At 38.2% G+C, this 45,980-nt stretch carries 44 protein-coding genes; 13 read left to right on the top strand and 31 right to left on the bottom strand.

All coding sequences use genetic code 11. The features are described from left to right. Positions 1–85: 85 nt before the first annotated feature. From AAV96_RS05235 to dnaE, 5 genes are all read right to left on the bottom strand, one after another. Positions 86–2,104, bottom strand: coding sequence for an esterase/lipase family protein (locus tag AAV96_RS05235; RefSeq protein WP_046738551.1), 2,019 nt, complete (start codon positions 2,102–2,104; stop codon positions 86–88). 119 nt (positions 2,105–2,223) lie between these two features. Beyond that, positions 2,224–3,123 (bottom strand): ABUW_2363 family tetratricopeptide repeat lipoprotein, encoded by a 900-nt coding sequence (locus tag AAV96_RS05230; RefSeq protein ID WP_046738550.1) that lies wholly within the window; start codon positions 3,121–3,123, stop codon positions 2,224–2,226. Between the two features lie 113 nt (positions 3,124–3,236). Continuing rightward, positions 3,237–4,049, bottom strand: a complete 813-nt coding sequence (cysE, locus tag AAV96_RS05225; protein ID WP_005215533.1) for a serine O-acetyltransferase — start codon at positions 4,047–4,049, stop codon at positions 3,237–3,239. Continuing rightward, a complete protein-coding gene (locus AAV96_RS05220) occupies positions 4,042–4,884 on the bottom strand; it encodes an RNA methyltransferase (RefSeq protein WP_046738549.1) in 843 nt (280 codons plus the stop codon). The genes cysE and AAV96_RS05220 overlap by 8 nt, the downstream gene beginning before the upstream one ends. Positions 4,885–4,897: 13 nt before the next feature. Then, positions 4,898–8,461 (bottom strand): DNA polymerase III subunit alpha, encoded by a 3,564-nt coding sequence (gene dnaE / locus AAV96_RS05215; RefSeq protein WP_046738548.1) that lies wholly within the window; start codon positions 8,459–8,461, stop codon positions 4,898–4,900. Between the two features lie 216 nt (positions 8,462–8,677). On the opposite strand from dnaE, the gene AAV96_RS05210 reads away from it, so the two are divergent. From AAV96_RS05210 to AAV96_RS05200, 3 genes are all read left to right on the top strand, one after another. Further along, positions 8,678–9,571, top strand: coding sequence for an SEL1-like repeat protein (locus AAV96_RS05210; protein WP_046738547.1), 894 nt, complete (start codon positions 8,678–8,680; stop codon positions 9,569–9,571). A 306-nt stretch (positions 9,572–9,877) separates the two neighbouring features. After that, positions 9,878–10,273: a hypothetical protein gene (locus AAV96_RS05205; protein WP_046738546.1), complete on the top strand. Its 396-nt coding sequence runs from the start codon at positions 9,878–9,880 to the stop codon at positions 10,271–10,273. A gap of 211 nt (positions 10,274–10,484) precedes the next feature. Then, positions 10,485–10,928: a hypothetical protein gene (locus AAV96_RS05200; RefSeq protein WP_046738545.1), complete on the top strand. Its 444-nt coding sequence runs from the start codon at positions 10,485–10,487 to the stop codon at positions 10,926–10,928. Positions 10,929–11,403: 475 nt separating this feature from the next. On the opposite strand, the gene AAV96_RS05190 is transcribed toward AAV96_RS05200, so the two are convergent. Beyond that, positions 11,404–12,834 carry a pyridoxal phosphate-dependent aminotransferase gene (locus AAV96_RS05190; protein WP_046738543.1) on the bottom strand — a complete coding sequence of 477 codons (1,431 nt, stop codon included), beginning with the start codon at positions 12,832–12,834 and terminating at the stop codon, positions 11,404–11,406. Between the two features lie 238 nt (positions 12,835–13,072). Between AAV96_RS05190 and msrB the strand changes: the two genes are divergently transcribed. Beyond that, positions 13,073–13,492 (top strand): peptide-methionine (R)-S-oxide reductase MsrB, encoded by a 420-nt coding sequence (gene msrB / locus AAV96_RS05185; RefSeq protein WP_005215543.1) that lies wholly within the window; start codon positions 13,073–13,075, stop codon positions 13,490–13,492. Continuing rightward, positions 13,489–13,977, top strand: coding sequence for a glutathione peroxidase (locus AAV96_RS05180; RefSeq protein ID WP_004661561.1), 489 nt, complete (start codon positions 13,489–13,491; stop codon positions 13,975–13,977). Before msrB ends, AAV96_RS05180 begins: the two co-directional genes overlap by 4 nt. Before the next feature lie 53 nt (positions 13,978–14,030). On the opposite strand, the gene AAV96_RS05175 is transcribed toward AAV96_RS05180, so the two are convergent. The 3 genes from AAV96_RS05175 to AAV96_RS05165 form a co-directional block, all read right to left on the bottom strand. After that, a complete protein-coding gene (locus tag AAV96_RS05175) occupies positions 14,031–17,180 on the bottom strand; it encodes an efflux RND transporter permease subunit (protein WP_046738542.1) in 3,150 nt (1,049 codons plus the stop codon). Between the two features lies 1 nt (position 17,181). Further along, a complete protein-coding gene (locus AAV96_RS05170) occupies positions 17,182–18,372 on the bottom strand; it encodes an efflux RND transporter periplasmic adaptor subunit (protein ID WP_046738541.1) in 1,191 nt (396 codons plus the stop codon). Positions 18,373–18,533: 161 nt separating this feature from the next. After that, entirely contained in the window at positions 18,534–18,986 is a 453-nt protein-coding gene (locus AAV96_RS05165; RefSeq protein ID WP_004661566.1) for an Lrp/AsnC family transcriptional regulator, read from the bottom strand. A gap of 134 nt (positions 18,987–19,120) precedes the next feature. On the opposite strand from AAV96_RS05165, the gene AAV96_RS05160 reads away from it, so the two are divergent. Next, positions 19,121–19,741: a LysE family translocator gene (locus AAV96_RS05160; protein WP_046738540.1), complete on the top strand. Its 621-nt coding sequence runs from the start codon at positions 19,121–19,123 to the stop codon at positions 19,739–19,741. Positions 19,742–19,791: 50 nt separating this feature from the next. Here AAV96_RS05160 and dapC read toward each other — a convergent pair whose 3' ends face one another. The 4 genes from dapC to AAV96_RS05140 form a co-directional block, all read right to left on the bottom strand. After that, complete coding sequence (dapC, locus tag AAV96_RS05155) at positions 19,792–20,961, bottom strand: succinyldiaminopimelate transaminase (protein WP_046738539.1); 1,170 nt, start codon at positions 20,959–20,961, stop codon at positions 19,792–19,794. 81 nt (positions 20,962–21,042) lie between these two features. After that, complete coding sequence (gene glnD, locus AAV96_RS05150) at positions 21,043–23,706, bottom strand: [protein-PII] uridylyltransferase (RefSeq protein WP_005215553.1); 2,664 nt, start codon at positions 23,704–23,706, stop codon at positions 21,043–21,045. Positions 23,707–23,730: 24 nt separating this feature from the next. Then, a complete protein-coding gene (purT, locus tag AAV96_RS05145; RefSeq protein ID WP_171249120.1) occupies positions 23,731–24,948 on the bottom strand; it encodes a formate-dependent phosphoribosylglycinamide formyltransferase in 1,218 nt (405 codons plus the stop codon). Between the two features lie 120 nt (positions 24,949–25,068). Continuing rightward, entirely contained in the window at positions 25,069–25,458 is a 390-nt protein-coding gene (locus AAV96_RS05140; protein ID WP_046738537.1) for a tautomerase family protein, read from the bottom strand. Positions 25,459–25,652: 194 nt separating this feature from the next. Between AAV96_RS05140 and AAV96_RS05135 the strand changes: the two genes are divergently transcribed. Then, entirely contained in the window at positions 25,653–26,117 is a 465-nt protein-coding gene (locus AAV96_RS05135; protein ID WP_046738536.1) for a hypothetical protein, read from the top strand. Positions 26,118–26,126: 9 nt separating this feature from the next. Beyond that, complete coding sequence (locus AAV96_RS05130) at positions 26,127–26,630, top strand: hypothetical protein (protein WP_046738535.1); 504 nt, start codon at positions 26,127–26,129, stop codon at positions 26,628–26,630. Positions 26,631–26,743: 113 nt separating this feature from the next. Here the strand turns inward: AAV96_RS05130 and AAV96_RS05125 are convergent, their stop codons facing one another. Continuing rightward, positions 26,744–27,028 (bottom strand): hypothetical protein, encoded by a 285-nt coding sequence (locus AAV96_RS05125; protein ID WP_034601257.1) that lies wholly within the window; start codon positions 27,026–27,028, stop codon positions 26,744–26,746. Positions 27,029–27,239: 211 nt separating this feature from the next. Continuing rightward, positions 27,240–27,944 (bottom strand): Crp/Fnr family transcriptional regulator, encoded by a 705-nt coding sequence (locus AAV96_RS05120; RefSeq protein ID WP_046738534.1) that lies wholly within the window; start codon positions 27,942–27,944, stop codon positions 27,240–27,242. A gap of 106 nt (positions 27,945–28,050) precedes the next feature. Between AAV96_RS05120 and AAV96_RS05115 the strand changes: the two genes are divergently transcribed. Both AAV96_RS05115 and AAV96_RS05110 read left to right on the top strand, forming a co-directional pair. Then, a complete protein-coding gene (locus AAV96_RS05115; RefSeq protein ID WP_046738533.1) occupies positions 28,051–28,584 on the top strand; it encodes a DUF962 domain-containing protein in 534 nt (177 codons plus the stop codon). Positions 28,585–28,716: 132 nt separating this feature from the next. After that, positions 28,717–29,292 carry a hypothetical protein gene (locus AAV96_RS05110; RefSeq protein WP_046738532.1) on the top strand — a complete coding sequence of 192 codons (576 nt, stop codon included), beginning with the start codon at positions 28,717–28,719 and terminating at the stop codon, positions 29,290–29,292. A 28-nt stretch (positions 29,293–29,320) separates the two neighbouring features. Here AAV96_RS05110 and AAV96_RS17920 read toward each other — a convergent pair whose 3' ends face one another. After that, positions 29,321–29,482: an alpha/beta fold hydrolase gene (locus AAV96_RS17920; RefSeq protein ID WP_227505824.1), complete on the bottom strand. Its 162-nt coding sequence runs from the start codon at positions 29,480–29,482 to the stop codon at positions 29,321–29,323. Between AAV96_RS17920 and AAV96_RS05105 the strand changes: the two genes are divergently transcribed. Next, on the top strand, positions 29,406–29,732 hold the full coding sequence (locus AAV96_RS05105) for a helix-turn-helix domain-containing protein (protein ID WP_413772441.1): 327 nt from the start codon (positions 29,406–29,408) through the stop codon (positions 29,730–29,732). The genes AAV96_RS17920 and AAV96_RS05105 overlap by 77 nt on opposite strands. On the opposite strand, the gene AAV96_RS05100 is transcribed toward AAV96_RS05105, so the two are convergent. The 8 genes from AAV96_RS05100 to AAV96_RS05065 form a co-directional block, all read right to left on the bottom strand. Next, the gene (locus tag AAV96_RS05100; protein WP_046738530.1) at positions 29,725–30,570 is read right to left on the bottom strand and encodes a GGDEF domain-containing protein; all 846 of its coding nucleotides are present in this window, start codon (positions 30,568–30,570) and stop codon (positions 29,725–29,727) included. The genes AAV96_RS05105 and AAV96_RS05100 overlap by 8 nt on opposite strands. Before the next feature lie 19 nt (positions 30,571–30,589). Next, complete coding sequence (gene ychF / locus AAV96_RS05095; RefSeq protein WP_004661588.1) at positions 30,590–31,681, bottom strand: redox-regulated ATPase YchF; 1,092 nt, start codon at positions 31,679–31,681, stop codon at positions 30,590–30,592. 99 nt (positions 31,682–31,780) lie between these two features. Further along, positions 31,781–32,440: a methionine ABC transporter permease gene (locus AAV96_RS05090; protein WP_046738529.1), complete on the bottom strand. Its 660-nt coding sequence runs from the start codon at positions 32,438–32,440 to the stop codon at positions 31,781–31,783. After that, a complete protein-coding gene (locus AAV96_RS05085; protein ID WP_046738528.1) occupies positions 32,421–33,491 on the bottom strand; it encodes a methionine ABC transporter ATP-binding protein in 1,071 nt (356 codons plus the stop codon). The genes AAV96_RS05090 and AAV96_RS05085 overlap by 20 nt, the downstream gene beginning before the upstream one ends. Positions 33,492–33,502: 11 nt before the next feature. After that, positions 33,503–34,333, bottom strand: coding sequence for a MetQ/NlpA family ABC transporter substrate-binding protein (locus AAV96_RS05080; RefSeq protein ID WP_046738527.1), 831 nt, complete (start codon positions 34,331–34,333; stop codon positions 33,503–33,505). A 27-nt stretch (positions 34,334–34,360) separates the two neighbouring features. Further along, on the bottom strand, positions 34,361–35,773 hold the full coding sequence (locus AAV96_RS05075; protein ID WP_046738526.1) for an LLM class flavin-dependent oxidoreductase: 1,413 nt from the start codon (positions 35,771–35,773) through the stop codon (positions 34,361–34,363). Beyond that, positions 35,773–36,996 (bottom strand): SfnB family sulfur acquisition oxidoreductase, encoded by a 1,224-nt coding sequence (locus AAV96_RS05070; protein ID WP_046738525.1) that lies wholly within the window; start codon positions 36,994–36,996, stop codon positions 35,773–35,775. Before AAV96_RS05070 ends, AAV96_RS05075 begins: the two co-directional genes overlap by 1 nt. Before the next feature lie 10 nt (positions 36,997–37,006). After that, positions 37,007–38,218, bottom strand: coding sequence for an SfnB family sulfur acquisition oxidoreductase (locus AAV96_RS05065; RefSeq protein WP_046738524.1), 1,212 nt, complete (start codon positions 38,216–38,218; stop codon positions 37,007–37,009). A 358-nt stretch (positions 38,219–38,576) separates the two neighbouring features. Here AAV96_RS05065 and AAV96_RS05060 point away from each other — a divergent pair, with 358 nt between their 5' ends. Next, on the top strand, positions 38,577–39,347 hold the full coding sequence (locus tag AAV96_RS05060; protein WP_004661598.1) for a glutathione S-transferase family protein: 771 nt from the start codon (positions 38,577–38,579) through the stop codon (positions 39,345–39,347). Positions 39,348–39,803: 456 nt separating this feature from the next. Further along, the gene (locus tag AAV96_RS05055) at positions 39,804–40,274 is read left to right on the top strand and encodes an Lrp/AsnC family transcriptional regulator (RefSeq protein ID WP_004661600.1); all 471 of its coding nucleotides are present in this window, start codon (positions 39,804–39,806) and stop codon (positions 40,272–40,274) included. Between the two features lie 43 nt (positions 40,275–40,317). Here AAV96_RS05055 and AAV96_RS05050 read toward each other — a convergent pair whose 3' ends face one another. The 7 genes from AAV96_RS05050 to AAV96_RS18430 all read right to left on the bottom strand — a co-directional run. Then, positions 40,318–41,067 (bottom strand): YebC/PmpR family DNA-binding transcriptional regulator, encoded by a 750-nt coding sequence (locus AAV96_RS05050; protein WP_004661603.1) that lies wholly within the window; start codon positions 41,065–41,067, stop codon positions 40,318–40,320. Between the two features lie 142 nt (positions 41,068–41,209). Continuing rightward, positions 41,210–41,755, bottom strand: a complete 546-nt coding sequence (locus AAV96_RS05045; RefSeq protein WP_046738523.1) for a 1-acyl-sn-glycerol-3-phosphate acyltransferase — start codon at positions 41,753–41,755, stop codon at positions 41,210–41,212. A 547-nt stretch (positions 41,756–42,302) separates the two neighbouring features. Continuing rightward, positions 42,303–42,569, bottom strand: coding sequence for a DNA-binding protein (locus tag AAV96_RS05040; RefSeq protein ID WP_004661607.1), 267 nt, complete (start codon positions 42,567–42,569; stop codon positions 42,303–42,305). 140 nt (positions 42,570–42,709) lie between these two features. Further along, the gene (locus AAV96_RS05035) at positions 42,710–43,780 is read right to left on the bottom strand and encodes an ATP-binding protein (protein WP_046738522.1); all 1,071 of its coding nucleotides are present in this window, start codon (positions 43,778–43,780) and stop codon (positions 42,710–42,712) included. 10 nt (positions 43,781–43,790) lie between these two features. Then, entirely contained in the window at positions 43,791–44,111 is a 321-nt protein-coding gene (locus AAV96_RS05030) for a hypothetical protein (protein WP_046738552.1), read from the bottom strand. Between the two features lie 169 nt (positions 44,112–44,280). Beyond that, a complete protein-coding gene (locus tag AAV96_RS05025; protein WP_046738521.1) occupies positions 44,281–44,478 on the bottom strand; it encodes a hypothetical protein in 198 nt (65 codons plus the stop codon). A 180-nt stretch (positions 44,479–44,658) separates the two neighbouring features. Continuing rightward, positions 44,659–45,980 (bottom strand): hypothetical protein (locus tag AAV96_RS18430; protein ID WP_046738520.1); only part of this gene is annotated, 1,322 nt, incomplete at its 5' end.

Raw genomic sequence — 45,980 nt, 5'->3', positions numbered from 1 at the left:
ATCAGCTTTTGATTATATGATCCGTTCTGGTGTGTAAATGATTTAATCTAAAAAAGCCCCAATGATTTGGGGCTTTTTATTGTCTTTAGTTCTTCGATTTATATAAACCATGATCAACTAAATGTTGGCGTAAGATGCGACGAAGTTCTAACACAGCTTCGGGCGTTTCTTGAATAGAGTGACCACCCGTAAAAATTTTCTCAGAAACTGCGCCATCCAAATGTGCGCTCTTATATGGAACGATTCCATCTGTAATCACATTCGGATCATCACTTTTAGTAATATTGCCCATAATAGAATGGAAAACTAAGCCTTTTTCGGGTGGGATACTAGCCGTCAGTTCCATAAATTTAGATTTTTTACTTAAATCGCTTGGTCCATTTTGAATTACATCATTAGTCAGTGTTTTGACAAAATCTTTTAAATCAACATCATCACTGGTCAGCGTATCTGCAAGGGTCGTTAAGAAAGTTGCAGGAAGTTTAATAATTTTTCTTGCTGCTAAAGTAAACCAACGGTCTGCATAGTCTGTCCCTCGATGTGGTGCTGCGAGAAAAATGGCTCGATCAAAATTTTCAATTGGTTTCATTTTGAGTCTTTCACCAATGACAGGGTGTTTTCTTAGACGTGTTTGTTGGCGATTATTCATCAATTCTAAAGCTTGTTTAGAAATATCTGCATCACTTACTAAAAGCCGACTAATAATTCCACCCATACTATGTCCAATTAAAACTGCATCTTGAGCCGCCGCATCTTTGGGATTAAGCGAACCAAATGCTTGTTTTAATAAAGCATAAATTTGAAAACGGCTTTCCAAAATTGGCATATTGGTAGAGTAAAAAATTTGCCAAACTTGATAATGTTCTCTTAATATTGCATCACCCATAATGTCGTTAGTTACCGCAATCCATGCTTCAGGGCTACTTGCCAGACCATGTACTAATACAATGATTTTCTTATTCGGGTTATAGGGTTCCAACATATAGAGATGCGGCATTGCCAAATGCTGATCGCGGTCAATTAAGGTCAAATACGCAGCCGCACCTAAATTATTTTCTGCTAGCCATAAACCATAGGGTGCAGAAAAATTTGCTGCTAATGAATATGGTTTACCTGCAATCTCTACTTTCTCAACGCTATAAGGATCATAAACCTTAATTTCAAAATTCGGGTTTGTTAAAACATCTTCTATCGTTGCATTCGATTTTTTAGGTTGAGCAATAATTGTGGCTGCTAAATAGCGTGCTTTATGAATATTCGGATTTATGCCTTTAGGATAATCATGCGTTAAAGGATTAAGAATATATTTATTTTCTTGTGATGATGAGTCGGTCGATGGAAAAACTGCAACAAAATCAGAACCGAAACCATCACGGCGGTTAATCGCTCTTAATCCTGAAAAATTCATGTTGTAACTGGAAATAAATTTTTCCAGTTTCATGTTTTGCAGGCGTTGATATGCTTGAATATCAATTGTATAAGTACTTTTTCCAATTTTAATCGTTGGGGTAAGATTGGTCGATGGATTCCTTAAACTATGACCATTCACCAATTGAGTAAGTGCCTGATTGTAGAAATCTCGAATTTGTACTTGGCGGTTATCAAAAAGTCGTTCTTGTGGCTGACGTGATGTTTTGAATAAATACGCATAACTATAACGAATACTTTTATCCAAAGCTTCAAGCTTCTGATCTAAACAACTTTCATAATTTTGCTGTATTAGCTTTTGTTCATCAGCAGGTTTATGTTTAGACAATTTACTGATTTTACATTCTGATGAGTCCGACAGTGACATGGCTTTAGTAAGATATAGTTCACTGGCTGTCGACAATAATTGTTCGTCTTGAATCTGAGGAATTTTATGTAGATCTGCAATGCATTCATTCGGAGATTGCATACAAATTTTTGCTTCTTTACCTGACATCGATAAGACATTCAGGCTCGCTTCACTTAACTTCTTCTGAGTTAGTATGCTATTACGTTCATTGGCTATGGTGACATCAACCGCTTGTTGTTTGAGGCTAACGACCTGACAGCCATTTAAAGCAATAGTTGATAACAGCGTAAAGGCAAATAGATATTTGTTTGAATTAGATGCTTGCATTATCAAGGAGCAAATTTAGCCGGAAGATTCTAGCTATAATACGAAAAAAAGATGTTTTTTCAATCAACTTAAAAAAATAGACTGTTCTGAACAGTCTATTTTTACAAAATCACAAATCTTTAATTTAGGACTTGCCAAACATTCCAACGTTTCCCAGATTCAACTTCTTTGATAAGTTGATCTGCAACTTCGGCTTCATCAGGATAATTAATTTTATAATTTTTAAGTGTTTGAATCGCATTTTTCTTTTGCTCTAACCAGAGATAGTTATTTGCAGCAGAAAGATAAGCTTCTTGCACACCGCCTTTAATCGCTTTATCTAGATATGGAATCGCTTCACGTTGACCGCCACCTTCAGATAGACCAAAACCAAACCAGAAATTAGTTTCAGGGTCATTTGGGCTAATCGCAAGAATACGCTGTGCGTAGTTGAGTGATTTGGTTGTGTAGGCTGTACCTAAGTCCATATTACGTGCCATCACACTTGCTTTAAATGCACGAGTAAGTACATCCAGAGAAGCATTTGGCTTTTCTGCTAAAGCATCGAGTTTCTGCGTAATTTCACGAAGTTTTGCCTCATAACCTTTACGTTCTTGGCGTTCTGTAAAACGTGGTGGATAGTGACGCGCTTTACCTTCAACCAATTGAAGAAAATCATCAATTTCAGTGACATCTACTTCATTATCACCAGCAAGCACCGCATATTTCATATTACGTTGCTTTTGATCAATCGTAGGGACGATTAATTTATTCACCTCAAGGGTGGTTGATTTTGATGGGTCACTTTGAAGTGAAACAACCATTTTTGTTACAGGTTGAGCCGATGCATCTTTAATGGCAACTTCAAAGCTTGGCGGAGCATCATATTTAACTGGATTCAAAGCATAAAATGGGGGAGTTGGATCAGGTTCTTTGAACACAAAAGGTTCAGCAGCTTTTTCTTTTTTTACAGGTGCAAGACCGCAGGCCGTTAAAAAAGAAGTTGAAAGTACAAGAAGTGCCAAAGGCTTAAAATTCATGCTTTACATCCATTAATTTTAGTTAAATGAGAAGTAGATCGTTGGTTTTACCAGTCTAGGAAAAGCAAAACCAACTTGCAATGAGAAGCTTGTTACATTTTTTATAAATTGGATTAGATCGAAGAAGTTTTGTTCTGAGCTTCACACTCACGTCTAACTTCTTCAATAATTTTAAGTTCTTCTTTACTTAATGGCTGATTTTTTGAAGTTTGTGGTTTAAAAGTTGGATCTAATTCTGAGAGTCGCTGACATAAGATATTCATACGCTTTTCATTTTTTTGCATACGATCCAATAAAACTCGAATCCCTTCTAAGATTGGATCAGATTGGTCTTGCGTGGTTGCATAGGGTTGGAAACCAATACTTTCAGCATAATCACGACGACTTACTTCATCTGGTTCAATCTGATTCTTGTCTTTAAATATATAGCGTGCAGGGTTGCCAACAGCCGTTACACCTTCAGGAACTTCTTTGGTGATGACTGCATTTGAGCCAACTTTAGCACCTTTATGTACGGTAAATGGCCCTAGAATCTTTGCTCCAGCCCCAACAACGACCCCATCCTCGAGTGTCGGGTGACGTTTTCCTTTATTCCATGTTGTGCCACCTAGAGTCACGCCATGATAAAGCGTGACATCATCACCAATTTCAGCTGTTTCACCAATGACAACACCCATGCCATGATCGATAAAAAAGCGTTTACCAATTTTTGCACCAGGATGGATTTCAATTCCTGTTGCAAAGCGGCTAAATGACGAGAGTAAACGTGCTGTACCTTTGTACTCTTTTTTCCAAAGTTCATGTGCCATACGATGCATGATCAAAGCATGAATACCAGGATAGGTGGTTAGAACTTCGAGTGTATTTCGAGCAGCAGGATCACGTGCAAATACAGCCTCGATATCTTCTTTAAGCTGTTTAATCATTGGCATGATCCTCCGAATTGGTTTGTTTCCATGAGCCTTTGGCTAAAGCCTGCACGCGGCTGAAAATTCCGCGCAATAAATGATATTCCATACGATCTAATTGTATCCTTCCGAATAATCGACGCAAGCGTAATGGAAGTAAACGAGGATTATTTGGATCTAAAAATTCGATTTCAGTCAGCATTTTTTCTAGATGAGGATAGAATTCTTCCATTTGTTTTTGTGTTACTAATGGCTCATCCCATTCCATGCTCTGTTGTTGTTTAAGTTGCATGTGATCATCTGGAACAACAGTCGTTTGTTGCGTATTTTGTTCGAGTGCAGCCATTCTCAACTCATAACAGATGACTTGAATCGCTTGTGCGACATTTAAAACACCATACTCAGGATTAACTGGGATGGTTAAGTGATAATTGGCTAAAGCAAGTTCTTCATTGGTGAGACCACGGTCTTCACGACCAAAAACAATAGCGATATTTTGTTGTTGAGTTGCAGCTTGTAATGCTTCTTTTGCTGCAGGACGTACGTCCAGTAAAGGCCATGGAATTGTACGGCTACGTGCGCTAGTTCCAAACACGAGATGACAGTCTTGAATAGCTTGCTCTAAAGTATCAACGATCTCAATTTTTTCAATTAAATCCTGTGCACCCGCGGCTAAAGCATCAATATCAGGGTGTGGATAGGTTTTAGGCGCAACTAAAACGAGTTGAGATAAACCCATAGTTTTCATTGCGCGTAAGGCACTACCAATATTGGCTGGTAGGGTGGTATTGACCATAACAATGCGCACATGATCCAAGTGTTTGGACACGTTATTTGAGTCAAACAGATTCATATATCATCCAAAATTAAGAGTATTGAGAGATTTCAGCTTGATACAGATCAAGCGCTTCATCCATAGACATGTTTTCGGGTGGTGGTGCAACTGTCGTTACTTTAGGCGCTTCTGCTACTTTTGCAGCTTTTGACTTCACTTGATATTCAATAAAAATCGCGTCCTTACCAAAATAATCACGTAGCTTGCCTAGCAATTCATCTAAAGGTGCGACTTTCCATTGAGGACCTAGATGCAATTCTGCTGTCGCAAAGCTTTGTTCAAGTTGGATTTGTAAAGCAATATGCTGACACATATCGACATTACAATAAGGTAATAAAATTGCCTGTAGATCTTTGGCTAAAGATTTGGTCATTAAATCTTGAGGAAGACGAATTTGAATACTTTGGGCACGCTTTTGGCGGATTTCATTTAAATTAAACGCTTTACTTAGACGTGCCATCGGGCGGTCAAAGCCTTCACGTTCGTAGATTTCACCTTCGATAACAATTACTTGTTCTAGACGAACGATTTCTTTATAACGTTGAAAACGTTCATGATTGCAGCTGATTTCAACACGAGCAGTGCCATCATCTAGTGTAATCATGATACGGTTCGGGAAGTTGGCAATATCAACGACTAAACCAGCAAAGACGGTCGTGACACCACGACGAGTAGGTGTTAATTCATTTAATTTTGCTGGAATAAACGATTTTAATTCTGGACGATAGACATCAATCGGATGACCAGTGAGATACAATCCAAGCGTATCTTTTTCACCTTTGAGACGAACTTCGTCTGACCACGGTTTCACAGGTTTAGCAGGTTTACGCTGAACTTCTTCAACTTCACCAAATAAATCCATGATACCCGTTTCGCGGTTACTTCGTGCTTGTTCAGCCGCTTGAACAGCTTCAGGCAATTGAGCCATTAAGCTTGAACGTTCAATACCTAAACAATCCAACGCACCTGCACGAATTAAGGCTTCTAAGGTACGTTTATTGATCTTTTTCAGGTCGATTCGATGACAGAAATCGAATAAATCCTTGTATGGACCTTCATTGATGCGTGAGTCGATGACTGATTGCATCGCTTGTTCGCCGACGCCTTTAATTGCACCGAGACCATAAACAATGGTTTTCTCATCACTGGCATGGAAATGATATAAAGACATATTTACGGAAGGCGGTAGCACTTCTAATTTATTATTACGGCAGTCATCAATTAAGAATACGATACTGTCAGTATTCTGCATTTCTGATGATAAAACCGCCGCCATAAATTCTGAAGGATAATGTGCTTTTAGCCATGCAGTGTGATAGGCAACAAGGGCATAGGCTGCGGCATGTGATTTATTAAATCCATAACCTGCGAACTTTTCCATATAGTCGAATATATGGTTTGCTGTTGCTTCATCAATCTCTTTTTTTGCAGCACCTTCAATAAAGATTTGGCGCTGTTTAACCATTTCTTCAGGTTTCTTTTTACCCATGGCACGGCGAAGTAAATCTGCACCACCAAGCGTATAGCCTGCGCAGAACTGTGCTGCCTGCATCACCTGTTCTTGGTAAACCATAATCCCATAGGTAGGTTCCAATACACCTTCAAGCAATGGATGTAAATATTCGAACTCACCACCATGCATACGATGGATAAAGTCTGGAATCAGGTCCATTGGACCAGGACGGTATAAAGAAACGAAGGCAATAATTTCTTCAAATTTACTCGGTCTTGCTTCCTTGAGCATTTTTTTCATGCCGACGGATTCAAACTGGAACACCGCAGTTGTATTTGCGTCCGCAAAGACTAAATAAGCGTCCTTGTCATCTAATGGAACATTTGCAATTTCGAGAGGAATTTCAGATTTGATTCTTTTATTAATATTTTGAACGGCATCTTCAATAACCGTGAGGTTACGCAAACCTAAGAAGTCAAATTTAACCAGACCTGCAGCTTCAACATCATCTTTATCGTATTGAGCAACACGACTTGTTCCATCTGCTTCACACAGTACCGCTGAATAATCGGTAATTTTTCCGGGTGCAATGACTACACCACCTGCGTGTTTCCCTGTGTTTCGTGTAATGCCTTCGAGCTTAAGTGCCATTTCCCAAATTTCAGCAGCATCATCATTATCAGGGTTTGATGGGTTGGTCACGATGTCTTTGAGCTGTGGTTCCATGTCAATCGCAGTGACTAGATCAACGCCAAGCGGTTTGGTCGGAATCATTTTGGAAATACGGTCAGCCAAACCGTAAGATTTGCCTAGAACTCGTGCAACATCGCGGATTGCGCCTTTTGCAGCCATCGTACCAAAAGTCGCAATCTGTGAAACGGCTTCACGACCGTAGTTTTGTGCGACATATTCGATCACTCGGTCACGACCTGCAATACAGAAATCGACGTCAAAATCGGGCATTGAGACACGTTCAGGGTTTAAGAAACGTTCGAAAAGCAAATCATAACGTAATGGATCAAGATCGGTAATTTTTAAACTGTAGGCAACTAATGAACCAGCACCCGAACCACGACCAGGACCTACAGGCACACCATTATTTTTGGCCCATTGAATAAAGTCCATGACAATCAGGAAGTAACCCGGGAAACCCATTTTTAAAATAATATCAACTTCGTACTTGATACGATCATCATAAGGTTTACGAATTTCAGCCCAATCTTCATCACGTTCAGTAATAGGGTAAAGGTGATTTAAGCGTTCCTCTAAACCTGTACGAGATAAATGTTCGAAATAGGTGTCAATGGTATAACCATCTGGGATCGGGAAATCAGGTAAGAAATAGGTACCGAGTTGTAAGGCAACATTACAACGTTTGGCAATCTGATAAGTATTTTCAATTGCACTTGGGATGTCTGAAAATAGTTCAGACATTTGCTCACCAGTTTTAAAATACTGTTCAGAGCTATAATTCTTAGGACGCTTATCGTCACCAAGTACATAACCATCGGCAATACACACACGTGCTTCATGTGCTTCAAAATCATCTTGTTCAACAAAGTGAACATCATTATGTGCAACGACACCAATTTGATATTTAGCAGCGAGTTTAACGGCTTGTTGAATAAAATCTTCTTCACCAACACGTTCAGTACGTGTTAATGCTAAATAAACACGATTACCAAACTTTTCAATCCATGCTTCTAATAAAGGTTCTGCTTTTTGTGGATTGGATGAACAAAGCATTTTGCCGACATCACTATGCTGTCCAAGCAATACAATTAAATCTTCTGATTGTTCAAGTATCCATTCTTTTTGTACGCATGGGATACTAAGTTGTTGTCCTTCAATAAAGCCCCGAGATACGATTTCGGTTAGATTTCGCCAACCTTTACTGCTCATAGCTAATAAGGTTGCGCGATGCTCTGCGTCATTCAGTCGAATGACACTGCCTAAAACAGGTTTAATGCCTTTTTTTAAACAAGCTTCATAAAATTTCACCGCAGCGTGCAAGTTGGATAAGTCTGTTAATGCAAGCGCAGGCATGTCATCTTTAACGGCAGCTTTGACCAAATCAGGTATGCGAACAATCGATTCCGTAATCGAAAATTCTGTATGGATACCGAGATGAACAAACCGCATAGAAGGACTATCCTTTTTTCAAAGCAATGCATAGTTTAGCATGCAAACCGAAAATGGCATGCTTAATATTTTGGCAAACTGTCTATCTGTTCTGTGCTTTTTATAAATTAATAAAAATTAACTTTTGATTTATATGGAAATATAAATATATATTTACTTGAGTTGTTTAACCGCTAGAATGTATCTGCATAAAAATGTACCAAAGTAGGTTCAAGAATGAAATTAAAGAATATCGTATTTTCAATATTATTAAGTATGAGCGCAATTTCTTTAGCTCAAGCTGAGGATGTATCTTTTAGTCAAGAACTCGTTCAACAAGCAAAAAGTGGTGATGCGATTGCCCAAAATAATCTTGGAGATGCTTATTATTATGGAAATGATGTCGATCAAGATTTTGGTAAAGCATTAGAGTGGTTCAAAAAGGCTGCTGCAAAGGGAAATGCTGATGCACTTTTTTCCGTAGGGTATATGTATGATTATGGCGAAGGGACTGAAGAAGATAATCCCACAGCGTTAAAGTGGTATACACAGGCGGCACAAAAAGGGCAATTATACGCTCAGTATTATTTAGGTTTTTTATACCTCTATGGTGATGATGGCGTTAGTATTAATACTAAAAAGGGCTTGGAATGGATGACCAAATCTGCTGATGCGGGATTGGATATTGCACAAGCTGAATTAGGTCATTTGTATAGTGATGGGAATGATGAAGTCGCTCAGGACCTTAAAAAAGCATTACATTACTATCAGTTAGCTGTAAAGCAAGATGAATCTTCAGCAATTAACAATCTTGGTATTTTCTATTTGGAAGGCAAAGCAGGCTTAAAGCAAGATTATAAAGAAGCTTTACGTCTGTTTACGTTAGCCTCTAAAGCCGAAAATGGCTTAGGTTCGTCTAATATTGCTTATGTTTATGAAGAAGGTAAGGGTGTTGAAAAAAATTATAAAAAAGCTGCAGAATATTATGCGCTTGCGGTAGAGCAGGGTGAAAATGAAGCATTGTTGGATTTGGCGCGTTTATATGAAAATGGTGGTTTTGGCTTAGCTAAGAATTTAAAGAAGTCGAAAGAGTATGAGGCGCAGTGGGATGAACTACAAAAAACTGAGTAGAGTTGATCTCGAGTTTTAATCTTGGAAAATATTATAAAAACCCTAATCTAGCTTAAGCCGATATTTCTATAATACGAATCATCGGCTTGTTTTGATGACCTATTTGATAGGCACATCATCAACTAGAAAAGATGTCGTCATGGGTTAAATGCAATCGTAAAAAGTGGTTGGTTGATTCAGTTGATTAATTATCTCGTTTCTTTTTTAGTAGCTGTATGAATAATTAAACGGCTTTACTATATTAAGAAATGGGTGTTCTTATGGAATTATCAATTTAACCTTTCTACAGGTGAAAGGAGCTTTTTTATGGTGGCTTCATCAAAAATAATTAGATGGTTTCTATCTCTAATAATTCTTTTCGTCCTAATTTTTATAGAGTTTTTTTATGATGAAAAATGGCTATATTTTGATAAAGATTTACATGGTAAAAATAACAATTCAGATGAAAGCTGTTTTATTTATCAGGATAAACGTCATCTAAAAAATACCTCTTATGATATTATTTACAATAAATTGGGTAAAGATATCTATAATAGGCAAAGAAGACTAACAATCACTGAGAGTGGTTCAAAAATAGTTATCTATGGTCATACATTAGGAGTGTTTAGAGAGTTATTTGCATTTGGTGGTGGTGGAGCAGTTCTTGTCTTTGATAAAAAAGGTAATTGTATTAAGTTAAGTGAGTATTTAATTGAAAAGTAGTTTTATTTTAAATTAGAGTATTAATTTTTCACAGTGGAATACGAATTAAGTTACTTGTATATACTGTGTCAATGACACTAGGCCCATTTTCTGCTATATCTTGTTTTTATATAGATGAAAATAAAATTGCTAGAATAATAAGTTGCTAGATTTTTTATTTTTCACCTATATTGATATTGGATTTTAAGCTAAATGGAGGAGAGGAGTTTAAATGTTAATTTTTATAGAAATTTTACTTCTATGTTTGGTAAGTTCTTTTTGTTATGGAATAGACTTAAAAAAAGATTTTTTAGTTACTTCATATCCTTTATCAGCAACTCAGAATATTGACGATACTATAATTCCTATAAATATGATAAAAATGAAGAAAGTTATAAAAAAAATATCAACTTTAAGATTTGGTGACAGTAGCTCTACAGTTGTTAAAAAAATAGGTTATCAACCTGATACATATTTTATAGCACCAAATAAAAGTCTTAAATCTTCATCTGATCACTTAATTATGAATTACATTTTTTCTCGCCAACCCAATAAGATGAACAAGCTGGTTGTCGATGAATTATCGATGATGCTTATCTTTTCTAAAGATGATAAACTTATTTCTGTAATAGATAATTCTATATTAGATCATCCAAAAGAAATTCCTATACAGTGATAGAAATTTGAGGATTAGATAAAAGTGTAATGGATAAAAATAAAATAAATAGATTGAAAAATTTTCTTAAATTGGTGGAAATAGGCCCTAAAAAAATTAATGGTAGATATTACTATGGATATACTGACGACGTGGTATCTATTTCAAATGTATTTATAGCATTTAGTTTTTTTGCGTTTTTTCCTGTGGTTATACACTATAGAAGTTATATGGCATGGATTCCAATTTTTTTAATATCATATCTGATTACAAGATTATTCATCTTCTTGTTTTGTAAACCAAAAGAGTTTAAGCGGAGGTATTCTATTTTTTCAATTTGGACGTTTTTATTATTTATGTGCTATACATTAATAGATATAAAGTAAAGATCATAAAATATTTATTTCATATAGACTGTGAATTGGTTTTATGGGATTTTTAAGTATTGATCTTAAAAAAGGAAGCGATTTGCTTCCTTTTTTATTGCCAATTTTGTTTAACGCATCTTTGCCAAGAAACGGCTTAAACGATTAATTGCTTCACGTAGCTCATTTTCAGCAGGTAAGAACACTACACGGAAATGATCTGGTGTTGGCCAATTAAAACCTGTGCCTTGAACCAATAAAACTTTTTCAGCTTTTAATAGATCTAACATCAGTTTTTCATCATCTTCAACTGGATAAATCTCAGGATCAAGTTTTGGGAAACAGTACATTGCTCCGTCAGGCTTAACACAACTTACGCCAGGAATCTCATTTAACATTTCCCATGCAATATTACGCTGTTCATACAGACGACCGCCTGGACGAATTAAATCATTGATAGACTGATAGCCACCGAGTGCAGTTTGGATTGCATATTGTGCTTGATGATTCGCACACAAACGCATTGAAGCAAGCATGTCTAAACCTTCAATATAGTCTGCTGCACGTGATTTATCACCTGTGATCGCCATCCAACCTGCACGATAACCAGCAATACGATAGGCTTTTGATAAACCATTAAATGAAATGCAAAGTTGCTCGCCAGCTAAAGCTGCAACTGCAACATGCTCAATGCCGTCATAAACAATTTTGTCGTAGATTTCATCTGCAAACAAAATTAAGTCATGCTTTTTAGCTAAAGCAACAATTTGCTCCAATACATGACGAGGGTAAACAGAACCTGTTGGGTTGTTTGGATTGATAATAACAATACCACGCGTATTTGCTGTGATTTTGCTTTCCATATCCGCAAGATCAGGATACCAATAGTTTTCTTCATCACATTTATAATGAACAGCTTTACCACCAGAAAGATTGACTGCTGCCGTCCATAATGGATAGTCAGGCATAGGAACGAGCATTTCATCGCCGTCGTTCAATAAACCTTGCATTGCCATCACAATCAGTTCCGACACGCCATTTCCAACATACACATCATTAACGTGCATATCAAAAACGCCTTTTTGCTGATAATACTGGCAAATGGCTTTACGCGCAGGGAAAATCCCTTTGGAGTCTGTATAACCAATCGCATTCGGTAGGTTTAATGCAACATCATTGATAATTTCTTGTGGTGCTTCGAAACCAAAGGGTGCAGGGTTACCGATATTTAGCTTGATGATCTTGTGTCCTTGCTCCTCCATTTCATTGGCGGCGCGTAATACTGGTCCACGAATGTCGTAGCAAACATGCTCAAGTTTCGATGATTTCTTAATTTCACGACTTGATTGAGCAGAGTGGGGTGTAACAGTATTTTTAGACATAGCTGGATTCACTTTTGCATATCGGTATAAATAACTTTTAAAGGTTTCGACACTTACCAAATCTAGATCATGTTGATCTCTAAGTAATTCAACAATTTTTTCATAGGTAAAACCTGATTGTTGATATTGTTTAATAGTTGGTAAGAGTTTTTGAAAAACCACACTTTTTTTCTGAGACATTTTTTGTCCTATACAACCGTGCCAAACAAGAATAACACTATCTTTGCTTACGAGAAAGATAGTTTTGTTAAAATTTGCTTACCTTTAAATTTTAAATTGCTATCTTTTTGCTATTAAAAATTAATGCTTAAATTTCACTAAATTGTACGTTATGAGACTAGAGTTTTTGTTATGAATGGCGTAAATATAAAACCTGATCATCGAGATATTTTTAACATCAGAATAAAAGGTGTAGGTTATGGGAAAAGTCAATAAAACAGACCGGGAATGGCAAAGAGAACTATCACCAGAAGAATATCGCATTACTCGTCAGAAAGGCACAGAACCAGCATTTACAGGACAATATTGGAATAACAAACAGCATGGTATTTATGTCTGCCGATGTTGTGGTGCAGAACTCTTTTCATCTGAAACGAAATACGATAGCGGTTGCGGATGGCCAAGTTTTTATAGACCAATTGATGGTGTTGCAATAGAAGAACATGAAGATTTATCGCATGGTATGGTCAGAACGGAAATTGTCTGCCATGATTGCGATGCACATTTGGGTCATGTGTTTGAGGATGGCCCACAGCCGACAGGACTGCGTTATTGCGTGAATTCGGCATCATTACAACTTAAAACAGAAGAAAAGAATGACGAGGAAACCTATCCATGAGTAACATTTATCAGTTTGAAGCTGAATTGTTAGAGGGAGAAACAAAAGCGCTCGCTGATTATAAAGGCAAGGTCATGCTGATTGTAAATACTGCAAGTAAGTGTGGTTTTACACCACAATTTGCAGGACTTGAAAAGTTGCATGAAAAATATAAAGCTCAAGGCTTAGAAGTATTAGGATTCCCTTGTAACCAATTTGGTGGTCAGGATCCCGGCACGAATAAAGAAATTGGCGCATTCTGTCAAAGAAATTATGGTGTAAGTTTTCCAATGTTTGCTAAGGTCGATGTAAAAGGTCCTGAAGCACATGTTATTTTTCGATTTCTAACGCGTGAAGCGAAAGGCATCTTAGGTAGTCGCAATATCAAATGGAACTTTACCAAGTTTCTTGTTGGGCGTAATGGCGAAGTTTTAGGGCGTTATGCTCCTACGACTAAACCAGATGCCTTAGAAGCAGATATTGAAAAAGCATTAGCAAAAAAATAATATTGAGCAACAAAAAAGACGGTCATTTGACCGTCTTTTTTGTTGAATATTGCTTAAGACTGTTCAATTGATGTGGGCTTTGCTTTTCTAAAGCTGTGTAGTTTACGATTGATATCATCAATGAACGTATAAACTACAGGAATAACCAATAACGATAAGAAGGTACTGGTAATTAACCCGCCAATAACAGAAATTGCCATTGGTGCACGGAAACTCGGATCTGTTCCGATACCCAAGGCAATCGGTAACATACCTGCACCCATGGCTAGAGTTGTCATGATAATTGGGCGTGCTCGCTTATGACAGGCATCCAACAACGCATTCAACCGAGAATAATCTTTTTCCTTTCTCGCGATAATTGCGTAATCGACCAATAGAATCGAGTTTTTACTTGCAATTCCCATTAACATAATCAAACCGATCAAACTTGGCATCGAGAAGCTACTTTTTGCTAAAAGTAATAGTACGAATGCTCCACCGAGTGATAGAGGTAGAGCGACCAGAATAGTGATCGGTTGTAGGAAGTCTTTAAATAAAAGAACAAGAACAACGTAGATACACAATACACCTGTCAACATTGCTAAACCAAAGCTTGAGAATAACTCTTGCATGACTTCAGCATCACCAATATTGGTGCGTTTAACCGTTGGCGGTAGATTTTTCATTGTTGGGAGTTGGTCAACTTTAGCTGCAATATCACCTAATGGTTGATTATTCAGCTCGATATTAAAATTGATATTACGCAAACGATTGAAACGATCAATTTGCGATGGCCCACTTTCAATATTGACATCCGCAATCGTCCCTAACATAACAGGACCGCGGCTGCCTTTGATCATTAAGCGTTTCATTAACTCCTGATCTTGACGAGCAGCCAAAGGCAGTTTAATCACAACGGGAACCTGACGTTGAGATAAGTTTAATTTAGCCAAGTTTTGATCAAAATCGCCAGCCGTGGCGATACGCAAAGTTTCAGCAATATCGTAGGTGGTGACACCTAAATCTGCAGCTTTAGCAAAATCAGGACGAATTACCAGTTCAGGACGAATTAAAGCCGCGCTTGAAGTAATACTCCCAATATTTGGAATAGTGCGTAATTCTCGTTCAAGTTTACGTGCTGTAGACATTAAAGCTTCAGGATCATCACCTGAAAGAGCAAGTTGGTACTGGCTATTATTTCCAGCTAAACCAACTTGTATTCGAGCACCCGGCAATGGAGCTAAACGCTGACGAATCTGATTTTCAATCTCTTGTAAACTTGCACTACGATCAGAACGTCCAGTAATCTGAATGGTTAATGTTGCTTTTCTTGGTTCGCTTGAAGCGCCACCTGAAAAAGGATCTGTTCCTGCTGCACCACCACCAATCGTTGTGTATATACTCTTGATTTCTGGATGATCTTTAATCAGATTACGTGCGTATTCTGCTGTTTTTAAGGTATCAACAAATTGCGAACCAGGTGCAAGCTCCAAACGAACTTGAGTCTGTCCTGTATCTGGTGGTGGAACGAAGCCTGTTGGTAGTAAAGGAATCAGCATCACTGAGCCAACAAAAAAAGCAATTGCCCCAAATAAAGTGACCCAACGATGATTTAAACACCATGTGACTAAACGCATATAGCCACGCATGACACGTCCATCGTTAGCGCGATCTTTAGCTAGTTTTGTTGTACCATGATCTAGTTTTGCTTGCTTATCTAAAGTTTCATCTTGCTTTTCAACTTGACCTATCCATGGTTTTAAAATGTAAGCAGACATCATTGGTGTAAGCAGGCGTGCAACTAAAAGAGAAGCAAAAATTGCCAATGCAGCCGTCCAACCGAATTGAACAAAGAACTTACCCGCAATTCCACTCATAAACGCTGTTGGTAAAAATACTGCAATTAACGTGAAGGTGGTTGCAATGACCGCTAGACCAATTTCATCCGCTGCTTCCATTGCCGCTTCATACGGGGTTTTTCCCATTCGCAAATGCCGAATAATATTTTCAATTTCTACAATTGCATCATCAACTAGGATACCAACCACTAATGACATGGCGAGTAAGGTCACTGTATTTAGGGTAAATCCGAAGTAATACATCCCAATCAGGGCGGGTAATATAGACAGTGGCAGGGCAGTTGCAGCGATAATTGTTGCACGCCAATCACGTAAAAATAGCCAAACCACCAAGATTGCTAAAATTGCCCCTTCATAAAGAAGCGACATCGAACCTTTATAGTTATCGGCAACTGGTTTAACAAAGTTAAAAGCTTCTGTAATTTTAATATCAGGATGTGAGGCTTTCAGTTTCTCTAATGCTTGAGCTACACCTTTTTCAACATCGACTTCACTGGCACCTTTGCTGCGAGTAATTTCAAAACCAATGACAGGTTTACCATTTAATAGCGCAGCAGAGCGTCGTTCTGCAATTCCATCACGAATAGATGCAACTTGATCAAGGCGAATATGACGACCATCACTGAGCGCAAGATCCATTGCACCAATCTCTGCAGCCGTTTTGACGGTTGCAATAGTACGAATTGATTGTTCGCTGCCCCCAATTTTGGTTTGACCGCCTGAGGCATCTTGCTGAATCAAGCGTAATTGACGGGTAATATCTGTAGCAGTTGCATTTAATGCCAGTAATTTTTCAGGGTCGAGTTCAACTTCAACTTGACGAGTCACACCACCTACACGGGCAACGGCACCCACACCTTTCACTTGTAACATGGCACGTGCAATATCATAGTCAACAAACCATGACAGTGCTTCTTCATCCATTTTCGGTGATTGAATGGTGTAGGTGAGAATTGGCGAGCCTGATAAATTTATTTTACTAACAATCGGATCTCTTAAATCAGCAGGTAAATCGGATCTCACCTGTGATACAGCATTACGAACATCATCAACCGCTTCTTGTAGCGGTTTTTCGAGTTGAAATTCTGCTGTAACTGTAACAACACCATCTTGAATATTGGTGTATTGATTTCTTAAACCTTGCAAAGTCGCAATAGAGTTCTCAATCTTACGTGCAACTTCGGTCTCAAGTTGAGGCGGGGCTGCGCCGGGTAATGCCGCAGTTACTGTGACCATCGGAAGTTCAATGTCCGGGAATTGTTGTATTTTCATCCAGTGAAAACATAACAATCCTGCCAAACCGAGCATGATAAATAATAAAATGCCCGGAATTGGATTGCGGATTGACCAAGCAGAGAAATTCATTTTATTTCTCCTGTGTATTCACAAGTTGTTTGGTCAGTGGGGTATCAGGTATGTCTTTGGCAACAGTAACTAAATCTCCATCAGTTAAGAAACCTGTTCCGGAAGAAACCAATTTTACTTGTGTTGGTAAATCCATGATTTCCACACGATCACCTAGACGGCGGCCTATAGTGACTTTTTGTTGTGTTACACGATTATTTTGATCAACAATAAAAACATAAGAAAAACCATCCCGCAGCAATAATGCTGTTTGTGGAATAGTTAATGCTGGTTTCTCACCTAAATCAAATTCACCTTTCACAAACATTCCCATACGAACAGCTTGAGTCGTTGGAATATCGACATAAACCAGACCATAACGAGTTTGTGGGTCAATCACAGGTGCTATCATTCGAACCTTGCCTGTAACCGTCGCTTGGGCAGGATCAGGAGAAATGATTCGTGCAGTCATCCCTTGTTTAAGTTTATATAAATCAGAAGAAGTGACTTCGGCACGCCATTCGAGTCGATGGTCACGAATCAAACGGAATAATTCTTGCCCTGTTTGTGCTAAAGATCCAACCGTGGCAGTTCGTGCTGAAATAACACCATTATCAGGTGAAACCACTTGAGTTTGAGCTAAGCGTAATTGATTACTTTCAATTTGAGCTTTGGCTGCATCAAGACGAGCTTGTGCAGTCGCTTGCGAGGTTTGATATTGCGTGGATTCTTGAGCAGAAATTGCACCCGTATTTTTAAGCTGTTGAATACGTTTGTTATTGGTAATCGCATCAGCTAAAACAGCTTGTGCTTCGGCATAACTTGCCTGAGCTGCTGCGAGGTCAGCACGTATTGTTTCACTGTTAATTTCAGCTAAAACTTGACCGCGTTTTACCTCATCACCAACATTCACATTGACGCGAGTAAGCCGTTGACCTGATAGCTCGCTCCCAATGACAACTTCTTGCCAAGCTGCAATATTTCCATTTGCGGTAAAGCTTTGTTTCCAATTTTGCTGTTCAGGTTGAACAACCGTCACCGTCAGTGCTGCTTTTTGTTCTGCTGAATTTGCCCCTTTGCGCTTTTCTATATTTGCTGAGCTTTTGGCTTTATTTGTTTGCCAAAACATGACTGCAATAATTAAAAAAACAACAATGATCGCTAAAATAAACCAAATTTTTTTCTTAGTTTTCTGGGGAGTTTGAGAAGCCATCTTTCCATAATCGCCAAATATTGATGGCCTAAGTATAGACGAAGATTTCAACAGATGGTCAATAGTAAACTGACAGATGAAAAAATTAATAAAGGGCGAGTTTCAACACAATATAATAGGATACGGCTTATAAAGTGATCACTCGCTATAATTTCAGATTGCTATAAAGGAAGTAAGCGATTAGTCACCACGCTTTTCATTACAATTGTGGAGGTAAGGCGCTGTACATTCGGTAAAGCAGACAGACTGTCGTCATAAAGTTTTTGAAAACTTGCTAGATCTTTGGTCACCACATGCAACAAATAATCAGGATTGCCAAACAGTCGCTGTGCTTGAATCACATTTGCAATTTCACTGACCTTTTCTTCAAAGCTAGACAAAGCCCGCTTATCACCATCTTTTAAAGTCACAAAAATAATTGCCGCAAAATTAAAGCCAATTTGAGACGCTTCAAGGTCGGCATGATAGCCTTTAATGACCCCAGATTCTTCTAAAGCTTTCACTCGGCGATGGCAAGGCGATAGACTTAAGCCTATTCTTTCAGCCAATTCGGTGATAGATAATCGTCCATTTGCTTGTAGTTCAGCAATAATTTTCTTATCAATGCGATCCATTTGGAATAATCTACCTTTTAGTTTTGAAAACAAGCAAACATTTGGAATAACATTTTAAGCATTAAAGCCTATTCTCTCAATTCTATTTTCACCAAATGGTGAAAAATAATAATGATGGCGAGTAGGTGTCTGATATGGATCTAAGTGTAATTTTTGCTTTTTGGTGTGTTTCAATTTTATTTGTTTTAACACCGGGTGCAGATTGGGCTTATGCGATTCTAGCTGGCATAAAAGGGCAGTTTGTTATGACAGCGGTGATGGGCTTGGTGTTGGGACACTTCATGGCTATTTTATGTGTTGCGGCTGGAGTTGGCACTTTGCTTAATCATTATCCAATTCTTTTAAGTACCATGACGATTGTAGGTGCTTGTTACTTATTTTGGATGGGCATAAGTCTATTGATTCGCCCCGCGGTGATTTCAAATGAGACTAAACAAAATCAGTCACTTGAATCTGCTCAATCATGGCTAATTAAGGGCGTGGGGATTAGTGGATTAAACCCTAAAGTGCTGTTGTTATTCTTCGCTTTATTACCTCCATTTATCCATCCTAAAGTCGCACTTTCCCCAACAGCACAAATTATTGTGTTAGGAATGATTCATTTGCTAAGTTGTGCTGTAGTTTATATTTTGGTTGGAATCGCAGCGAAGAAATTATTAAGTACACGACCTCAAGCTGTAAAAATAGTCAGTCGTATTTCGGGGAGCTTAATGATTTTGATTGCCACCATATTGCTGATTGGACAGCTTTCATAAGTTGCTGAAGAATCTATACTTTGGCATAGATTCTTCAGATATTTTATTGATTAAAGAATTGCTTTTAGTCGTTTTACCACTTCTTCACACTGTGCTAAATCTGCGACTAGTGCCATCCGAACGTGTCCTTCGCCCGGATTACCTTGTTCGGTATCACGAGATAAATAGCGACCTGGTAACACCTTAATATGGGCTTTTTCCATCAACATTTTTGCAAAAGTTTCATCATTATCAACTTTCAACCAATAATAAAAACCTGCATCAGGTTTTTGTAACGGTAGCAAATGTCCTAATTCTGTTTGGAATAAATCAAATTTAGCACGGTATTGTTGACGATTTTCTTCTACATGTGTCTCATCATTCCATGCCGCAATCGAAGCCAATTGATGTTGAACAGGCATCGCAGCGCCGTGATAGGTACGATATTGTAAATAAGGTTTTAATAATGCTGCATCACCCGCAACGAAACCAGAACGCATACCCGGGAGGTTTGAACGTTTAGAAAGGGAATGGAACACGATACAATTTTTATAATCATCACGTCCTATTTCAGCACAAACTTCTAAAAGCCCAATCGGTGCTTCATCAAACCATAACTCTGAATAACATTCATCAGAAGCAATCACAAAACCATATTGATCAGAAAGTGCAATCAACTTTTTGAATTGCTCTTTTGAAAGTACAGTACCTGTTGGATTACCTGGTGTGCAAACGAATAATAATGCTGTATTTTCCCATACTTCTGCAGGAACGGCATCAAAGTCGCCTAAATAAGCATTTTCCTCGGTGCAGTTGATAAAGTAAGGCTTTGCACCTGCCAATAATGCAGCACCTTCATAAATTTGATAGAACGGATTTGGCATCACGATGTACGGTGCATCTTCGCGTTTAATTAAGGCTTGCACAAAAGAAAAGATACCTTCACGTGTACCAGAAACAGGCAAAATATGTTCTTCTGCACTAATATGATTCAGTTTGAAACGATTACTAAGCCATTGTGCAATACTTTGGCGCAGTTCAGGTTGCCCTTTACTATTAGGGTAAGTCGATAAATGTGCAAAATTATCAATGATTGCTTGTTTAACGAACTCTGGTGCAGGATGTTTTGGTTCACCAATTGATAATGGAATCAATGGTAAATTGGCAGGTTGCACATCTTTAAAAAGTTGATTTAACTTTTCAAAAGGATAGGGATGCAATAAAGACAAGCTGGAGTTCATTTAAACAATTACCCAAAATAAGCGTTATAAGTCCCCAAAGATACGACATGATCATCATACCCAAGGGGGATTCAGGGGATTTTAAGATGGATTACAAATTTGATTCGATGCTTCATCTAAAGCTGCTTTAAGCGTTTCCGCAAAAGCTTTCACCTCTTCATGGGTGAGTAATATACCGTTTTTCTTGGTCACAAAGAAAATATCTTCTGCTCTTTCACCCAGTGTTGCAATTCTAGCAGAGTGAATATCCAATCCTTGTAGCATAAACAATGCGCCAATCCGAGCTAATAGACCAGGTTGATCGAGTGTCGAGATTTCAACCATATGTTGCTGTAAAGTAGGGTTGAGTACGATATCCACGGTGTTTTGCACATCGAAATGACGTAAATGGCGTGGAATACGGCGTTGCATAATGCCCGGATATTGATCTGAATGGCTGAGCGCATCTACAAGCGCAGCTTTGACTTTGCGTTCACGCTCTGGATCAGTCAGTAATGTACCAAAACGATCAAGAACTAAATACGTATCTAAACTAAATGATGTAGTTGCAGTAATAATTCTTGCATCTTGAACATCAAGATTCATGCGGTCTAAGACAGCAACCGTTGTTGCAAATAAGTTCGGTTGATCACGGGTGTAAATAAAGATTTGAACGGCGTCATCCGCAGCATTTCGATGTGCGCGTAATAAAACCAAAGGCTCTGGGTTATCGCCATGCTGTAAAATCGCTTGAGTATGCCATGCAATTTCATTGGCTGATTCTTTAACGAAGTATTCATCACCGAGTTCTTGCCAAACTTTTTCGACTTCAGCGAGAGAGAAGTCATTAACCAATAATTCACTGGCAGCAAATTTGGTGTCTTCAATTAACATTTGATAGTCAACAGGACGACCTAAGCCTGAACGAATAACATCTCGTGCATAGGTATACAACTGGCGCATAAGGGAAGCACGCCACGTATTCCAAAGTTTAGGATTCGTGGCATTAATATCAGCGACCGTTAAAGTGTATAGATAGTCCAAATGTTCCATGTCACCGACTTTTTCGGCAAACTCTTTGACTTCATCTGGATCAGAAATATCTTTTTTCTGTGCAGTAAGGGACATGAGTAGATGATTGTTAATCAACCATGCTACAAGTTTACATTCACGTTCAGTAAAACCATGCGTGCGACAGAACTCGATGGCATCTAATGCCCCTAATTCACTATGATCACCGCCACGACCTTTCGCAATATCATGGAAAATTGCTGCCATATAGACAATATCGTGACGCGCAATACGTTGGAATACTGAACTCACCACTGGGAATTCTTTAGCGAATTCAGGTTCTTTAAAGCGACTTAAGTTTCTGAGCAATAACAACGTATGTGCATCTACTGTGTAGATATGGAACAGATCGTACTGCATTAATCCTGTAATCTGTCCAAACGAAGGAATGTAGTTCCCTAGTACACCATAACGTTTCATCGCCACCATCGTGTCATATAAATGCGGCGAGCGAATAATTGACATGAATAATGCTTGATGTTCTGGATTATCCCTGAAACGTTGATCAATTCGTTTTGCTGCGAGCACAAGAAGACGCAAGGTACGAGCACGAATACCTGTAATTTCTGGTCGATTGGCTAACAGATAGAATAGTTCTAAAATTGCACTCGGTTCTTCAGAAAATACTTTGTGATGCTGAACAGCGAGTTTGCCGTCTACAATTTTAAAGCGGTCATTAATGTCGATAATTTGGCGTTCATAATCTGGCAGACGAGGAGTAATGACTGATTCATTGAAGTAAGCAAGTAACATCTCATTCAGTGTTGAAACTTGTTGCGCTGTTCGATAATAACGCTTCATGAATTGTTCAACTGCAAAGTTCACAGGTTGACCTTCTTCGCGAACATAACCAAATTTTGCTGCTATATCTCTTTGATATTCAAATAATAAGCGATTCTCATCTCGTTTTGCGATACGATGCAAATGGGTTCTAATCTCCCATAAGAAACTTTCAGCTTCTTCCAGTACACCTAATTCAAATTCAGTAATAAAGCCTAAGTGAACTAAATCATAAATACGATTGACACGGAAGTGACGTTTGGCAATCCAACCAATTTGATTAATATCACGAATACCGCCAGGTGCATTTTTGATATCTGGTTCTAAATTGCTTTCAGTATTATTGTGTTGAGCATAGCGCTTGGTCTGTTCCGCCATTTTGGCATCATAGAACGTTTTATCTGTCCATGTTTGGGCGACAATACGACGTGGCCATTTAGCCAGTTGTTCATTGCCTGTAATTAAACGTGCCTCGATTAAAGTTGAAGCAACAGTTAAATCATTTGCTGCTTGTTCAACACAGTTTTGAATCGTACGAACGCTAATTCCAGGTTTAAAATTACCAACATCCCATAAGGATGAAATAAAAGTTGAGATCAGTTTTTCTTGTTCTTCACTGATTTCATCTTCAGATAAAATCATGATGTCAGTATCGGAATATGGCAGCATTTCGCGACGACCATATCCTCCGACCGCAAATAAACCTAATTCAGTTTTATTTAATTCAGCATGATTCCATAAAAAGACTAAGGCCTCATCAATTGAGTTGGAACGAGCCTTAATCACTTCACGAATAGCTTGCCCATTTTCATAACTCTCTTGTAATTGCTTTTCTACATCTGTTCGCCATTGATTAATGGCTTTAATATCATGATGACTGGTGACATAGTTCAGCAAAGGAGATGTATTGATCATGAAAATGGGTCTACTCAATTTAAGTTAAGAGTTTGTGTGTACGCTCACTTGGTCAGCAGCTTGTTGCGCTAATTCACGTGCTTGGTCTGTTGTTTCAGCCCGTGCTGTTGCAACTCCCATACGGCGAGGTTTAAAACCTTCAGGTTTACCAAATAAACGTAAGTCAGTATTCGGATTGGCTAAAGCAAGATTCAAGCCATCAAAGCTGAGGTTATTCGCATCTACACCTGCATAAATCACGGCACTTGCCGCAGTACTATGGCGAGCTGTATTAACAGGTAAACCTAAAATAGCACGGGCATGCAATTCAAATTCGCTTTGGAATTGAGAAGCTAAAGTTACGAGACCCGTATCATGTGGGCGAGGGGAAACTTCACTGAACCAAACTTTATCGCCTTTGATAAATAGCTCTACACCAAAGATACCACAGCCACCTAATGCAGTTGTTGCTTTGTGTGCGATACGTTTAGCTTCTTGTAAGGCAGCAGCAGTCATTGGTTGAGGTTGCCAGCTTTCGACATAGTCACCCGCATCTTGACGGTGTCCAATCGGATCACAGAAATGGGTTTCGATTTCGCCAGTCTTAGGATTTTTTGCACGAACTGTTAATAAGGTGATTTCAAAATCAAAATCAATTTGTGATTCGATAATCACTGTACCTTGATTAACACGACCGCCTTGCATCGCATATTCCCAAGCGGCATCAACTTCATCAAAGCTTTTAACGCGAGACTGACCTTTACCTGATGAGGACATCACTGGCTTTACAAAGTTTGGATAACCAATGTCATCACATGCCGCGCGGAAACTTTCTAAAGTACTGGCAAAGCGATAAGCGGATGTTGGTAGACCGAGTTCTTCAGCAGCTAAACGACGAATTCCTTCGCGGTTCATTGTGAGATTGACTGCTTTAGCTGAAGGAATAACGGTTGCTGTTTGGCTTTGTTCAATTTCTACAAGCACTTCAGTTGCAATCGCCTCAATTTCAGGAACAATCAAATTGGGTTTAATTGTTTCAATGAGTTGTTTTAATTCAGTTGGATCAGCCATATTCAATGTATAAGAAAAATGTGCAACTTGCATGGCTGGTGCATGATCATAACGATCTGCGGCATGAACTTCGACACCTAAGCGTTGTAAAGAAATCACAACCTCTTTACCTAGCTCCCCAGAACCTAACAGTAAAACCTTAAATGCAGAAGATTGAAGTGGAGTTCCAAGAGTGACGCTCATGCGTGTAATCCTATCCTGAGTAATTTGTGGTTAAGCATAGCAGAACTTTTTGATGAATTAAGCTTGCCTGATACAAAAAAACAAGGTTTTGTTAGACAAAAAATATGACTTATCATCGTGTTGATCTGTTTAGACATTGACTTGATAGTTAAGTCGTAATTCATCTGCATTTTGACCACGGATTCCCCAATTTGATTTTGGGGTTTCAAAAATTGTAATTTCAATATCTTGTGGGGAAATACCACATTGCTGCTGAATATTAGAAAAAATTGATTGAATGAATTGTTTTTTTGCCGAAGTTGTTCGCCCCTCAAACATTGAAATTTCAATAATCAAATATTCTTCACTGCGATCATTTGGATATATAAAATCTTCTGGGGCTAAAGCAATAAAGCGCTGAAACTTTTTTTCTACAGGATAATCGAGGCTTGTGACCAGTGCTTGGTGAATAGCATCTGACAATTGACTTCTAAATTGTTGAATCGTTTGATGTAGTGCATAAATTTTGATTTGAGACATAAATAAGTTATTCCAAAATTAAGATTAGAAATTTTGATTCACATGATATTTTTATTTCACCACTTTAAATGATATTGGCATTAAATCAATTCTTTAGAACGTAGATTGTTCTATGGGATAAATAAGTAACAACGATTGAGTATTGTTGCTGAATTGACTAGCATAATGCGCAAATGTTCCATTGGCGATTTGATATGTTTAATACAAAAACTCATGTAGCGACAATAATGTTGTTTAGCAGCCTTTTATTGACTGCATGTGATCATTCAAGCAATCAGCCAGAAAAAAAAGTGGAAATTAAAGCAGCTCCCAAACTTAATAATGATGCAACAAGTTACGCACAAGCTGCTTGGAAGCTCATTAATGAAATTGATCCAATTGTATACAATAAACAATCTGCTGAGATCGAAGATAAAGTCAGAAAACCATTACGACAACTCAGTACCGATTGGCGAATTAATGTCAAAATGACGGATTCTGTGACTGAAGGAAAATATGCGCTATGCCGTAAAGCATTAACCAGTCTGGATACTTGGGCAAGAGATGTCAAAGATAATGTGAGTTCGTCAACGCAAAAGCAAGCTGACTACGAACGAGACAAGGCACAGTGTAAAGATGCAATTGATAATCCAGCTTTAGGCAATACCTCACCTAAATAAGAGTGAAAAATGTATCTTCGTATCTTATCCGTTTTCTTGATTCTATTTGGTCTGTTGGGAATAAACACCAGTTATGCCCAAGTAGATTTTCATCTTACGTATCAGGTGAAAATGCCGAATACGAAGCCTGTACATTTTTTAAATGATAGTTCATTTAGATTTGTTAGCCTGTCGCCCTTCTTTACTGCCAATGAGCTAGTGAATGCCAAGGCTATTCTTGTTGAAGGTAGGGCAGTGGTTGAAATCGAAATTTCAGCTTCTGCTCAGAAAAAGTATAATCAGTTGGTCAACAGGAATATAGCAAGTCAAGATCAAGGTCTATTTAATCAATTAATTGGTTTAGGCATCATGATTGATGGACAGCCAGCGAAGGTTATACAAGGGATTTATAGACCTATTTCAGATCAAAAATTATGGTTTTTCTTGGTTGATGATCGTTTGCCTACCAATGAACAATTTCGTCAGGCAAACAAAATTGTGAAAAAAATGAAATTTGTCAAAGCTTTACATTGAAGTCATCTAATTTGGAATTTATTCTAATTTTAAGCTTAAAAATGATGTGATTTCAATAAAAAAGCGAGATGATAAATCTCGCTTCAGCTGGTTAAAGCTATCATGAGTTTGGGTTATGACGTTTTTCCTGTTTTTGCGGCTTCCTGCTTGATTTGTGTGGTTGATGTCGTTGCTGCTTTTTTAGTGTCCGATGACATTTTCATGGTGTCATGTTTCATTGTATCTTTTGCTTTCGTGGTTTCTTTTTTGGTTTTTACGACATTTGCTGCTACGCACTTGCCACCTTTATGATTTGGTCCTGTGCCACCCTGTAATTGAGTTCCTTTCGGGCAGGCAAATGCACTTGCGCTTAATACGGTGAACAAGCCTGCTGTTAGAATTGTTGCGACTTTTTTCATAATTGTCATCTGAATCAGGTAAGCGATAGTGCTTAGGATTAATTTAGACGAGTTTTTAACAACAAAGCAGAATGATTTTGTGAATAATTTAAATGGAAGCGTAGTGTTTTATAGCGAGAGTTTATCTTTTAATTTATGTTTAAGATTAAGTGGATATTGCATAATAGATGATCTAATTTTCTAAATAAGATCATACTATCGCCGTAACACTTTATTGCTTTAGATAACCGACAGCAGCGACTTTCTTTAACTTTTCAATATCAATCACCTCAATTTTTTTAAAACCAAGTTGTATGATTCCTTGTTTTTCAAATAGATTTAATTCTTGATTAACGGTTTGTCTTGAGATTGTTAGCATATTAGCAAGTTGATCTTGTGAAATTTGAATATTGAAATCTTGGATACAAGAGCGATTGCCATAGCCTTCAAGAATAAATAATAAACGTTGTGCAAGACGCTGGCTGATACTTTGAGTCTGAATTGCAATTTGTTCTAAAAAGACATAACGGAGTTTTTGACTGGTAAGCAAAGCAAAGTAATACCAGTAATAGGGATTTTGCAGTAGAAATGCTTTAAGTGGTTGTGCTGGAATTTGTAAAACGACACTTTTCTTGAGTGCAATAGCATCATGAGAGCGTGGTTGCTGGTCAATAAGAGAAATTTCTCCAAACCACATAACGGGTTCAGCAATCGCAGCAATTGCTTCATTCCCATTCACATCAATGTATCCCAAACTAATCGATCCTTCAAGCACACCATAAACACCATCAAAAGGGTCTTGAGCGTGAAATACGGCAGCATTTTTTTCTATGTTATATTTTTTTCCGTGCTCGATTATGAAGTTTTTAAATGGTAAATCTAGGTGACTGAACCAAGCATTTTGATGTAAATGTTTAATATAAATTGCATCTAACACAACATTTCCTTTGTTAAAAATAAATCCATTTGTCAACTATATGACAATTTCACATACTCATTTCTTATAGATTAACAGCATAAACTAAATATATGAGGAATGAGCAATGACAAATTTGGAACGACAACTCAGTCAGTATGCTGCTTACCATTTAGATCGAAATAATATTATGACTCATTTTGTAGGCATTCCTTTAATCGTTTTCTCTATCTTATGTTTAACCGCACGAGCAGGTATAGAAATCTCTGGTTTCTCTATAACCTTAGCTATGATACTGATTGTTTTAAGTAGTATTTATTATCTTACACTTGATAAGTTGTTTGGTGCATTGATGCTGATCTTATTGGTGTTGGCTTATCCTCTAGCTTTAAAAGTTGCGGCTTTATCCATGTGGAGTTGGTTAGGTGCAAGTGTTGGTATTTTTGTTGTAGGCTGGGTTTTTCAGTTTGTAGGACATTATTTTGAAAAGAAAAAACCTGCATTTGTTGATGATCTGATTGGTTTGGCAATTGGTCCATTGTTCGTTTTAGCTGAGTTCGTATTCTTACTGGGTTTCCGTAAACCATTACATCAACGTATTTTGAAAGAAGCGGAAAGCAAACGTGCCGCAATGGATATGAAAGTCCAAACTGCATCTTAAGCCCAGATAATTTTAAAAGAACCGAGATCATTTAGATTTCGGTTTTTTATTGCAATAAATAGATTATTTAAAATGTGCGATCAGCTTGTTATGCTGAATGGCCTTTAACCCAAGATTTATATTTAAAAGCAAATGACAGGACTTTACGAATATTGGTCACTACCGCACAAGTTAAGCATTAAATGTCCATCATGTCAGCGCAAAGCGAATTTTGAATTTGCTCGATTTGCTAAGATTCAGCTCAAAAAAGACATCGATTATTTTCAGCAACATCCAGATTTTGAATATCAGCGTTTTCAGGATAGTTGTGGTGGTTATTGGAATGCTGCTTTTTACTATCCTAATTTATCGGTTGATCTTCAGCAGATTCGCGATTTACCTGAGACCTATGATGTACAAAAATGGTCTGTGCCTTATTCTTCAATGAATAAAGGCGGAGTGGTGTGTGAATCTTGTGATTGTCGTCAAAAACATGAACTGAATTGGCCGAATGATGCCTATTATGTGGTGATGTATAGACAACAAGCGCTATGGGCATTTCATCTTGAAGCGGCGATAGATCTCTATGATTATTTACAAGAAGATTTACGTGATCATAAAAAATATCGCCACTCTTTCTTTTTGTTACATATCCCGACGATTTTTAAACAGAAGAAGGCAAGAGCGCATGTGACTAAACAATTACAGAAATTATTAAAAAATCAGTAAGATGAGATGACTGATTTTTAGTGTCATTTTATGTGTAGATTGCAACAAATTCCCTGATGGTTTGAACAATCAGTTGCGGTTTTTCTCGATGGGGAACATGCCCACATGCTTCAATCAAATGTAATTCTGCATCCGCATATTGGGCTAATCGTTCAGGTTGCGCTAAGCTGCCATGTGCTGCAGAAAACAAGATTGCCGATCTGGCCCAGCAATTTAATTTTAGTGAGCGGAATTTAAAACGGCGTTTTCAATTGGCGACGCAGATTTCTCCCAATCAATATTTGCAACAGGTGAGAGTTGATAAAGCCAAGAAGTTATTATTAAACACAGATATGAATATTCAGCAAATTGCTTATGAAGTGGGCTATGAAAATGTGAGTTTCTTTATTCGAATATTTAAAAAGATCACAGCTTGTACACCAACGCAATGGGTCAAATAAATGATTGAATCGTGGTTTGTGATTTACCTAAAGATTTTGATTGATACATGAGCTGATCTGCTGTCTTGGTTGCATCTTCTAGGTTTTCTGGCAATTCAGATAAAATGGCTAAACCCATACTAAAATCGACGCCATATTTTTGATTTAAGCCACTTTCTGCAAATGATGTTCGTAAGTGATGATCACAAAGATATGCTTGGGTTTCATCAATATCTAATAAAATAATTGCAAACTCATCACCACCTAAACGGGCAACAATGTCTGAAGAACGACATGATTTTTTTAGAACTTGTGAAAATTGCAATAAAACTTCGTCACCACGATGATGTCCATGAGTATCATTCACTGCTTTAAAACCGTCGAGATCAATAATTCCAACGGCAAACAGCGACTGTTTACGAAAGTTTAATTTACGCAAAATACGATATTCAATATCGAGAGCACGGCTATTATCGAGAGAGGTGAGCTGATCTTTCATTGCTAAATTTTTCATTTCTTGCCAGTTTCTTCTAACATTTATGAGCAAGAAAGCAACGATTGAGAACAAACCTAGACGAACGATCGTATTCCAAAAGGGAATGATAGGGTTTGAATACAGATGACCTGCATTAATATCAGCAAATAACCATGTAATTGCTGATAGTAAAATTGTAACTACGGTAACTTTAGCATGGTCGTACCATGCTGCAATTGATACAGGCAGTAGGTAAAACACAGAGAACGAGTATTCATAACCTGTTACCAAGTCAATTATCCCAAGCACGGTGGTAATAAGTATAATTAACAACCGTCGTATTGCTGGATTATGAGCGAATAATCGTTCTAAGGTTCTTTCCATAGCGCCTTAATGTGAATAATTATACGTTAAAGCGGAAGTGTAATACGTCACCGTCTTGAACGACGTAAGTTTTACCTTCTAGACGCCATTTACCTGCTTCTTTGGCACCGCTTTCACCGTTGTATTGAATGAAGTCATCATAAGCAACACATTCAGCACGGATAAAGCCTTTTTCGAAGTCAGTATGAATCACACCAGCCGCTTGTGGCGCAGTCGCACCAACTTTAACCGTCCAAGCACGAACTTCTTGTACGCCCGCAGTGAAGTAAGTTTGTAAGCCAAGTAAGCTATAACCTGCACGAATCACGACGTTTAAGCCTGGTTCTTCCATGCCCATCGCTTCCAAGAATTCAGCGCGATCTTCATCTTCTAATAATGAAATTTCAGCTTCGATCTGGTTGCAAAGTGGTACAACAATCGCATTTTCTTCAGCAGCAAGTTTTTTTACTGCATCAAGGTGTGGATTATTTTCAAAACCATCTTCTGCAACGTTAGCAATATACATGGTTGGTTTAAGTGTCATTAAACCAAAACCGCGAACCGCTTTACGTTCGTCATCAGAAAGGTCAGCGGCACGTGCTGGTTTGCCTTCATCTAATAATGGTTGAATTTTTTCTAAAGCTGCTTTGGTTGCAATCGCGTCTTTATCGCCACCTTTCGCCGCTTTAGTTAAGCGTAATAATGCTTTTGCAACGGTATCAAGATCAGCAAGAGCAAGTTCAGTGTTAATAGTTGCGATGTCATCTAATGGATCAATTTTACCATTTACGTGAATCACGTTTTCATCTTCAAAACAACGTACTACGTGTGCAATTGCATCAGTTTCACGGATGTTGGCAAGGAATTGGTTACCCAAACCTTCACCTTTAGATGCACCAGCAACCAAACCTGCGATATCAACAAATTCCATCGTAGTTGGAATAACACGTTGCGGTTTAACAATCGCTGTAAGTTTATCTAGACGTGGATCTGGAACAGGGACAATGCCTGTGTTTGGTTCAATGGTACAGAACGGAAAGTTTTCAGCCGCAATCGCTGCCTTTGTTAATGCATTAAATAATGTAGATTTACCTACGTTTGGCAGACCAACAATACCGCAATTAAAACCCATGAAACCACTCACAAATGTGTTATTTAAAAATTGCTGCTGATTTTACATGAAAGCCATGACAAAGTCAGGTCATGGCGCGTGCGGATTTTTATTTGGGACTTAAACTTTGCGTTTATCCAGTTGTTTGGCAATATTATCGCCTGTGACTTGTACCAACATCACCAAAACAATCAGCACTAAAATTACCGCCAGCATGACTTCCATATCAAAACGTTGATAGCCGTAACGATAGGCAATATCACCGAGTCCACCTGCACCAATCGCACCTGCGATGGCAGAGGAACTGATCATGGTGACAATGGTCACGGTAAAACCTGCGACAATCCCCGGTAAAGCTTCAGGAAGCAATACATGCCAAAGAATCTGTTTACGATTACAGCCCATCGCTTGTGCTGCTTCAATCAGACCTTGATCGACTTCACGTAGGCTGACTTCGGCAATACGGGCGAAGAACGGAATTGCGGCGATGGTTAAGGGCACAATCGCAGCCAAGACCCCATAACTGGTGCCGACGATCCAACGGGTAAATGGAATCAAAGCAACCATTAAAATCAAGAAGGGCACGGAGCGAGTGATGTTAATGACCCAGCCCAAAGGCTGATTAATTTTCTTTGAAGGATAAATCCCAAAATCTGCGGTACTGACCAGAATCAAGGCAATTGGCAGACCAATCAAAAAGGCGAGAATCGCAGAGACACCGACCATGATTAAAGTATCGGTCGTACCTGTGAGTAATAGATCAATGAGTTGATTGTACATAACCGATCACCTCAAGTTGTGTTATTGCAGGATGTTTTTCAGATTGTGAGTGGTTTAGATCAAAGTCGAGATTACGAATTCCAATCACCAGTGAACCAATGGTTCGCTGTTGAATGGTATCTATCTGACTGTGATAGACCTGAACTGGACTGTTAAATCCATCCAGTAGTTCATATAGATCAGGCACCGATTTCGACTCACTGACATATTTCAGCTTTAAAATCTGATGGGTACTCTCAGGCAGAATGGTTGGGCTCAGTTCAAAAGGTAAATTTACCTGCTCAAAATTGAGTAATTCCTGAGTGATCTGTTGTTGTGGATTGGAAAATACCGACCAGACTTGCCCAGCTTCAACAATTTCACCTTGATCAATTACAATCACCTGATCGCAAATCTCTTGGATAACCTGCATTTCATGGGTGATCAAAACGATAGTTAATCCCAAATCTTGATTAATCTGTTTGAGTAAGGCCAAAATATTAGCGGTGCTTTCAGGGTCCAGTGCTGAGGTCGCCTCATCACAGAGCAGGATTTCAGGTTGAGAAACCAAGGCACGCGCAATACCGACACGTTGTTTCTGCCCACCAGAAAGTTGAGCAGGGTAATCATGTTGCTTTGCCTCTAAGCCAACCAGCGTCAGTACATCATTGACCCGTTGTTCTATATCAGCTTTGTCATAACCTGCAATGCGCAACGGCAATGCCACATTTTCCCATACGGTTTTTGCAGACATTAAATTAAAATGCTGAAAAATCATGCCAATTTTCTGCCGAGTTTTAATCAACTCGGCATGACTGAGTTCAGCAATATTGTGCTGATGAATCAAAATACTGCCTGTATCAATCGACTCCAGACCATTTAAGGTACGCAGCAGGGAGGATTTACCTGCACCACTTTTTCCGATAATCCCGACAATCTGTGCTTTAGGAATATCCACATTAATGTCTTTTAATGCATGTAAGCGTTGGCCCTGTACCTCATAAAACTTATTTAAACCACGGATTTTCAGATGTGGAACTGAAAAATCAACTTGTGAACCAAAACTCACCATTATCGTTCTCCTTATTTCCAGCCTGGGAACCACAACGTTGGACCAAAATCGCTATCCAAGGCTGCTTTGACTTTCGGTGAGTTTTGATAAATCTCGACAAATTTCTGTAGTTTGCTGTCTTTATCCTGATAATCATCACGCACCACAAATAAAATCGCATAACGCTTATTGGTATTGTCATCAAACAATAAGGCACTTTCAGGATCAGCCGTTTTGGCCAAGCGTAAGTAATGTGGATAGCCAAACGCCAGATCAACATCATCAATGGCACGTGCAGTTTGTGGGCCTTCAACTTCGGTAAATTTCAAGTTCTTCGGATTCGCTGTAATGTCTTTCAGTGCAGAAAGGTGATTATTGCTGTCTTTCAGTTCAATCAGCTTGGCTTGTTGCAACAACAATAAAGCACGACCTTGATTCACAGGATCATTCGGAATGGCAACTGTTGCACCATTTGGCAGTTCATCAAAGTTTTTATATTTTTTTGAATACAGTCCGACATGCGATGCTGCACCTGCCGCAAATGATTTTAATTTAAAGCCTGTTTCTTTAATGGCATTGTCCAAGAAGGGCTGATGCTGGAAAAAGTTCGCATCAATATCACCATGATTTAGTGTAATGTTCGGCGTATTCCAATCGGAAAACTCGACCAATTTGACATTTAAACCCTGCTGTTTGGCTTCATCCGCAGCGACTTGTAAGGGGCGTGCAAAAGAGGGACTAATCCCAATCACCAGTTCACTGTTGTTACTGTGTCTTTGTTTATTCCAAATCAATAAGGCAATAATTGCGACAACAACGACAAGGCCAATACCCAACCATTTTTTAGAGGCTGTTTGAGCCATATATTTCTCCAATTCTTTTCTTAAATGTTAAGCACTAATTTCTTCAATTATTTTTCGCTCATCTGCGTTGTTATGCGTTCTACATCGGAACTGATCAGCAGGGTGGCTTGCGGCTAAATGATCGCCTTGAGCAAACAGTTTGTTCCGCAGTGAGCCCGTTGCATATTCAGTTTTATAACGTCCACGTTGCTGTAACTCTGGAATCACCAGTCGAATGAAATCATGGTGTGATTCTGGAGCAACGGTACGAGTCAGGTTAAAACCATCGATACCGGTTTGATCGAGTAACTCAATCAGATATTCCGCAACTTCCGTAGCACTCCCGACAATCAGCGGATAACGTCCACCCAAAACATGCTGTGCTTTTAAGTCATTCTTACTGATGCGCTGTTCTTTAAACTTCTCATTGACTGAGGCAATGCTATTGCTCTTTTGATAAGGAATCGCTTCATCATCTGCAAACTTGGCAAGGTCAATACCGACGGAACTTGCATAATGGGCTAAACCTGCTTCTGGGCTGGCATATTGGCGATATTCAGCCAGTTTCTGTTGAGCAAGTTCATGTGTTTCAGCCACAACGACGGTAATGCCGACAAAGATTTTAATCGCATCTTCATCTCGACCTTGCTGCTGTGCTTGTAGTCGTATCTTATCAACTTGCTGACGAATTTTTTCAGGCTGATCACCACCAATAAAGATACATTCCGCATGACGTGTGGCAAACTGTAGTCCTTTCGGTGATGCACCTGCTTGGAAGAGTGTTGGGGTACGTTGAACCGAAGGCGCAACCTGAAACACCCCTTGGCTTTGGTAATATTGGCCTTGATGATTGATCGAGTGGACTTTATTTGGATCGGTAAAAATACGCTGTTGCTTATCTTTCTTTAAGGCGTCATTTTCCCAAGAGCCTTCCCAGTATTGATAGCAAAGCTGTAAAAATTCCTCGGCCTGATCATAACGCGCATCATGATCTTTTAAACCTTTTTGCCCAATCAAACGTTCGGCACTATCTAAATAGCCTGTCACGATATTCCAGCCTAAACGACCTTGAGTTAAATGATCCAAACTGGCAAAACGCCGTGCAAATTGATAGGGCTGTTCATAGCTCAAATTGACCGTGACACCAAAGCTTAAATTTTGTGTGACCAAGGCCATTGCCGAAATCAGGGTAGAAGGGTCATGGCTAGGCAGTTGAATGGACTCTTTTAGGGTCAGATCAATCCCATTTTGATAGACATCATAAACCCCTGTAATATCCGCCAAAAATAAACCATCAAATAGACCTTGCTCCAGCGTTTGGGCTAACTCAGTCCAATAACTCAGTTCATTAAAGCGATGTGATTGATCACGAGGATGCGTCCACAAACCATGATTGATATGACCGACACAATTCATATCAAAGGCATTCAGTAAAATTTTCTTCGGGAGATTTTGACCCATTACAATGTCCCCCGACGCGGTGGCAGAATGCCATTCAACACAAAATTACCGATGAAGTAATATTTCCAACGTGCAGCATCGTGCAGGGTATGAACCCGTGCATTACGCCAATGTCGATCCAGACCATCGGCACGTTGACTGCCACGACTACCTGCCAACTCAATCAGTTTTGATGAGGCTTTTAATGCTGTTTCGGTACTATGCGCACGCACTTTGGCCACATCAATTGAGGCTTTGGCTAAAGTTTCCGCATTGAGATCCTGTTTGGCGATATCTACAGATCGAGCTGCTTGTTTCAGTAAAAGTTCACTGGCTTTGACATCGGTTGCGACACGTCCCAGCTCTGATAGGGTTAAGGGGTCTTGCGTCGCAGATTCAATATTGGCATCAATCCAAGGACGCGCCACACGCACATGTTCCAGTGTTTCTTCAAAGGCAGCACGGGCAATGCCGACTTCAATCGCAGCATGCATGATCTGGGCAAAGGGGCCAACTAAAGACAGTTGCTTAAAGGCAGTATCAAAAGGAATCACATCCTCTTTGGCAACAAAGACCTGATTAAACTTAACTGTGCCGCTGCCCGTGGTGCGTTGCCCAAAACCAGACCAGTCATCAATCAGCTCAAGTCCTTGACTGTCGCGTTGTACAAAAGCCAGAAACTCATTACCCGTTTCATCAACTACTAAGGTTGGAATACGATGTGCAAACAAGCTGCCTGTGCAATAAAACTTTTCTCCTTGAATGAGATAACCGTTTTCGCTTGGAATTAAGGTAGTTTGCTTATGTGCTGAGGTGCGGGTTTTAAATTCAGCCAGCGCATTACCAAAGCGTGCACCATGTAAGACTTCTTGATAGAGACGTTTCTTTTGCGCTTCTGTGCCTGTATTACGCAATACTTCCAATGCATAGAAGTGATTTTGTGGAATTTGTCCAATCGAACCATCCGCACCGCTAAACAGCGCAATGACTTTGGCAACAGTGAGGCTGGAAACCTCTGCACCACCATACTGTTTAGGTACGGTAATCGCCCATAAACCAGATTGGCTATAGCTTTCGATTTCAGTAAATGGCAAGTTTCGATTGGCATCGCGTTCAACCGCTGCTTGTTTAAACTGTTGGCTGAGTTGCGTGGCAATGTCCAGTGCTTCTGCATCACTTTGAATGATATGCGCTGCTTTAATATGGGTTTTGGCAAAACCTTGTAATTCTTGGTATGAGGTCATGATTTACTCCTTAAATCCAAGCATGGCGGGCAGGGTGCGTACCATTGAGGTAATAGTCACCGATGGCATGGAATTTCCAACGCACAGGATCATGTAAGGTATGTACACGGGCATTGCGCCAGTGTTGATCGAGATTATGTTGGCTCAGACTGGCACGGCTGCCACCAAGTTCGAGTAGCTTCTCTGAGATATGCAGGGCAGCATCATTGGCATAGATCTTTGCTTCTGCTACTAAAATAGAAGCACGCGCGGCTTGCTCGGCAGAAATCTCAGCGATTTGATCAAGTTCATCCAGATATTCGGCAGCATCATCCAGTAATAAAATCGCTGCATCGAGCAAGATATTGAGTTTGCCAACTTCTTGTAGGGTGTAATGCTCTTCACTGGCTTTTTCTACACCTGAATCTATAATTGGGCGGGCTTTACGAATGCTGGATAAGCTGTCATCAAAGGCTGCTTCGGCAATACCGACATCAATGGCGACTTGTAAGAGCTGAGAATACGCACCGCGCACATTGGGAGTATCGGCAATAATGCGCTCATCAAAAAATAGAGCAGGATCAACTTCAACATTGTTTAATTTAACTGTGCCACTGGCTGTAGTCCGTTGCCCAAAGCCATTCCAGTCATTAATCACTTCTACGCCTTCGGCATGACGATCAACGATTACCAATACGGTATAACCTTCAGGATGTAGTGCGCGGATCGCTAACCAGTCTGCAAAGCTGGTTCCTGTGGAGTAAAACTTTTCTCCATTTAAAAAGTATTGCCCATTTTCTAACCTTAACGTGGTTTGAATGGCTTTGGTGTCTCTCGAGTTTTTCTCTGGCCCACCATTGGCGATACGTTTACCTGCAAGAATTTCAGTATAGATAAACTGTTTTTGTGCATCTGAACCTGTGATATTAATAAAATTTAAAAGGCCGAATTGGTTTTGTGGAATTTGTCCGACATTGGCATCGGCTTTAGTTAAAATACGAAATACATGGGCCAAGGTCCGATTGGAGACAAAAGCACCTCCATATTGTTTTGGAATACGAATACCGCCTAAGCCTTTTTGACTGAACTGATTGATTTGTTCGATTGGCAAAATACGATTTTGGTCTCGTTTATTTCGTTCTTCTAATGCAAAGTCAGCAACTTGATAGGCAGCATTAATGGCCTGCTGATCATTTGAAATCAGTTGGGTTTTAGCTTGAATCACTGATTGATTACTGGACATGTGAGCACCTCTAATAGATAAGAGGAACTTTACAAAAGTTTTACTTTTCCACTAAACCATCAGTTTTGGTTTAGATATCATAATAATTGTTAAGCATTTATTATGAGAAAATTAATGTAAAAATAGATATTGAATGATATTAAAAAACAATAACTTGTGATTATTTTGAATTTAATGATGATGCAAGAAAGAATATTTCTATGAAATAAAGTAATAATTACAACCAAAAAACATATAAAGAAATTTAGCCGAAATTAAAAAAGATAGAGCGAAAACGACATTGTAATCATTCATTTTTACTTCTAAAGTAGAGCAAACATTAGGTTTGATCGAGTAGAAAAATAAATTTGGAGAGTTTATGCGGGTTTTATACCAATTTCCTTTGTCTCATTATTGTGAAAAAGCTCGCTGGTTGTTAGATCATAAGGAATTGGACTATGTGGCACATAATTTAATTCCTGGTTTTCACCGCGCATTTACCTATCTTAAATCTGGGCAATATCTATTGCCGATGTTGAAAGATGATAAGCGCTGGGTTGCTGATTCAACACAAATCGCTTTATATCTTGATAGTACTTATCCTGAACATGCATTATTGAGACGTGATGAACAGTTACGTGAGCAAGCTTTAGAAATTGATAAATTATCGGGTGAGTTGGGTGTACATGTCCGACGTTGGTCATTGGCGCAAGCATTATCTGTTGGCGATCATCCACTCGAAATTATGATGGGTGAGCAAGGCTATTTACGCCAGTTTGAAAAAATTTCTAAACCAATTTTAAAGAGTTTAGTTTCTTCAAACTATAAGTTAAATCCTGAGAAAGTCGCAAAATCTAAATTGAGAATGACCGAGTTGATTACTGACCTCAATCAGCGCTTGATTGATAATCAAGGGCGTTATTTGGTTGGCGATCGTCTAGGTTTAGCTGATATAGCAGTTTGTTCAATTCTTGCACCTTTACTCGTGATTAAAGGTACGCCGTGGGAATTGGAAAATGATGATATTGAACAATTCACGGGTGAATTAAAGGAATATCATGACTATCTATTAGATTTACCGCTTGGACAATATGTACAGCGTATTTATGCGACTGAACGTAATGCACGGGTTGATTGGCGCGGTTTATAAGATTTGTTGATGGACAAAGCCCTGATTGAAAGTAATCGGGGCTTTTTTATGAGAAAGAAAAGAGCAAAATAGTCAATAAAGTAAAAAATTATCGGTGAATAAAATTAATTATTAAAAGAAAATTCGTTTTAAGCAGAAAATATTAGAAATTATTGCCAAATTTACTTTAAAAAAACTGAAAAGAGGGAAATAATTATAAAAAGGCTTTGCTATCTTATGTTTCAGGGTGTGATAGGGATCGAAACGAGTTGTTCACTATTGGGAGATGAGTTGAACAGTTGCTCAAAAGGTCTTGTTTCGGCTTTGAGACAAAGATAAACCAAAAGTTTATCGGAATCATGTTTGCGTTATCCATGCAGCATCGTCAAAAGTTAAACGAATGTTTTCCCTTGACCCTTAAAAATTACTGAGTGAGCAGTTCCGATAAAAGCATAAATTCAGAGTGAGAACTGTAGAATGGAATTGGATCGTTTTGATAAACAAATTCTTGAAATTTTGACCCATGAAGATGTCAATCTAAATGAGCTTTCAGAGCGTATTAATCTTTCAGTGAGTTCGGTACATCGCCGCATTAAAAACCTGATTGAATCCCAAGTAATGGGACAGCTCAAACGAGAAATTAATTTTAATAAGCTCGGCTTTAGCTTACATATTCTTTTACAGGTTTCTTTGAGTAAACATGACAGTGAAACCTTTGATAAATTTCTGCAAGAAATCGAAGATATTCCAGAAGTCACCAATGCCTTTCTTGTGACGGGGCAGAGTGCCGATTTTATTTTGGAATTAGTGGCACGCAATATGGATGACTATAGTGAAATTCTATTACGCCGTATTGGTAAAATTGACAGCGTAGTTGCACTACATTCTAGTTTTGTAATCAAAGAATACAATGTATTTAACTGCTATAAACTGTTAAATAAGTTATAAAAAATGCATCTAAAAAGATGCATTTTTTACTGATCTGAATGAATTAAGCATCAAGTTGCGTTAATACATCTTCAGAGAATTCAACATTGGTATAAACGTTTTGAACATCATCAAGATCTTCAAGCATATCAATCATTTTCATGATTTGTTTGGCTTGATCAATATCATTGATTTCAGCTTTAGTCGATGGGCTCATCACAACTTCAGCATTGTCAGATTTTAATCCTGCCGCGGTAAGTGCATCTTGAACATCACCAAAGCTTTCTGGGCTAGTAATGACTAAGATGCTATCTTCATCAATTTCGATGTCATCAGCACCTGCCTCTAAAGCAACTTCCATGATTTTGTCTTCTAAAGAAACATCTTCAAAAGAAATTTCGCCACGTTTTGTGAACAGGTAAGCCACCGAACCGTTGGTTCCCAAGTTACCATTGGTTTTAGAAAAACAATGGCGAACATCTGGAACAGTACGGTTTAAGTTGTCTGTCATGGTTTCAACGATAACCGCAACACCACCAACGCCATAACCTTCATAGGTTACTTCTTTTAAATCATCATTATCATCACCGCCAGCGCCGCGTTGAATTGCACGATTAATCGTGTCGCGTGTCATATTCACTGAAAGTGCTTTTTCAACAACAGCACGTAAACGAGGGTTACTCGCCGCATCTGGGCCGCCCAATCTAGAAGCGGTTACGATTTCACGGATATATTTGGTAAAAACTTTACCGCGACTTGCATCTTGTTTAGCTTTACGATGCTTAATATTGGCCCATTTAGAATGACCCGCCATGGAAGTAACTCCAAAAAATTAAAACTCAAAAAAGTGCGTGAATATTAGCATAGCGATAGTTTTCTTGAAAACTGCCATAGCTCATATTCAAAATTTAAAATTTTGATTAAGCATCAAAAAATGATCAGATAGTTCAGACTATTTAGTTAATTTTTACATCAATATCATATTCGGCATAAAGAGCTTTGATTTGTTCCAAATCTTTATGTAAATCTGTAGGATAGATTTTTCCTAAAATACCACCTTGTTTTGTGCGTGCATTGGCATACATCAAAATAATAGGTACGTTAGCTGCTTTTGCAATATGCCAAAAACCAGTGCGAATTGGTTTTCGCGCTTCACCATCTTTTGCTCGTGTCGCTTCAGGGGCTATAACCAAATTAAAATTATCATTTTGATTAAATAGATCAACCATTTGAGTCACGATATCTTTGTTGGCTTTCCGATCAACAGGAATACCACCAAGTTTTTCTAAAATAGGCTTGAGAGGACCTTTGAATAGTTCTTTTTTTATCAGTGTATGTATTTTTAATTCTAAAATTTCAAATAAAGCCAGAGAGAGGATTGTATCTAGGTTTGAGGTATGCTCAAATCCAATAATGATTTGTTTCTTTTCTAAAATGGTTGGATCAACCTTGTATTCCCAACCTGTTGCTTTAAAAATAGATTTTCCTAAAATTTTTCTCATGTTTATCATCGTAGGTTTTGAGTCGCAGCAGTGTAATACGACTTTTCAGGAAAATACATATCCGAAAATACCAGATCAAAATAAATTTAGATGTCTTATTAATGATCAAAATAGTGCTATATGATCTTTACTCAAGCCGTAAAGATCATATAGAATCAGCTCAGTTTATGATTTTTAACATTATTTTAGTAATTTGATAAAATCATCTGCTTGTAATTTAAGTTAAATTTAACTAAGATCTAGTCGCATTTTTCATATCAGGTATATGATCAAAGTTTAGGGCCTATAGCTCAGTTGGTTAGAGCAGCGGACTCATAATTAAAAAATCTAATAAAATTTATAGCAACACCTCACCACTTTTTGCAACAAATTCCACTCTTAAATTACTGTTTTAATTGCACTATTATCCATATTTACTACTTTTCGCAACATTTAACAATCTATCGCAATTTTTCTAAAGTCTACTCTGAGTCTACTTTTCGGGTCTACTCACGGTCTACTCGAAAAGTCTATTTATGATATAAATTTAAAGGGGTATAAAACCCCTTTACGCCGTATGTTTAAGCTTATTCTTGTTAATGTAATCAATTACATCTGCTTTCAAGTAATAGATGATCTTTCGTCCATTGGGTTTGAAAAAGGGGATACCACCACCATTCGTTCTTTTGTTCTGCAACCAAGATAAAGATAGACCTAGCACGATCGCAACCGTCTCAGGTGGAAATTGAGCTGAATCATTAGCTGCCCAGAAGCGGTTCGATTCGGCTGTTTTTTCTTCTGGTGACATACGATCTAATTTAGTTAAGCGTGACATCTAACTTCTCCAAATCGATTCTTTAAACTTGGCATTGGCCAGCAGATCTGTCACTTCCGACTCATTCACGTTGTCATAAATATGAGTCATGTTGCCCCCGAACACAGTCAGTGTTCGGGTGAGGGTGGAATATTTAAATCTCATGCTGACCATCCCTCCATGTCTGACTTTGCTTGGCAGGCATTTAAAATATTTTGTTCGTATTTCGACCCTCTGAAATATTCAGCAGGTCTATTAAGTGCATTAATGTTTGGCGCTTTCTGAATATCTTGCAGAGCAAGTTTGTAGTCATTCTCTAAGCGTGAATCAGATTCCGTTTGTAGTTGTTTCTCATTTGCCTGATGAGCTTGTTTGTTCCGCTCAATGATGGCTTGAATACCTGCGCAGGTTTCATCAAACTTTTGTTGTTGAACATCATGCAGACTATTAAAGCCACGTTTGATGCAGTATTTCTCTATATCAATGCCTGCTTCTTGCATTAAGTGCTCAAGCTCTAAATATTGATTTCCATTGATACACGCATTGGCAGATCCAGAGAGCAACCATTGTTTAAGTAGAACGCCGTCACTTTCATTTAACTGGCGTGGTTCTAAAAACAGGCGAGTACGGTCTTTTGTCGCAACCGCAATATTGTCATGTGTCAGATCCAGTACCGTAGAAAATTCATATTCGATGCCATCACGCTGTTCTGCTTTCATCCCAATTTTTTCGACTTTCTTTTTGCCATTGTTATTGGTTTGAATGGTTTCCATTTTTGAGCGCATGGTTACGATAATATTGATACTGGATTGAAGCATTGCATCAATAAATTTACGGTGTTGAGGTGTTACCTGACTCCAAGCACCCCAAGAATTATTTTTAAATAGTGTGGATGCAAGGTGATCAACCATTTCCAAACAGCCGCCAACGCCAGACCATTCATGTGTGATGCTGTCTAAAATTAATGTATCAAAGCCTGCATTCTCAGCCGCTTTAATCACTGAGATAAATTTTTCAGGTGTGTAGGGTGGTTGAATGTTGGCATGTTCAAATTCAACCAAATCATCGTAGAGTTCAGCACTACTATTTTCTGTGTCAGCGACAGCGATACGACCGCCAATACCTTTGGCAAGTAATAAGGCTGTAAATGTTTTTCCTGAACCTGTAGGACCAGCAATCGCCAAGCGTAATTTTGCATTTTTACGCTCAGCCTTTTTAAAGAATACTGTCATGATCTAATCCTTAATTCGACTTTGCGTTGTGGTATGCAATACGTTGATTTGCGCTATATGGTGTGCGTTGGAAGCATTCTTTTGAGAACATTACCGCACGTTCTTTTTTACGTTGTTTCGTTACGATTTCTTTTAGATTGCGAAGAATCCACGGTTTGGCTTTGAGTAGCTGATCGCTTGCAGGTAAGCTGCCTTGTACTGACTCGATACGGATGTCAGTCAACTTGTAGTTGGTTGAGAATATTTGTGGCCCTAAGCGAACCTGATAGCGTCCAGATTCATCACGTTTAATGAATTCTGCGAATGGGGTGTTATAGCTTTTAGTTTGCATGACAGGCTCCATTTTACTGGTTGTATCCTGTTGATATGATGCTGAAACCCCAGTATTTACAGGGCTTTCAAGTCGTTGTACGCCGTAACTTGTCGGTTGTTTTTTGCTTATATGTGATGGTGTATAAGGCTTAGTTTTACGATGCGCAGTTGATAAATGTGTCATGTGCTTATCCTCCAAACATGCCGAAAACGACAAAGGTGAGGACAGCCCAAAGCAGTAAAACTACCAGTAGAATAGGGAATAGTTTTAGCGCATCTTTTAGATTGGCTTTGATGATTTCAAGCGTACTGACATGTAGATCAGCAGCAGTAGGGTGTTGATTTAAACGGTTTGACGTTTGACTGGATATAGGCTTTTGTTTCATACTTATCTCGCTGTAATGCAAAGCCCCGTCTCCGTCCAAAGTGAAGGGGCTTTTTTGTTGTGTACGAGATAATATTACCAAAAAGGTAATTTATTGCAAGTTGTTATTACCTTTTTATAATGCATAAAAAAGCCCATCATTGGGATGGGCTTGAACTTAGATTGAAAATTTTATGTAAGATCAGCTATGAGTTATTAGAAAATTTGCTTGATCATATTCATCATGTTTTAGAAGCGTATCTTCCAAATGTATTTCTTCAAAATTACTTTTAATTTCATCAATAAAAGTATTTTGAACAGCTGCAATTATTAGTTGAACATTTTCTGGTGTACTTTTAATCAATATAGCTAACATTTTATGATAGTTAGGTGGATCAATATCTTGTTGTCTAGGTGAATCAATAATGAAAGGTGGTGTACTTGGTTCACCATACATATTTATTGCATTTAAAATAGTAAGTCTCTTTGCTAACATTGCCTTAATTTGATTTGCACCTCCACTATTATAATTCAATATATCGTATAGATTATCTTTTAAATACATTTTTATATCGAGTTCTGAACATAAACTGTTAAAATAACTAACAATTTCTTCTTCGGTGTTTTTTAAATTAATAGTTTCAATTTTCTTGTTTTTTCTTCCGATTTTTCTTATTTCTTCTGTGTTGCTTTTTATTTTAGAATTATCTTTAAATACTTTTTCGTTCAACTCGGGTAAAAGAGAATTATTAACAAAGTAGTTGTTAAAGTATTCTTTGAAACTATTTTTTGAATAAGCATTTTCGATGTTTTCATACAAATAGGTTATTTGATTACTAATTTTATAACTGGAGGCTAATAGTCCTTTTTTTTCTAGATTAAGATTTTCTAATTTTTTTAAAAGCTTATTCTCATCATTTATTAATGAAAATCTATTTACTAAGTTGTTTTTGTGTTCAACACCACAAGTCGGACAAAGAATAGAAGTAGTTTCAATATTTTCAATCGAAAATTCATAGTCTAATTCAATTTCACCAAGTGCTAACTGTACAATATTTATTTCATTTTCAATTGCAGCAATTCGGGAAGAAATCTGGATGTAATCATTTTTTTTATTAATAATTTTATTTTCAGTATCAATAACAGATCTGGAAGTTTCAAAGATTTTATCTTGAATTTGATTTTTTGAATCTAAACTTTCTGATTGCTTAAAATAATCAATTACTAGATTACGTTCGCTAATTGTTTTATTTATATCAATATTTTTTAGTGTGTACGAGTTTTGCTCTTCTTTGTTTTCATAATAATCTTTATTTAAAATGCCACATAAATATTTTGATAATTCAAATCTATTTCTTTTATCAAATTGACCTAGGTTATTAAATGAATTCCAAATTTCATTCCAACCATGCATTTGTTCAATATATGTAGAAGAAAAATAATAAGCAGGTGGGACCATGGAAAGTTTTTTTGCTTTACTATTTTTTAGTAGAATATTAAAATTCAATATATTGTTTAATTTTT

The sequence above is a fragment of the Acinetobacter sp. AG1 genome (assembly GCF_001005525.1).
Taxonomy (GTDB): Bacteria; Pseudomonadota; Gammaproteobacteria; order Pseudomonadales; family Moraxellaceae; genus Acinetobacter; species Acinetobacter modestus.
Note: the sequence above shows the minus strand (reverse complement) of the source record. Positions and strands in the feature narration are given on the sequence as shown.

Coding starts and splice junctions, on each gene's coding strand:
- AAV96_RS05075 (WP_046738526.1), bottom strand. CDS start 35,773: ATGGGTCAAAATCTCCCGAAGAAAATTTTACTGAATGCCTTTGATATG.
- AAV96_RS05200 (WP_046738545.1), top strand. CDS start 10,485: ATGTTAATTTTTATAGAAATTTTACTTCTATGTTTGGTAAGTTCTTTT.
- msrB (WP_005215543.1), top strand. CDS start 13,073: ATGGGAAAAGTCAATAAAACAGACCGGGAATGGCAAAGAGAACTATCA.
- AAV96_RS05235 (WP_046738551.1), bottom strand. CDS start 2,104: ATGCAAGCATCTAATTCAAACAAATATCTATTTGCCTTTACGCTGTTA.
- AAV96_RS05030 (WP_046738552.1), bottom strand. CDS start 44,111: ATGCAAACTAAAAGCTATAACACCCCATTCGCAGAATTCATTAAACGT.
- AAV96_RS05165 (WP_004661566.1), bottom strand. CDS start 18,986: ATGGATCGCATTGATAAGAAAATTATTGCTGAACTACAAGCAAATGGA.
- ychF (WP_004661588.1), bottom strand. CDS start 31,681: ATGGGTTTTAATTGCGGTATTGTTGGTCTGCCAAACGTAGGTAAATCT.
- AAV96_RS05025 (WP_046738521.1), bottom strand. CDS start 44,478: ATGAAACAAAAGCCTATATCCAGTCAAACGTCAAACCGTTTAAATCAA.
- dapC (WP_046738539.1), bottom strand. CDS start 20,961: ATGAACTCCAGCTTGTCTTTATTGCATCCCTATCCTTTTGAAAAGTTA.
- glnD (WP_005215553.1), bottom strand. CDS start 23,706: ATGATCAATACATCTCCTTTGCTGAACTATGTCACCAGTCATCATGAT.
- AAV96_RS05055 (WP_004661600.1), top strand. CDS start 39,804: ATGGAATTGGATCGTTTTGATAAACAAATTCTTGAAATTTTGACCCAT.
- AAV96_RS05210 (WP_046738547.1), top strand. CDS start 8,678: ATGAAATTAAAGAATATCGTATTTTCAATATTATTAAGTATGAGCGCA.
- AAV96_RS05130 (WP_046738535.1), top strand. CDS start 26,127: ATGTATCTTCGTATCTTATCCGTTTTCTTGATTCTATTTGGTCTGTTG.
- AAV96_RS05050 (WP_004661603.1), bottom strand. CDS start 41,067: ATGGCGGGTCATTCTAAATGGGCCAATATTAAGCATCGTAAAGCTAAA.
- AAV96_RS05035 (WP_046738522.1), bottom strand. CDS start 43,780: ATGACAGTATTCTTTAAAAAGGCTGAGCGTAAAAATGCAAAATTACGC.
- AAV96_RS05040 (WP_004661607.1), bottom strand. CDS start 42,569: ATGTCACGCTTAACTAAATTAGATCGTATGTCACCAGAAGAAAAAACA.
- AAV96_RS05190 (WP_046738543.1), bottom strand. CDS start 12,834: ATGTCTCAGAAAAAAAGTGTGGTTTTTCAAAAACTCTTACCAACTATT.
- AAV96_RS05045 (WP_046738523.1), bottom strand. CDS start 41,755: ATGAGAAAAATTTTAGGAAAATCTATTTTTAAAGCAACAGGTTGGGAA.
- AAV96_RS05180 (WP_004661561.1), top strand. CDS start 13,489: ATGAGTAACATTTATCAGTTTGAAGCTGAATTGTTAGAGGGAGAAACA.
- AAV96_RS05100 (WP_046738530.1), bottom strand. CDS start 30,570: ATGGAAAGAACCTTAGAACGATTATTCGCTCATAATCCAGCAATACGA.
- AAV96_RS05170 (WP_046738541.1), bottom strand. CDS start 18,372: ATGGCTTCTCAAACTCCCCAGAAAACTAAGAAAAAAATTTGGTTTATT.
- AAV96_RS05110 (WP_046738532.1), top strand. CDS start 28,717: ATGACAGGACTTTACGAATATTGGTCACTACCGCACAAGTTAAGCATT.
- dnaE (WP_046738548.1), bottom strand. CDS start 8,461: ATGCGGTTTGTTCATCTCGGTATCCATACAGAATTTTCGATTACGGAA.
- AAV96_RS05160 (WP_046738540.1), top strand. CDS start 19,121: ATGGATCTAAGTGTAATTTTTGCTTTTTGGTGTGTTTCAATTTTATTT.
- cysE (WP_005215533.1), bottom strand. CDS start 4,049: ATGATTAAACAGCTTAAAGAAGATATCGAGGCTGTATTTGCACGTGAT.
- AAV96_RS05080 (WP_046738527.1), bottom strand. CDS start 34,333: ATGGCTCAAACAGCCTCTAAAAAATGGTTGGGTATTGGCCTTGTCGTT.
- AAV96_RS05175 (WP_046738542.1), bottom strand. CDS start 17,180: ATGAATTTCTCTGCTTGGTCAATCCGCAATCCAATTCCGGGCATTTTA.
- AAV96_RS05085 (WP_046738528.1), bottom strand. CDS start 33,491: ATGGTGAGTTTTGGTTCACAAGTTGATTTTTCAGTTCCACATCTGAAA.
- AAV96_RS05070 (WP_046738525.1), bottom strand. CDS start 36,996: ATGACCTCATACCAAGAATTACAAGGTTTTGCCAAAACCCATATTAAA.
- AAV96_RS05230 (WP_046738550.1), bottom strand. CDS start 3,123: ATGAATTTTAAGCCTTTGGCACTTCTTGTACTTTCAACTTCTTTTTTA.
- AAV96_RS05205 (WP_046738546.1), top strand. CDS start 9,878: ATGGTGGCTTCATCAAAAATAATTAGATGGTTTCTATCTCTAATAATT.
- AAV96_RS05065 (WP_046738524.1), bottom strand. CDS start 38,218: ATGTCCAGTAATCAATCAGTGATTCAAGCTAAAACCCAACTGATTTCA.
- AAV96_RS05140 (WP_046738537.1), bottom strand. CDS start 25,458: ATGTCTCAAATCAAAATTTATGCACTACATCAAACGATTCAACAATTT.
- AAV96_RS05135 (WP_046738536.1), top strand. CDS start 25,653: ATGTTTAATACAAAAACTCATGTAGCGACAATAATGTTGTTTAGCAGC.
- AAV96_RS05115 (WP_046738533.1), top strand. CDS start 28,051: ATGACAAATTTGGAACGACAACTCAGTCAGTATGCTGCTTACCATTTA.
- AAV96_RS05125 (WP_034601257.1), bottom strand. CDS start 27,028: ATGAAAAAAGTCGCAACAATTCTAACAGCAGGCTTGTTCACCGTATTA.
- AAV96_RS05090 (WP_046738529.1), bottom strand. CDS start 32,440: ATGTACAATCAACTCATTGATCTATTACTCACAGGTACGACCGATACT.
- AAV96_RS05220 (WP_046738549.1), bottom strand. CDS start 4,884: ATGAATCTGTTTGACTCAAATAACGTGTCCAAACACTTGGATCATGTG.
- AAV96_RS05060 (WP_004661598.1), top strand. CDS start 38,577: ATGCGGGTTTTATACCAATTTCCTTTGTCTCATTATTGTGAAAAAGCT.